The organism is Colwellia sp. BRX8-5 (genome assembly GCF_014077325.1).
GTDB lineage: Bacteria > Pseudomonadota > Gammaproteobacteria > Enterobacterales > Alteromonadaceae > Colwellia_A.
Genome location: NZ_JACGVR010000015.1, coordinates 1 through 57671, shown reverse-complemented (window position 1 = coordinate 57671; position 57671 = coordinate 1). Strand labels below are relative to the sequence as shown.

Sequence of the window (57671 nt, the reverse complement as noted above, 5' to 3'; positions counted from 1 at the left end):
AACTACGTATTTCTTCGACACATAAAATATCAACCGCATATTGTTCATCGGCTAATAAAAAAGTGAGGTATTGGTCACCACTGGTTATAAAGTCGATGCCCTCTAAGGAATACTCTCCCTCAACTGGCACCTCTGCTGCTAACATTTGAATATCCATTAAGTGTTCACTCCTGTCGATATTGACTGGGTAATTTGAGATTGAACACTTGACTGGTGGTGTTGATTTATTTGTGCTTTTGTTAACGCCATTTCAATAATACCTGGTACATCAAGAATCATAGCCACAGAACCGTCACCCAAAATAGTGGCTCCTGAGACACCTTGAACTTGTTGATAATTATCATTTAAGCTCTTAATGACGACTTGCTGCTGGGCAAGTAAATCATCAACCATTAAACCAATTTTTTGTCCGTCTGCTTCAACCACAACCAACAAACAACTTTCGATATGTTCAAATTCACAAGGAATATTAAATAACTGATAAATAGGGATAACCGGTACATTATCTTCCCTGAGTCGATAAAGCAGCATGTCACCTGAAACACGATTAATAAGCTCTTTTTGTGGCTGCAGAGATTCAACAATAGTAATTAAAGGAATGATATAAACTTCCTTACCCACCCGAACTAACTGACCATCAAGTATCGCTAAGGTAAGGGGTAGGTTTACCCGAAAGGTACTCCCCTTGCCTTGTTCAGACTCGACTTGTATTCGTCCACCTAATGATTGAATATTCTTTTTTACCACATCCATACCGACGCCACGACCAGAAATATCACTGACTTCTTTAGCAGTAGAAAATCCAGGTTCAAAAAGTAAATCAAAAACTTGGCTATCAGACAAGGTGGTTTTTTCATCAACGAGGCCTTTTTCAAGTGCCTTATTAAAAACAGCTTGGCGGTCAATGCCGCCACCATCATCACTAATTTCAATACAAATACTGCCACCTTGATGAAAGGCATTAAGCACAATAGAACCCTTTTCAGGCTTACCATTAGCGAGTCTAACTTGTGCAGACTCAATACCATGATCAACGGCATTACGCACTAAATGTACCAGCGGATCGCCAATTTGTTCCATAACAGTTTTATCGAGTTCTGTTTGCTCACCTTTAAGAATAAGCTCAATTTCTTTTCCTGTTTTTTTAGACAGGTCATGTACTAACCTTGGAAAACGATTAAAAACGAAACTAATCGGTAGCATGCGAATTCGCATAACACTTTCTTGTAATTCTTTAGTATTTTGCAGTAACTGCTCCAACCCCGCATTTAGGCGCTCAACTTTTGATAAGTCAAAATCATTGCCTAACTCAGACAGCATAGATTGAGTAATTACTAATTCACCAACCAGGTTAATTAAACTGTCAACTTTATCAACACCGACTCGAATAGAGCCGAGATCATTTTTAGACTTACCTGCCGGCTTATCTGGGGTGTTTTTTGGCGTAGGCTCAGGAAAGCTGTCTTCGATTGGCGTTGTTATATTAGCCGCTTCATCTTGGCTTGACTCGTCAAGGGTATTGGCTTCAATCACTTCTTCAACGTTGACTTCTGGGATGTGATCTTCTTTGGTAATAATTAATTCACATTCATCTTCAACCCATTCAAAGACTTCTTTTATATCCGCTTCACTGGCATTTGAGCACAATGTTAACTGCCAACTTAAATAGAGTTCTTCGGCATCAATATCACTTAATGCTGGTAGGTCTTTAGCATCAGCCACTAAAGAAATTTCTCCTAAATCAGCCAAGGCATTAAAGAGGAGTAGAGGATCATTACCGGTTTGCACTAAATGATGCTCTGGTATAAATTTTATCTGCCACCTTGTTATATCATTGTTATTGTCTGTGGTGTCATCAACATTTATAAGTAGTGCTTCAGTATTCCCATTGCCACTTGAGGCTAATGTTTCCTCTAAGCGCGTTGAGTTTTCAGCTATTTTTTCACTATCACACTCTTGTTCATCTCTTATTGCCTCAATTAACAAGCGCATACAGTCAACAGACTCTAATAATAATTCAACGTCATCTTGTTCAATATTACGCCTGCCATCACGCATTTCATCAAGAAGTGTTTCAACCAAGTGGGTGAACTCTGTGACATGATTAAAGCCAAAAGTACCAGCACCTCCTTTAATGGAATGGGCAGCACGAAATATTGAATTAATCGTTTCATCATCACCTTGCTCTAAATTTAGCAAGCTCGACTCCATTAATTCGAGACCTTCAAAACTTTCTTCTAAAAAGCTTGGAATAAACTGTGTGAGATCTACGCTCATAATAGCTACCTAACAACCCGTTTAATGGTTGCTAATAATTTTTCAGGATTAAAAGGTTTAACTAACCATCCGGTAGCACCAGCTGCTTTGCCACGCATTTTCATATCACCAGAACTTTCGGTCGTTAGCATCAAAATAGGAGTAAACTTAAAAGGGGGTAACTTACGTAACTCTTCGCATAAAGTAATACCATCCATAATCGGCATATTTACGTCAGAGATCACTAAGTCAAACGCCCCACCCTGAGCTTTGCTCAAACCTTCTTGTCCGTCTCTTGCTTCAACGGTTTCATAACCGGCACTTTTTAATGTAAAACTAACCATATCGCGAATAGAGTTAGAATCATCAACAACCAAAATTTTGGTCATAGGTATTTCCTTTTTAAGGTAAATATAAACAGCAAAAGCTTAATAATATTTAGAGGATATCTCACTAAAAAATTGATTCTAAGCATTTAGATATTGATTTAAAATGGCTTCATTAAGCCCTAATTGCTTAACGCTTTCTTGAATAACACGGGAGGTAGAATTCCAATTGAGTACTTTATTTTGTGCTGCGATGTAGGTTACCGCCGCTAATAATAATTGCACACCAACGGTATCTATATGGGTAACAGCGCTGTCGTCAAAAGTTATAACATCATTTTTAGCAATTTCATCGAGTAACTGATTTTTACAGTCATCCACTTGAGCAATGGTTAGCAGAGCCGGTAATATGAACATTTAATCCCTTATAAATTCGTATAAAAATAGAATTCTTAGCAATAAAGATAAACCATAAAAAATTAACTGCAAGTTTATTTTAATAGAAACCCGCCATTTTTTAGGTGTTTAGCATAAATTTATTGCTTTTTTTTTAAATAAACATAAATAAAGTGAGCTTTCGTAATGAATATATTGCTTTCCCTGTTTACAATTATTATGGTTAAAAAAAGGATATGTTTTGAGAACAGCTATGCCAGAAGATAATCAAAAAGTGCCCAGCCAAATATTTCGTTGGTTTGAAAAAATGAAAACTAACTACGAGCAGAGTGTTCAAGGTGTATTAGAGCGATTCGAAAAATATAGTCATAGCCAACAATTAAGAATTGATCTCGCTAATCAATCAAACATTGATAACTTAAAGCAGTCTCATCAAAAACATCTTGACCAACAAAATGCTCATATCAAACAATTAACTGAAGATGCAAGCTATTACAAAAAACAAATCAGTAAACAACAACAAACCATAGAGCAACTTAATAGTCGCTATGATGCAGTGATGAGTTGTTTGTTAACTGAAAAAAGAAAAGACATAGACATTAAAGATATTTTTTCAGACGACGAAGATGAAAACAGCGAGCTTATTGAAGACTTATACTTAGAAACTCACCATAACAAAGCTGTTGATGACCCCTTTAAACAGCAACGGCAAAATGAGTTAAATAATGAGCCCGACATAACGACTTCGCCCTTAAGCGAAAGTGATAACGACTTGTTTGATAAAGCTCTCATAAAAAGACAGTCTGGCGATGTTGAACAAGCGTTTCAATTGTTTGAACAAGCGGCAAAGCTTGGTCATGCAAAAGCGATGGGCGCGATGGGCCGTGCTTTTTTCTTAGCTGAAGGCACAGAAGAAGATCATGGCCTTGGACTTGCCTGGCTTATTCATGCGGCAAATCAAGATCTACCGCAAGCGGTTGCTCGGGTAAAGTTTTTTCAAGACAATAACCCTGAGCTTTACTTACAGGCACTTAATCTATCAGCAGACCCAATATTCCTTAAATATTAATAGCGCGATAACTTGGCTTTTATAACATGTAAAAATAGCCACTTTAGCAATGTATATTGTATAAAATAAACAATTCATGTCATAATAACGAAATAATATACATTACTTTTGGGACGCTAATGACACAAAAAATGACTATAGGTGTAGGAGGCTCTGATGCACAAACAGAGCTAGCCAAACTTAACAATATGACCGGCGATGTTGAGCCTATTTCTTCAAACGAGTTTCAGTTACGTATCGCTAAAGCTCAGCAATTAATGAAAGATAATAATATTGAGGCAACTTACTTAGATGCTGGCACTAACCTCTATTATTTTACGGGCACAAAATGGTATGCCAGTGAACGTATGGTTGGGGCAATAATCCCACAGCAAGGCGAAATTCAATACATTACCCCCTTCTTTGAGGTCAATACCTTACGTCAGTATATGACCATTAAAGGTAAAGTTAATGGTTGGCAAGAACATGAAAATCCTTATCAATTATTTATTGAAACCTTAAAAAATATGGGGATTGACTCAGGCAATATTGCGCTTGACGAGTCAACCGCATTCTTCATTGCTGATGGTATTAAACAATGTGCCGACAGTAGCCCAAACAATTACCAACTGATCAATGCAAAAGCAATTACGGCTGGTTGTCGTAGTGAAAAATCGTTAGCTGAAATAGCGTTGCTACAACAGGCTAAAAATATGACGATGGCAGTACATCAAGCCGTCGCTAAAATATTATATCAGGGGATCAGTACGCAAGAAGTTACTGACTTTATCAATCAAGCCCACATAAAGGTTGGCGCCGCTGCAGGATCTTACTTTTGTATTGTGCTCTTTGGTGAAGATTCATCTTTTCCACACGGGGTAAAAAACCCAAAAACTTTAGACATTAACGATATAGTGCTTATTGATACCGGTTGTCAGTTAGAAGGATACAATTCAGATATCACCAGAACCTATGTTTTTGGTGAAGCTAACCCACGTCAGCGTCAAATGTGGTTGATTGAAAAAAATGCCCAAGCAAGTGCATTTAACGCAGCAATACTTGGCGTACCTTGTGGCGATGTTGATATTGCCGCTCGCGATTATTTAGCCAGCCAAGCAATGGGACCTGATTATCAAACACCGGGTTGTCCCCACAGAACCGGCCACGGCATAGGTTTAGATATTCATGAATGGCCTTATCTAGTTCGCAGTGATAAAACCCCCTTGTCGGTAGGTATGTGTTTCTCTAATGAACCGATGTTAGTGGTGCCAGACGAATTTGGTGTTCGCCTAGAAGATCATTTTTATATGAGTGAGCATGGAGCAAAATGGTTTACTGAACCATCATATTCTATCGATGACCCGTTCGGATTAATGAAGGGTTAGTTAATTTTAATTAAAAAAGTTAATCCTTTCAGTTAATAATTTGTAACGTTTTCGCTTGTATTTCACGTTATTAGTTCACATTAGCCAAATAATTGTTTGGCTAATGCTTAAGCATTGAGTAGAATTAACTCACTTATAAACGAAGGTTGGTTGGAGATTTAATACTATGCACGCTCTGTTTGAATATCTCCCCCTCGTTGTTTTTTTTATTGTTTATAAATTTGTTGATATATATTGGGCAACTGGCGCTTTAATTATCCTTGGCGCCGCGCAAATAATTTACTATCTTTACAAAAAAGAACCCATCCCTAAACGTACCTTAATATTTTTTGTCCTTATTGCGGTGTTTGGTGGGCTAACAATATTTTTACATGACGATACTTTTCTCAAATGGAAAGTCACCATCATCAATTTATTGTTTGCAATCGCACTTATGGTCAGTGATAAGATTTTTAATAAAAACATCATCAAAGACTTCCTCGATGAGTCATTAACTTTACCTGAGAATATTTGGCGTAAATTAAACTTAGCTTGGGCGCTCTTTTTCACATTTTGCGCGATATTAAATTTATACGTCGCTTTTAATTTTGACCAAGACACTTGGGTCAACTTTAAAGTATTCGGTTTAACCGGCTTAATGTTTGTTTTTTCAATCGCCTCAATTTTATTATTATCAAAACATTTACCCGATGATGATGAAGAAAGTGACAGACCAATTGAAGAAAAAAAGTAATCACTTAATCTATATATAATCCTCAAACTTTATGGAAACGACATGTTTTATCTTATTTATTCAGAAGACGTAGAAAATAGTTTAGCTTTAAGAATGTCAGTACGTGAGCAACATTTAGCACGTTTACGAGAATTACAAGACCAAGGGCGATTATTAATGGCAGGCCCTTGTCCCGCAATCGATAATGAAAACCCTGGTGATGCAGGCTTTACAGGTTCGCTTATCGTTGCTGAATTTGATAGTTTAACGCAAGCCCAAGTATGGGCAGATAAAGACCCTTATATTGGCGCGGGTGTTTATAAAAAAGTGACCGTAAAACCTTATAAAAAAGTACTACCCGCATAAAGTTGAGCTATTATTACTTTACCTATGATCCGATGATTAACTATAAACTTATAAATATAATGAAAAGTATCATGAGCAAAACTTCTTTCTATTGTTTAACCTTAGCCCTTTGTTTTTTATCCAATGTTAGCTACGCAAAAAAGTCTATTGATGAATGTGAGCTGACCCAAAAAACAACCTCAGGCTTATCAGGCTGTCTAGACATAGTTAAACAAGCGGTAGATAGAGAGTTACAAACATGGATAAACAATCAAGTGTTCATCCTTGAAGAGTTTGCCTCTGTAACCGGAAGAAAAGCGGCATTAAACATGTTTAAACGCTCACAACGTAATTTTATTACCTTTAGAGAAAATGACTGTCGATGGCAGTACCTTGCTATTTCACCGGGAACGGGTGCGGCTTCTGCCTACAAGAAGTGTTATATTTTAGTGAGTCAAAGCCGTATTAAAGAATTAGAATCAATTAACCCCTAGTACTACTATTTCAGCCCAGTACACTGTTATATAAACAGTTGCTTGGCTGAAATATAACCCGCCTTACCACCAGCGGTAATCGTCTGAACATTGATGATTTTATGCTCGCCAAAACTTGCTTTTAGTTACTGACTTTCAAACAATTCACTTCAATGCTCATCATCATTTATTCCATATATAACCTGTCAACGCACCGACGAACACGATTAGCTGCTAAAGATTTTTGTCATTAATAATCGATAAATTAACATATAAATCCCCGCTGCGATAACACTGAGCGACAATGCTATTGCAGCAAATAAGTCGGGTGCTTTCATTAGGCTACTCATTAATGACTCTTGATAATAAAAAAACCATTGATGATTATCAGGAAAGACCACCGTATGCAGATAGTAAAAGACATCGGTAAAACCAAACAGTGAAAACACAGCTATAAATAAAAAAGTGGGAATAATTACCGCCATATAGCGCTCTTTTTTAGCTGGCTTTGGCTGTTTGAAACGAGATACACCAGCAATCGTAATCAGTAGTAATAAGACATTAATCACTGATATTGTACGTAATTGGTTAATTAAAACACTGACATCTTGTAAATGTACGACCTCAGGTTTGGTCAGTAAAGCGCGACGCTGGTTATCGTTATTGAGATAACTTAACCTTGCCAGACCCTCGCCGTTATTATGAATTTCATCAACTATTTCGTTAAAGCTTTGTAAATGTTGCTCACGACTTGTCTGGGCAAAGTCCTGTTTACCTTGTGTATTCTGTGGTGCATAAGTTTTTATCGTTTGTTCAATATTTAATGGTGAGTACCAAAACTTATAAAAAAAATTAACACTTTTATTGACTTGCCAACTTAGCCCCAGCGAAAAAAGCAATAAGAAACAACAACAACATAGCCATAAGAAGGTCGCTGAGTGGCGTCTATTTAGTGGTAAAATGCGGTTCATTAAAATTCAAACTCAATAGCCGCGCGCAAAATATGATCTTTGCTTTCGCCATTCAGTCCAGTGATAAAGGCGAGTTCCCATTTCAACTGCTTTTGTCGGTCAAAGCGTTGAATTCCCATGAAAGCTGGACCAATACCGACATAATCTTCACCTGAATATAACTCAATTGCGGGTTGAAATTGCGGTAGCCAGCGATAACGATACTGAGCGCGAAACTCCATTTCTATTTCATTTTTAATGTCATTTCCCCACTCGTAAATCAAAAATGCATTAATACTTAAACTGGTCCGCCCTATTTCTTTCTCAAACAGCAAGCCTGAAGTCACTTCCCAACTGTCTTTATTATGTTCTTTTTCAAATTCAAAAAGCATGCCCCAATCCGCCCAATACTGACCTTGCTCCGTTAGCATCCAACGGGTTTCTATTTCGTAAGCAGATAAACCAAAATTTCCATCAATATCGCGTTCGCCAACGATATAAAACTCTACCATCAGGTTGTCAAGTACAGACTGCCCGTAGGCAAAGCGCTGCGCTAAGTCATTGGTCTTTTCCGTTTGGTGAGACAGTAACCGCCATTCAACTTCTTTTTCATTGGGTAACACGTACGGATGATACACTTTATCCACCACTACCCCATCAGCAAAAGCAATAACGCTGTAAAGGTTGTACAAGAGTAACGTTAAAACATAAAATATTTTTTTCATGATACAACCTGCTTAAAGCGAGGGATCCGCCAAAGTTTTTGGGGAAACTGACACCAATAAAGTGCGATAAATAAAGCGCAAAGATAAAGTCCAATTTGTAATAGGGTTGGGCTTGCATCGTAACCAAATAAAGCTTTCAAAAAATGTCCTAATTCAGACTTTTCTCTAACAATAAAATTAACATCAAAAATCATACGACTACTGGGTAAAAAATCAATTTGTAGTAATAAATCGCTGGTTTTATTAAATAAACCACAAGCAAAGAAAACAAAAATAATTTCGGTGCTTCGACCATACAAACGCTCATTGAGAAACAAGCAAAAAAAGTACAATAGTATACTGATACTAATACAAATTCCTGTTCCTAAAACAACGCCAATAAAAAGTGAATTAACCATATCGGTTTGCGACCAATATCCAATAAAGTAAATGAGGAAGTTAGTACCCTGTAGCATAATAACTAACGCGAGTATTGCGCCAGCATACCAAGATAGCTGACTGTTATTGGCGGTACTAACGCTGATATGGGAGCGATGAATAAAATGTAAAATTAGAATATATACAAGAACATGTATACTCGCATAGAACCATTCAAGCCCGGTATCATCAAACATTTGGCTGATCACATCGATATAAATCCAAAGTAGTAACATAAACAAAATACCCAATAGCGCACCACTTATAAGGGTAAGACCACAGAGTTGAAACTTATTTTTAATCGATAACAACAAGGCTAACACCATAAAAATAACTAAACTGTTACTCAAAAACAAAAGCACGGTATTAATTAACATTAAGCACCTCCTGTTATGTTTTGAACAGTAGCTTTACTTGCTTTTTTACGCTCAGGCAACGGGGTAACGATAATGGTCCCTTTGGCACTATTAGGATTAAACTCACCAAAAAAGTTATATTTTCCTTCGGGTAATGGACCAATAAAAATCACCGCTCTTTTATGGGGGAAAATAACCTTTTCTCGATTTAAGTCAAAACTGTCAAACTCTTCAGGGGTTGTATCTCGATTATAAATAACAAGTTTAACTTTTTTGTTTGGTGGAATTTTTATAACCGCAGGAAAAAACAAATGATCTTTCAATTCTACGACATACTCAGCTCGTTCAGCCCAGACACTTGGGCTAAAGATTAAAGAGATAAAGAGGCTAATAATGCTGGTTTTTTTTATAAAAATAGCAGGTGCTTTCACTTATTGTCCTCCCATTCTTGTTCAAACTGATGTAAATGTAAGTCAATCGCTTGAGTCTTTTGTGGAAACCTTACTGACACGCTAAGGCCACCTAATTTCGTCGATTTTGCTAAAATAATACTCGCATGATGTAATTTAACAATATGCTGAACAATCGCTAAACCTAAGCCACATCCTACCACAGTAGAGTGATGGCTATCTCCACCCACACGATAAAAACGATCGAAAACTCGCTGGTATTCGCTGGAGTCAATACCGGGGCCAGAATCTTCAACAATCAGGGTGAAACTGTCTTCATCAATCAACGTTTTTACCAAAATATGCCCGCCTTTAGGAGTATATTTACAGGCATTACCAATTAAATTTTTCACTAAGGTCAATAAAGCAAATTCATTAGCATAAATAATTGTGGCTTCACTTTCTAACGAAATATCATGCTGATGCTGCAATATTTCAGGGTATAAGTCGCTGATCACTTGTTGCAACAATCCTTGTAATTCAAGCTTAGTGACTGCCATGGTGAGTTGATCAGGATTAGTACGATTTAACGTTAATATTTGATCGACAACATGAGCCATTCGGTCAACACTTTGACCTAATTGCATTAACGAAGCCTGCCCGGTGCTGTCAAGGTTTTCACTTTGGGTTATTTGTAAATTGTGAACATTAATTTTGAGCACACTTAACGGCGTTCTTAATTCATGAGCGGCGTCAGAAGCAAAATAACGTTCCCTTGAAAAAGCTGCCGACAAGCGTTCAAATAACAGATTTAGTGTCTGAATAACCGGTTGTAGTTCTTTTGTTGATGTCTCACTAGAAAGCTTTGATAAGTCATTAATTTTCTTTTCTGACAATTCTCGGCGCAAAACAGTTAACGGTTTTAAGCCTTGACGAATCGCCATAAAAATAAACAAGGCAATCAAAGGGATAACTAAAATAATAGGAGTCACAGCAGATAATATAACTTGTTCAGCCAGTGAAAATCTTTGTTCAAGCGGTTGGGCAACCAGCACTCTTAATTGACTTCTTTGCGCCTGTTCGTTTGTTGATGTTTCTATATATACTCGCCAACGCTGTCCAATAAAATTAAGGTCCGTAAACCCTGCAGGTAACTCAGTAATTGACTGTTCAGGAGCATTATCTGTGCGTAGTAATAAAGTATTATTGCTAAAGACTTGATAAGCAATATGGTTAGAAGGGACCACTGTTGCTGCACTTAATCGATTTTCGGCACCCTTGTCAGAAAGAGTCGCAGAGGTCGCTAACAAGGTTTTACCGACGATAACTAATTGCTCATCAAATAAGCTAGTTGCTTGTTCCATACTGGCTTTATAGCCCTGTATGGCAGCAAAAAATGTCATCAAAGTGATGATGGATAGTAAAATAAGGACTAAGTAGCGACGAATCGACATTAGGTTTTATTAACCGTATAACCAACGCCTCTGACTGTTTTTATAAATTGTTCTGGCAATTTTTTTCTTAAGTTGTGTATATGTACCTCAACAGCATTACTGGCCACTTCTTCTCCCCATTCATATAAACGCGATTCAATTTGTTCCCGAGATTGGATTCGACCGGCATTTTCCATCAATGCTTTTAATACCATGTACTCTTTTTTTGACGTTTTTAATTCTTCATCTTTAATAAGGATTTTATGTGCTGCGGTATCAATTGCCACGTCTGAGCAAATAATCAATGCCGACTTTGCCGTGCCTAAACGCCGTTCAATCACGCGAAGGCGTGCTAACAATTCGCTAATTTCAAAAGGCTTTACCAGGTAATCATCTGCACCAAAATCTAAGCCTTTAACTTTATCTTCAAGCGCGTCTCTTGCGGTTAAAATAATAACAGGAATACCTAGCTTACGATCACGAGTACGCTTTAGCACTTCCAATCCGTCAATATCAGGTAAACCCAGATCAAGAATAACTAAGTCTTGATCTGACACAGACAATGCTGAAATTGCCGTTTTACCATTATCAACATGGTTAACAACAAAGCCTTCATGACGAAGTGACTGCTGCAATCCCAAAGCCAGGGGGATATCGTCTTCAACTAACAATATGCGCATATTTTTCCTATAACAATTTAAAATGACTATTAACGGTTTTTATATTATCTAGCCTTTTCCAAGGCCGGTTATTAATACTTGACGGTCGAAAACCATCAACAGTGAAGATAAGACTTAACAATGCCATAGGTATGAACGACTCAAGGTGTTTTATCTCAAAGTTATTGTCGGTTATTACAGAAATATTCGCCATAAAAAAATGAACGTTAATAGCGGTTATTCATCAAATGACCTGTTTATTCATAGGGGGATATTTACCTTAAATATTCAGTGAATGAAAATAACAAACTTTTATTAAGGAAAGCTTAAGAGCTAACAATTGTTTGTCGCTAAGATCCCCTAGCATAGCATTGGGCCAACAAATACTAGCGGTATCTTCAATACTGTTGGTGCTATTTCCCTCATTTACTGGCGTTCATTACATTAGATCCTTCAGTAGGATCAATTAATATTAATCATAAAAAGTGCTTGAATAAACACCAAAAACGATATACTGTACATACATACAGTATATCGAGGTTTTAAAAATGAATTCAATAAATCACATTAATACCAACAACTTAGCATTAAAAACTACAAATATGGCTATCAAAAAAAACAAGTGGTGTGATGTTAGAAGTATTGCTAATGCCATAGAACTATCTCAGCAGTATACTGAAATCTTCAAAAATCATGATTTAGATAACAAATGGATCCTGATGATAAACCCTGAAGAGAAGCCGCTTCAGCAATTGTCTGATCAAGGAAAAATAGACCCTAAAAGAATCTTAAAAGTTAATCTTCATCAACGTAATATCTCACTAAATACCATTAAAGATGCTTTAGAAAAAGGTCACTGTTCGGCTGTTATTTTGTGTAATGCCACCTTAGATAAATCACAATTAAGCCAACTCACTCAATTCGCAGAAAAAGGACAAACTCAATGCATTATTTTAACCAAGCAAACTCAAAAACGTTTAAACAAGCAACGACTAAAAAATTACGTCACTCTTTCGGATTCTTCTTTATTGTTACATTAATTGAGTTTGAAGCGATTTTGCCGTTATTAAAACAGAAAATAAAATTTTGCTCTGCTAAAATAGATCAACTACTTTTCTAAAATAATGTCGACTTTATGCAATGTCCATGTGGTTCAAATATTAGTTTTCAGCAATGCTGCTGCTTATTAATAAATCAAGAGACCTGTGCACAATCACCAGAGCAATTGATGCGTTCTCGCTATAGCGCCTATGCAACAGAGGCTGCTGATTATATTTATCAGACTTATGCTCAAGCTAGCAGAGCTTTACAATCAATCGCTGATATATCAGCATGGGCCAAAGAAACCAAATGGTTAAAACTAACCATTAATGCTGCCAGTGATTATACCGAGCTTAATGATCAAAATGCTGTAAACGCTGACAATAAAGAGCAACGCTTACCGACGGTTTGCTTTTCGGCTTATTACCAACATCAAGGTGAGTATTTTCTGATGAAGGAAACATCACGCTTTGTTGTTGAAAAGGGGCAATGGAGATATTTAGATGGTGAAGTCAGTAACAATGAAGCGCTGATAGCACCAAAAAGAAACCAAGCTTGCTTTTGCGATAGTAATAAAAAATTTAAACAATGCTGTGGCCGGTAAATTCGACAATTAACAATCAAGTTCTTCCCAAAAGAAACCAGCGATGCTTTTGTCATAGTAATAAAAAATTTAGGCCATGCTGTGTTTGGTAAACTCAACAATCAACAATCAAGTCTCCTGCAAAAGAAACCAGCGATGCTTTTGTCATAGCAATAAAAATTTAGACAATGCTGTAGCAAGTAAACTCAACAATTAACAATCAAGTTTAAACATTGCTCAGGCCAGTAAACTGAAAAAGTTAATCACAAATAACGTCAACACAAACGCACGATTTTATTACTATGCTAATGCAATAACCTTATGCTATAGCATCAAGTAACGGCGCTTTAACGATAGTGTTATGCACGGCGTTAAGCCAACCTTTAGTATCGAATGATAATCTTGAACTGTCGGTGTCTTGCGGCGTATTATTCTTTGTATGATTAAATTTTTTCTGGCAGTACAGCGAGGTATTATTTAATACTTCTTGTCTGATATGCTTTTTATCATCTCGAAAAGCAAGCGGTTTAGGCAACAAAGCATTTGATAAACGTAATTCTGCTAAGTTATTCTGCTGAATAAGTTCTGCTTGATCAAATATTGCTGTGTTGTGATTTTCATTCAGAGATAAAGGTGCTTTATCAGGAAGGTCAAACTCTTTACGTAAGCTTGCATCATTAATCGTTTTAGTGCCAACGACAGTTTTTGGCAAAGAAAATTGACTATGGCTAGGTACGTCATCACTTAACATTGCCAATAATAGTGAAAAGTCAGCTCGTCGAGCGCTGTGCACACTTACATTAAGTTGTTCACCTAATTGTAATTCGTGTACCAGAATTTGACTGTCAACTGACTCTGTAAGCAATGTACTTCAACTTTATTATTTTATCTAAAGCTTATATCGGCAATCCTTTAATTTAGTTGAGTTTAATTTCTATTTATTTACACATTTACCTGTCTATTAAAAAGTTGATGTTAATAAGTACCTAATTCACTTCACTAGCAATTAATAATAACCTTCTCTGATAACTTCTGGTAGCATGTGGAAAAAATCAATATCGAGTCTTTTATGAAAATCATTAGCTTTAACATTAACGGCCTTCGTGCGCGTTTACACCAACTTCAAGCCATCATTGATAAGCACCAGCCTGATATTATTGGCTTACAAGAAATCAAAGTTCATAATGATGCTTTTCCCGTTGAAGCTGTTGAAGCTATGGGTTATCACGTTTATTTTCATGGTCAAAAAGCACATTATGGTGTGGCTATGTTATGTAAAAAAGCAGCCAATATTGTTAAAATGGGCTTTGCTAGCGATACTGAAGAGTCTCAAAAACGTATGGTGATGATTGAGACCACCAATGAACAAGGTGAAAAAGTAACGGTATTAAACGGTTATTTCCCGCAAGGCGATAACATCGCTCATGAAACAAAATATCCCTATAAGCGTCAATTTTATAAAGACTTGATGACCTATTTAAATGATAACCATACCCCAGATGAGCACGTAGTCATTATCGGCGATATTAATATTTCACCTGCTGATTTAGATATTGGTATTGGTGAGCCTAACCAAAAGCGTTGGTTAAAGACTGGCAAGTGTAGTTTTCAACCAGAAGAAAGAGAATGGCTTGCAACTTTAATGGCTTGGGGATTTAAAGATACGTTTAGAGAATTGCATCCAACAAAAGCGGAACGTTATTCTTGGTTTGACTATCGTTCTAAAGGTTTTGTTGATAATCGTGGTTTACGCATCGATGTGGTTTTGGCAACGCACAAGATGGCGGCAACGTGTATCGAAGCCGATATTGATTACGAACTACGTGCTATTGAAAAACCTTCAGATCACGCGCCGATTTGGTCTACTTTTAAGTAGCTGTTGAGTAAATACTATGTTCCTTGCTCAATACGTTTGCCCCATTTGTAAAAAATCATTAGTGTTAGCTAACCAAAGCTATCGTTGTCAGAACAACCATAGCTTTGATGAAGCAAAAGAAGGTTATGTAAACTTATTGCCCGTTCAACATAAACATTCAAAAGACCCTGGTGATAACAAAGCCATGGTTAACGCACGTCGTCAGTTTCTAGATAAAGGCTTTTATCAACCGCTCGCTGATGAATTACAATCTCTATATCAACAATACGGTGATTTAACAAAGCCGGTATTTGATGCTGGCTGTGGTGAAGGTTTTTATACTCAACAGTATGTAAGGCCTACCAACCGTGTTTATGGTATTGACATTGCAAAAAATGCGGTTAAAAATGCCGCTAAAAAATATAAAGATTGTCAATTTAGTGTTGCCACCTTGTCGCAGTTACCTTTTAGTGAAAACTACTTTTCTTGGATCAACTCTATTTACGCACCAATTCTTGAAGAAGAATTCACTCGGGTACTAGCTAATAATGGCTATTTAGTCACAGTAACGCCGGCAAAAAATCATTTAATTGAACTAAAAGCATTAATATACCGAACAGCGCAACAACATGATATGACTAAAAGTCCTATTGAAAATTTAACATTGATTGCACAAAAAGAAGTGAACTATGAGATGAAATTTACTGAAGGTGAAGATATTATTAACTTATTAGCAATGACCCCTTTTGCTTTTAAAACGACTGAAACCTTACTTAACGATTTAAAAACAAGAAATAATTTCACTTGCCAAGCTGATTTTTTGATACGTCTTTATAAAAACACGGTCAATTAACGTTTAACTCAATTGTTAAGCGGTTAGAATTTAGAATTTTGTGACTGATGACTGATGTTAAGTAGTTTTGCTAAATCAATAAAACGTGGCTTGTGCAGTGATAATTTTATCGAACCACCCGCTTCGTTGACTCTAGCAACACTTTCTTTGTACCAAGAGGCGAGTGCCAGCGGCAAAAATTTATCGGCTTTAACGCCAAGCATTAACAATGCCTGTAGCGGAATACTTAAAATAAATAAGCTATAAACTAACGCTTGTGGTAATAACGTCATCGATCCTAGGTAAAGTTGCATAATAAAAGAAAACAACGCAATACCCGGTAAATAGCGAAAAGCCAAACGGCAAATTTGAACAGCTTGGTACTCGGCAAAATAATTACCTAACTCTGCTCGCTGCGGCCAAAGTCGCATATACTCTCGACCTAGCTTAATTAGTTCTACTAAACTCATATTCATAAACGACACACTATAACAACGGTTATTTAAAAGATAGCACAAAGTTGTAACTAGTTTTAATCAAGTCTCCCTAAAGTTAACTTCCTTAGTTCATATCAATATTTTAACACTATATTTGGTCTATAATCATTCCAATTAACGTATTGTAATAAAACAATTAACCACCTAATAAATGAGCATTAAATAAAACCATGAAAAAAAATCTAATTTTAGTGTTAAATTGCGGTAGTTCATCCTTAAAATTTTCTTTAATTAAACCAGAAAACGGCGAAACATTACTATCAGGGCTCGCTGAGCGCTTATTGTCCGAACAAGCAAGCATCAAGATTAACGTTAAGGGACAAAAAAAGCACACGGCTATACCTCATCCATTTGATCATCGAACAGCGATAATGGCTTTAGTTGACAGCTTAGTTTCACAACAATTAAATTTACAAATATGTGCCATAGGCCACCGCGTTGTCCATGGTGGTGAACACTATTGTATGCCAACGTTAATTACTGATGAAGTAAAAAACACCATCAGTAACTTGTCTCAGCTTGCCCCATTACACAACCCAGCAAATTTGATGGGTATTAACGCCGCGGAAACGGTTTTTACTGATGTGCCGCAAGTTGCCGTTTTTGACACAGCTTTTCACCAAACGATGCCAGAAAAAGCTTACATTTATGGTATCCCCTACGCTCTCTATCAAGAGCATGGTATTCGACGCTATGGTTTTCATGGTACAAGCCATTATTTTGTTGCACAACAAGCGGCTAAAACACTCGATAAATCCATTAATGAAGGTAATTTTATCAGTGCTCACTTAGGCAATGGTTGCAGTGTTACTGCGATTAAAAATGGTAAGAGTGTCGATACTAGCTTAGGTTTAACACCGCTCGAAGGAGTGATGATGGGCACACGCAGCGGCGATGTTGATGCGGGTATTATTTTTCACCTAATCAATCAACTCGGCTATACCACAGCGCAAGTGAGCCATTTGTTACATAAAGAAAGCGGCCTATTAGGGGTTTCGGGGTTAAGCAACGATTGTCGTGAAATAGAAGAAGCTTGGTTAAAGGATAAAAATCCACGAGCAAAGTTAGCATTAGATATATTTTGCTACCGTGTTGCAAAGTCCGTTGCTTCTTTTACTGCCAGCTTAACATCAATCGATGCCTTAATATTTACCGGCGGTATTGGCGAAAATTCGACGCTAATTAGAGCCAATATTATTGATCAATTGAGCCTACTTAATTTCTTTGTTGCTACTGATAAGAATAATGCCTGCTGCTTTGGCAAGGCAGGTAATATCGGTACAGAAAACTCTCGTCCTATTTTAGTCATTCCAACAAATGAAGAGTGGGTTATTGCAGAGCAAACCTCACAACTTTTATTTAATAACAGCTCAACTAAGGAATAAAGTCATGTCACATAGAATCATGTTGATCCCAGTAGGTTTTGGCGTTGGACTTAGCAGTGTTGTGCAAGGCTTACTTCATGCGTGTCAGCAAAAAGGTATAAATGTCGGCCATTTTAAACCAATAAGTCAACCCGCTCGTCGTTTATTAGCTCACAAAAATAATACGGTTCAAAGTAAGCTCAATACTCCAAATTTAGGGACTTCGGTATCATTAGCTTATGTTGAACAACAAATGGGCGATGGCAAGCATGATATTGTTTTAGAACAGATTGTTGGAGATTTTAATCAATTTGAAAAACAACATGATGTGGTGATTATTGAAGGACTGATACCAACGACACGCCAACCTTACGCGGGCAGAATCAACCGAGATGTTGCTCAAGCCCTGTCAGCAGATATTGTCTTGGTGGCAGCGCCCGATAACGATAGCGCTGAAGAGTTTGAGGACCGTTTAGAAGTTAGTGCGGAAACTTTTGGCGGAATAAAAAACAAACGCCTTATTGGTTGTATTATTAATAAGATTAATAGTCCCGACAAAGATGAGTATGGATTACTGCCTCGTGAAAGTGATTTTAATAGTGAGTTCGATCTTGCTACGCTAATTAATTTATCGATATTTAAAAATCGTCATTTTGACTTGTTAGGTACTGTCTTATGGGAAATGGACTTAATCGCGCCACGGGTCATGGATATTTGCAATTATCTCAATGCTGAAGTATTAAATGCAGGTGATATGTCGCATCGCCGTATCCGCAGTATTAGTTTTTGTGCACGCAGCGTTGGCAATTTAATGAGCCATTTACAACCAAGTCGATTAATTGTTACTCCTGGAGACAGAACCGACATTATTATCGCCACCTGTTTATCGGCTTTAAATGGTACAAAAGTGGGCGCATTATTATTGACTAACGGCTATAAACCCAACGAACAAGTGATGACACTTTGTCAACAAGCTTTAGACGCTGGCCTACCGGTGCTTTCTGTGCCTTGGGATACTTGGCAAACGTCTCGTCATTTAATGAACTACAACCCAGAAACCCCTGCAGATGATATTCAACGTCATGAAAAAGTAAGAGAATATATCGCTGATAACTTGTCTGCGAATTGGTTACAGCAACTGTCTGAAAATGTAGCACAAAGTAGCCAAATGTCTCCACCAGCATTTAGGCATAAGCTCACAGAACTTGCTCGTAGTGCAAATAAACTCATTGTTTTGCCAGAAGGCACAGATATCAGAACCATTAAGGCTGCTGCAATATGTGTTGAACGTGGCATTGCTCGTTGTCAGTTACTGGGCGATAAAGAAAGTATTTTATTGATTGCAGAGCAACAAGGTATTCAATTACCAGAAGGACTATTAATTACCGACCCCAACTTAATTCGAGACCACTACATTGCTCCTTTAGTTGAGTTGAGAAAACATAAAGGATTAACCGAAGTGGTCGCAAAACAAGAACTACAAGACAACGTGGTCTTAGCAACAATGATGTTGCAACTCGGTGAAGTGGACGGTTTAGTCTCTGGAGCTATTAATACCACTGCAAATACGATTCGCCCTGCCCTGCAATTAATTAAAACGGCTGAAGGAAGTTCATTAGTTTCATCTGTTTTCTTTATGTTATTACCTGAGCAAGTTCTAGTATATGGTGATTGTGCAATAAACCCTGAGCCAACTGCGGAACAACTCTCTGAGATAGCGATACAATCTGCCGACTCAGCAATAAAGTTTGGCATTGACCCTAAGGTAGCCATGATAAGTTACAGCACTGGCAGTTCGGGGGTTGGTGCCGATGTAGAAAAAGTAGCAAAAGCAACCAAACTCGCGCAAGCAAAACGACCTGATTTGATCATCGATGGACCGCTGCAATATGATGCCGCCATTATGGAAAATGTTGCCAAGAAAAAAGCGCCTAACAGCCCTGTTGCGGGTAAAGCCAATGTCTTCATTTTTCCTGATTTAAATACCGGTAATACCACCTACAAAGCGGTACAACGTTCTGCACACTTAGTCAGTATTGGGCCAATGTTACAAGGCATGCGAAAACCGGTTAACGACCTTTCCCGTGGTGCTTTAGTCGATGATATCGTCTATACAATTGCCTTAACAGCCATTCAAGCAAAAGTATAGTTTACTCAGCTAAAAGGTTAGTTTATTAACCTTTTAGCTTATATTTTTATTGGCTTGAGACTGCTTTTATATACAGTTGACTATTTTAATAACTATTTATAATTCAATCAATTTTTAGCCACTAGACAAAAAACAACCAGCTAAAATTAACCTTTAAAAACATAAAGATAACCATTAAAGCAATAGTTACCCACAATGATACCCACAGCTTTTGTGGATATCATTAATAACTATTGATGAGGATTTAACAGGTTAACCAGCAAGAATACATTAACTTTTCCACGTTTGATGCTGTTTTTATAAATAACAAGTTATTATTGCCATAAAATACAATAAAATCTAAATAAACATCATATTATTTATCTATTATCAAGCGATGGGGAGTCGCGAGACAAGATCAAGTAAACTTGCTTTATCTTATTAATATCTGCTGTTCATTGCTAAAGCAAGGCATTGACGATACTTAATCTGTTTAAGATAACTATCCTTGCTTTAACAATTAGCCAGTAAACGCTATAGTGACCTTTTTCCTAATGGTCACGTTCAATGAGCACTCTTACCCTCAAATTACTTGAAGAAACGTTTGCTATTCATAGTTTAGCCAGCGATATCGAAATACCAAAAGCTGTGTTTGATGCGCCAATTTTTTTTATTGCAAAAACCTATGAAGAAACATCCATTGTATTACCTCAAAGTATCAACATTGTGAGTGATGAGGTTGAAAAAGACTGGCAAGCACTTGAAGTTGTCGGCCCATTGGATTTTACGCTAACGGGTATTTTATCGAAAATATCAACAATTTTAGCCAAAGAAAAAATCAGTATTTTTGCTATATCTACTTTTGATACTGATTATATTTTAGTAAAATCAAATAATGTATCTCTTGCAACCACTGCATTGATATCTAACGATTACCAAATAATTTAGTTTAAGGGATGTTCATGACCACTATTTACGGCATAAATAATTGCGACACGGTTAAAAAAGCAACGAAATGGCTTGATAAGCAAGATATTGAGTACACTTTTTTTGATTTTAAGAAACAACCATTAACGCCTGAGTTACTCAATGAATTTGTCAGCAACAGCTCTTGGGAAGTTTTACTCAATAAACGTAGTACCACTTTTAGAAACCTACCCGAAGCGATTAAGAGCAATTTAACTGATGATGTTATTTTCCAAGCAGTTTTGGCTCAACCGACCTTACTCAAAAGACCTTTAATCGCTCACAACAACGCCTTTGAAGTGGGTTTTAAAGAGCCAGTATATCAAGCACTATTTTTATCATGAGTAAATTAAAGGCAGAACATGACGTTATCATGTTAGCGAAAGATTTAATTGCCCGCCCGTCAGTAACCCCTGAAGATTTTGGTTGTCAAAAAATGATGTCAGAGCGTCTAGGCGTTTTGGGATTTAACAATGAAACTATGGTTTTCGAAGATACGACCAATCTATGGTCGAGACGCGGCACAACTGAGCCAGTATTTTGCTTTGCCGGTCACACTGATGTTGTTCCCGCAGGTAACTTAGCGCTTTGGCATACTCCCCCTTTTGAGCCAACCATTATTGATGGCATGTTGTACGGGCGCGGTGCTGCAGATATGAAAGGCAGTTTAGCCGCAATGCTCATTGCTACAGCACGCTTTGTAAATGATCATCCCGACCATAAGGGCTCAATAGCTTACCTTATTACCAGTGATGAAGAAGGGCCTTTTATCAATGGCACCACCCGTGTTATCGATACCCTTGAAGCTCGTCATGAGAAAATCAACTATTGTATTGTTGGTGAGCCAACCAGCTCAGATAGGGTCGGTGATATCGTTAAAAATGGTCGCCGGGGTTCTATCTCTGGTGAGCTAATCATTCACGGTAAACAAGGCCATGTTGCCTACCCTGATCATGTAAAAAACCCTATCCATCTAGCTATGCCTGCTTTAGCCGAACTTAGTCAAATGCACTGGGATAACGGTAATGCTTATTTTCCTAAAACGAGTTTTCAGTTATCAAACATCGAATCGGGTACTGGCGCAACTAATGTTGTACCTGGTCATTTAACCGCATGGTTTAATTTACGTTTTAGTACCGAATTAAATTTTCAAAATATTATCGATAAAATTGATGCGGTCCTTATTAAACATCAATTAACCTATGAAATTAAATGGACATTTAATGGTAAGCCGTTTATTACTGAACCTGGCGCTTTGCTTGACTCTGCGGTAAAAGCTATAAAGACAGTCACCAATATTGATGCTGAATTATCAACATCTGGTGGCACTTCAGATGGCCGTTTTATTGCCCCTACGGGTGCACAAGTGATTGAACTTGGGCCGTGCAATGCCACTATTCATCAAGTCAACGAGAGTGTCAGCTGTAATGATTTAATTTTACTTACTGATATTTATTATCATACACTGGTTAATGCACTCACTGACCCAACAACCACAGCTTAACTTTAATGACTGAAATATTAACTAACAGACACTTAACTGGCCACGACAATAGCCATATTACTTGGTTAGATGACCAGACAGGAATTCATCACCAAGCGTTAACTGCATGGCAAGATATGTCTGATGAAGCAAAGTTAGCAGGCTTTGATCTGAAAATCGCCAGTGGATATAGAGATTTCACTCGACAATTAACTATTTGGAACCGAAAGTTTTCAGGTCAGCTAGCGATTAAAGATAAGCAAGGGGCAACCCTAGATATTAATAAAATAACGGAACAAGAAATTATTCAGGCTATTTTATACTTTTCGGCACTTCCTGGGGCAAGCCGTCATCATTGGGGATGCGATATCGATATCTATGCTAAAAATTTATTAGCTGACGATGAAAAGCTACAGTTAGAACCATGGGAGTTTGCTGTTGGGGGGCCTTTTTATCCATTAAACAAATGGCTCACTCAACATGCTAGTCGCTTTGGCTTTTACTTTCCTTACGATAAATTTCGCGGTGGAGTCGCTATAGAGCCTTGGCATTTATCTTATTGGCCAATAGCGCAACATGGAGAAAGGTTATTAACTGAGAACCTGCTTAATTCGGTTCTTTTAAGCTCAGATATCTTGGGGAAAGAAGAGATTCTTCAGAACCTATCAACTATTTATCAGCAATATATTCAAAATGTTGGGAGTATTCACTATGGATAATTGGTTAGTCATCGTTATTATTATTGCAGCTTTCGCCTTAATAATTGGTAATTTTAGTGTTGTTCAACAAAATGCTAATACACCTTTACGAAAGCAAGGCTTAAATGATTTAGAAGAAACACTGCCGCGCAGTCATAACAAAGCCCATAAAATGCCAACTATCGTCTCAGCTGAACCGATAGAGTCAAAAGAAAAAAAGCGAAATAGCCATTTAAATCGATGAAATAGCCAAGCAGTCTATTTTAAAAAAGATTAAGTTTTGATAAAGACTGACTTGAACAACTACCTTTATAATTTCAAATACCATTAAGATACACTGTAGATAATTGACTTGTAAAAAAAACGCCGCTAAAAAATTTAGCGGCGTTTTATTTTAAATAAGCACGATTAAAGCAAGTTAAAAAGCATCTCTAAAAGATAAGCCTCTTTCCATTACTGGAAAAATACGTTCTAGTACTTCAACGGGTAAAGGATTACCATCAGCATCATAGATAGTTACCGAGGTTTTACCTTGTTCGTCGTTAAGTACAAATTGGTACTTAGCTTGGTCAAGATCAATAACAGGAACGTCATCTCCCCATATAACTGACCATAAGCTATTTTCAGGCTTGGCAAAATCAACAAAGTATATTTTCTTACTTTCATTAAGATCTGTTATCTCAAAGCCATAATCTGTAAAAAACAATGGCATATTTGACCAAAGCATTTCAATATCAATTTCAGCAATATATGCTGGCTCTGCTTGAGCGTTTTCACCAATAGTGACAAATTTTTGATTAGCTCGCATTAAACGGTTTTCACGTTGCTGCAATCGATATTTAAAATCAACCTGAGCAACAACCTCATTAAGCATCGCCATTTCTGCGCGTTGTTTGTCAATGATGTCCATTGTTTTACTTGCGCCGTTCTTGTCGGTACGCATGTAATCAATTAATTTAACACTTAAAGCGACACTTCGACCATGAGGTTTACTTTCAAACTGATAGTTAAAGCGCATGCTCTCACTGCTATCTACCGTTTTAAATAACCAATAACCAGAAACGTCTTCTTCATGGTACCAAGCCGACTCAAATACATTATCATCAGTACCGATAGCCGTTAACTCTACACCATCACTCGCGAGTTGCTCACGCAGTGCTTCAGTGATGAAGTCTTTCAAATCGGTATCTTCTAATATTTGGTCAAACCAAATTTTAGCGTTCATTGTACCTGGAACAACACGTGAAGATGAAGCGACAGGAAGAACCAATGAAGGCGCTCTAACATCAACATCTTGGCCAATTGGCCCTTTATTATTGATGGCGTCTGAGATAAAAAACTTTGCATTAACTTCAGGCTTATTCAAACCTGTAGGAACACCTATTTGTTTAGCTTCTTTAACTTTGGCGTATTCAAAATCGCCCATAGCGCTTTTGTTATTAACACTGCCACAACCTGTTACTGCAAGACTTAACAAGGAAAAATAAAATATACGACGATTCATTAACACTCCTGAGGATACAATCTGAATCTTTAAAAGTTGGTTCTTATATTGAACTGACCATAAAAGTTAACTTTGAAACCATTAAATGTAGATTAAATGTAGACAACGAAAACTTTAATCTGCTCTTTGAGTAAATTATCTGTATTAAGTTCCAATATTATCTATAGATTTTATTGATCAGCATATACAAGTATACTATCAGACAAATTAATGGGCACCATGGTACTTGGCTGTTTTTACAAACACAAGAATTCAACTCGAAAAATAACAAATAAATATATTCTCGCTTTAATAGCGGTTTTTATCTGCTTTAAATACGTTACAATAGCCACTTTTTTAAACTACTTAGGCTAACTATGTCTCAATATTTAGTACTCACAGCAATGGGCGCAGACAGAACAGGAAGTGTAAGTGAGCTCACTAAGCTGGCGAGTAAATGCGGCTGTAATATTATTGACAGTAGAATGGCGATATTTGGCCTAGAGTTTTCTTTGATTATGTTATTAAATGGTAGTGCGAAAGCGATTAATCAAATTGAAAATAAGTTACCTGCCGTGGCAGTCAAGCTTGAATTAACCACCATGATGAAAAGAACCTCTGGTTATAAAAAAAGAGAGTTCACCCATCATTATCAAGTTGATTATGCCGGTATCGACCAACCTGGTTTATTAAAAGCGGTGACCGCATTTTTTGCCACCCGCAATATTGACTTATCATCGTTAAAATCAGAAATTGACCCCGTCACTAATCAAATGCGCGCGACCATTTTAATAGCCTTAACCGAAGACACAAGTATTGTACAGCTAGAAAGCGACTACTTTGAACTCTGCGAACAAGTTGATGTGCAAGGCTGCATTAAAAAAGTGAATTCAAACCTTATATAAACTACATACAAGCAGGATACCCATGAAAACAATAACTGTTGGCGAAACCGCACCACTATTTACTTTACTTGATGAAAATAGCGATAAAGTCGCTTTAGCTGATTATATTGGTAAAAAACAAGTACTGGTCTATTTCTACCCTAAAGCCATGACCCCAGGCTGTACTGTGCAAGCACAAGGCCTAAGAGACAGTAAAAGCGAACTTGAACAATTAAATACAATAGTCTTTGGCATTAGTCCCGACGAACCGAAGAAGTTAGTTAAGTTTTGTCTGCGCGATGCATTAAACTTCACGTTATTGTCAGATGTTGATCACAGTGTTGCTGACGCCTTTGGCGTATGGGGATTAAAGAAGTTCATGGGAAAAGAATACGACGGCATCCACCGTTTAAGTTTTTTAATTGGCTTAGATGGCAAAATTAGCCACGTATTTAATAAATTCAAGACAAAAAACCACCATGAAGTTGTTTTAGACGTTTTAAACACTAACGACTAAAAATTAACCGTAACGGTTAGCTTATTTGTTTTAGGCTAGCCGCATAAATAGAATGCTATAATGCCTGCTCCTTTAAAATACCTTTCAGCCTATTCTTTAGATATTCAACATAAAGTACAAGCAATGATAACGGCCAAGAAGTTATCTGCCTATTTGTTGGCAAAATACCCTGTTACCCATCAAATATATAACGATAAAGCCCTGCGCAGCTATGTAATGGATATTAAAAATCAGTACTTAAAGAAGTCTGAACCATTAAGCCAGATAAAGTACGACGATAAAATTCATGTTATTAATAACGCATTAGGCCTGCACACTTATGTATCAAGGGTGCAAGGCAGTAAGCTGAAAAGTAAAAATGAAATACGCATTGGCGCTTTATTTAAAAAAACGCCAGAAACATTTTTGCAAATGATCGTTGTTCACGAACTTGCCCATTTAAAAGAAAAAGATCATAACAAAAATTTCTATAAACTTTGTCAGCATATGCAAGCAGATTATCACCAAGTAGAACTAGATTTACGCATTTACTTGACCCAAGTAGAGTTATTTGGCGATATTTACAATTAAGCTTGAAGCCTATTTTAACGCAAGCTACAGTAATGAAAATATCCTTATAATAAATGCTGATGAATATTACTCATGTAAAAAAACGTATCGTACTTACTGGCGGCCCTGGTGGCGGTAAAACCACAGCCGTTGATCTTATTCGCCGTGAATTTTCAGGGAAAATAGCGACCGTCCCCGAAGCAGCAACGATGATTTTCAGTGGCGGCATTGCTCGTTCAAATAATAATCATGTACTAAAAATACAACAAACTGCTATTTTTAATTTACAAAAAAATTTAGAAGATATTCAGCGAGCGACTTTTGAGCACAGTATTATTTTATGTGACCGAGGCTCTTTAGACGGCCTAGCTTATTGGCCAGGCAATGATGATGAGTTTTTCCAAGCGATGGATACCACGCTTGCTGATGAGTTGGCACGTTACGATGCGGTCATTTTTTTTGAAAGTGCAGCAAAATCAGGTGAAAGTATCAAAAGTAATAATCCCATTCGCAATGAATCAGAAAAAGCGGCTATCATTCTTGACGATAAACTACAGACTATTTGGTCACAACATCCTAATTTTAACTTAATCCACAGTGCTGAATCTTTTATCAATAAAGTTATGTTTGGTATCACGACCATTGAAGAAATTATCGAGCAGTATCAAAAAGACTCAGGGTAAAGTTTACCTTAGAGCACCTCTTTAAGCGGTACCCTGTTCAGGAAAGTCACTATTTGATGGCCAAGCATTTAAAACGGCCTTAACTAAAGTTGCTAGGGGAATAGCAAAGAATATTCCCCAGAAACCCCACATGCCGCCAAATAAAATAACAGCAACAATAATCGTTACTGGATGGAGATTTACCGCCTCTGAAAATAATAATGGCACAATAATATTGCCATCAATAGCTTGAATAATACCGTAAGCTATCATTACATAACCGAATTCGCTACCGGTGCCAAATTGAAATAAAGCCACCAACAAGACAGGAAAAGTGACGATAGTAGCGCCTACATATGGCACAAGTACAGACAACCCCACTAAAACACCAAGTAATACCGCATAATTTAGGCCGAGGACGATAAAGGCTATGGTCGATGCAGCACCAACAATAAGGATTTCAATCACCTTACCACGAATATAATTCATGATTTGTTGATACATCTCATCGCCTACTTTCGTCGCCATTAAACGTTCTTTAGGAAGAAATGAGGTAAAATTTGAAATTAATACTTTTTTATCTTTTAGAAAGAAGAACACCATTAACGGCACTAAAATTAAGTAAATCATCAAAGCAACAATATCAGAAATAGAATTAAGAGACGCTTTTAAGGCAACTTGTCCCCATTCAATTAACTTATCATTGACGGCAGAAATTAATGTTTCTATTTGTCCGGCATTAATTAAATCAGGATACAACTCGGGAAGCGTCAACAAATAGGTTTGTCCCTGAGACACCATTTGCGGTACTTCTTGTAATAAATTACTACTTTGTTGCCAAATAACGGGCATTAGCCCAAGAATACCGACTAAAGAAATGCCGATAAACCCCGCTACAACGATACCCACGGCAAATGTTCTTGATAAGCCAAGACGGACTAGACGATGGACAGGTAAATCTAATAAAAAAGCGATCGCAATAGCAACAAAGACCGGCATAAGTAAGTTATTAAATAAAAAGACAAAAAGAAAGGCACACAAAAGAATAACCATTAAAGTTACTGCGTTTGGATCAGAAAACTTACGTTTATACCATTGAGAAAATAATGAAACCATTTATATAACTTACCTGTTGGATGAAAGGGGTTGAGGGGCTTTACTAATAAAAAGTTCAAGGGTGTCTTTTTCAAGCCAAGACTCTTTATAGTGGTAACCTTGTTTCGTTAATAGTTTAGGAATATCCTTGATAGAGCCTTGGTCAGATATTCTCAGTAAACAAAAATCAGCATTCGACATTTTTTTTAACAATAATCGCAATTGTACTAATGGCACAGGACATTTTTCCGAACTGGCATCATATTCATAGATCATCACTACATACCACTTAAAAAATCATCAGATAACAATAATTGTCACCAATAACAGTAAACAAACCTTTTGTTTGATTATCTAATTTGCGACAATTGATTACAATGTTATTGTATTATTTATTTTGATTTGTTGGCAAATAAGTACTGAGGTGAAATGAAAGAGTTACCGATAACAGCTAGTTTAAAAGAAATTACTGCTCATAAAAAGAAACTTAATTGGGGTGATGTACCTGCTATCTATCATATGGCGGCATCTTCAATTAGTGATATGGACGGGATTTTAACGCATGGTTTTGATAGTGCCTATAAACAATTATTTGATAAACGTAATTGGAACTATGCCTTTTTAGAGGCGACGGCTGATAACGATGGCACTATTAACGTTACCCAAAAGCCAAAAATAGCCTTACGCCATTGCTATGATGAACAAAATTATGAACTTCACTGTTATCCGATAGTCAAAGGTGAACGACTCTATACACCATTATCACAAAGTGCCTTATGTCCATTTGTGCAATGGTCACCCGAAAACATGCAAATGCTATTTAGGATCAGTAGTTTAATTTCCTTTATCGTTTTTACTTTTAAAAGTGGTGATCCAGCAGATTTAGCGTTAATAAAGTACTCACATAAACGTGTGCAAGAGCTAATAGCTCAACTGAGCCAATCATTTGAAATAGTCGATGTAGTGGGTTATTCCATTGCAGATTTTTGTAAAGAGTTATATCGAGGAAAACCAAATTTCACGATAGCTGATTTACTTGATACACCGGATATAAATACGGAATAATTAATTTGCCTTATAAACGTAAGCTTAAAATAAAATCATTATTATTTACCTGCGCATTAACAACATTAGTTGCTAGCCCATACGGCTTTTCCCAAGAAAATAATAAAAATAAACTTCCTGAAATTGGCACGGCTGGATTTAGCGTTCTATCTGTTGATAAAGAACGCCAGATAGGTAACGCAATGATGCGTCATATTCGCGCTTCTCAGCCGTTGGTCAATGACCCTGTTTTAATCGAATATATTAACGATTTAGGCAACCGTTTAGTCAAGAATGCCCAAGATGTTAATTACAGCTTCGAATTTTTTATCATTAGAAATAAAGAAATCAATGCCTTTGCCTTTTTTGGGGGCCATGTTGGTATTCATAGTGGCTTAATTACCCTCGCTGATACAGAGAGCGAACTAGCCTCAGTAATCGGTCATGAAATATCTCATGTAACCCAGCGTCACTTGGCCCGAAGGCTTGAGGCTCAAAGTAGAAATCAACCACTAGCCACTGCAGCATTAATTTCAGGGGTATTACTGGCATTAGTTAACCCATCTGTTGGTATGGCTGCATTAACCACAACAATGGCGGCGTCAAAACAATCAAGTATTAATTTTACCCGTGGCAATGAGCAAGAAGCCGACCGTGTTGGCATTGCCCTACTCGCACAAAGCGGTTTTGATCCGCAAGGTGCCCCCGATTTTTTTGGAAAAATGGCAGTGAAATATCGTTATACTTCAAAGCCACCAGCAATGCTATTAACTCATCCGGTGCCTGAATCTCGCATTGCCGAAGCGCGTGTCCGTGCTCATGGTTTAGAAAGTCGTCCTTCAGCTCCTAGTTTAAACTTTGCGCTCGCAAAAGCGCGTATTCAAGCGCGTTACGAATCAACGGCCCTGGAAAACATTGCAACTTTTGAAGATAGTATAAAAAAACAAAACTACACTTATAGAGCCGCTGTTGACTATGGCTTAGCTTTATCATTATTTGAAAATAAAGAGTATCAAGCGGCTAAAAAAATACTTGAAAGATTGCTCATTGAAGATAAAAACAATCTATTCTATGCAGATGCACTAACCGATGTTTATATTAAAACAAAAGAAGTAAATAAAGCGCTGACTATGCTCAGTGCCCTTAATTTATTGATGCCAAATAACCAAGTTGTTACCTTAAACTTTGCCAACGCTCTCGTTGAAAACAGTCAATATTCAGAAGCTGAAGTACTTTTACAAGACTACCTGTTAGTTAAACCAGGTAATTTTATCGCTTATGATATATTAACGACTGTCTATGAAAAACAAGATAAAAAAGCACTGATGCATGCGACAAAAGGCGAAATCTTTGCACTTTTAGGGGCATACTCTCGTGCGGTCGACGAATTGCAAACAGGCTACAATTTTACAGATAATCAACCGTTAGTCGAAAAACGTATCAAAGCACGAATATTGCAATTTCAAGATCAAGAACAAAAACTTAAAAGACTATAATCCATATTACAGAAACGTTTAGAATAGGTGCTATAACGGCCTACTCTATCGATTAACCCGTAAAATTATTTAATTTTAGCACCCATTGAGATCTAACCATGTTAACGATTTATCATAACCCTCGCTGTTCTAAAAGCCGCCAAACCTTGGCGTTGATTGAAGAAAACAACCAAGAGGTTTGCATTGTAGAGTATTTAAAAAAACCACTGGATGAAAGCACTATCCAGTCACTTTTATCACGTTTAAATGTTTCCCCTATTCAAATGATGCGCACTAAAGAAAGTGAATTTAAAGAACAAGCATTAGCTCAAGCAACTGACAAGCAACTCATTGAAGCTATGGTGAACACCCCAAAACTTATTGAGCGACCAATTGTTACTACGCAAACGAAAGCCATCATTGGCCGACCTCCTGAAAACGTTTTAACACTCTTTTAATTTCAATTTAAAATTTAATTCAACAAGTTAGTGAAACAATTTGCTAACCAGCAGGATACCTTTCATGACCAAGCCACAAAGATTTTCAACATCAACATTTAAAAAAATAACCTTAATTGGCTATTTTTCTTTATTATTTTTTATGCCGCTTTGGCTAATCTATTTAAACCCTTCACAAGGTTTGTCGCCGATATTAAGCTTATGCTTATTCACAGTACCACTGTTATTTCCTCTAAAAGGTTTGCTGGCAGGTAATCCTTATACCTATGCTTGGTCGAGCTTTGTCGTTATGATTTATTTCCTACACAGTTTAACCACGCTGTGGGTATCTCCAGCAGATGTAGTTTGGGCATCATTAGAGCTTATATTTGCAACAATGATGTTTATTGGTGGCAGTTATTACGCGAAATATAGAGGTCAAGAACTAGGCTTGAGTATTAGAAAAGCTAAAGATAAAGCGTAACGCTTCAATAAGACTTTTATAACGTAACCACCATTATAGTTAAGGGCTGAAAATGAAAAACATTCTGCATATATTACTGCTAATACCTATTTTATTTGCTTGTAACAATAATGGTGAGGTCACTAAAATTATCACCGTCGACGATGAAGTGAAAATTTCTCAGGCGGTCGAATTAGTTTTACTCGCTCCCTCGAGTAAGGTGACTGACATTATTTGGACGCAGACGACTGGCGAGCCAGTGGTGTTCTTGGCCTACACCAGCAAGGTTATCGCTTTCACACCTAACACCGCAGGCGCATATAGTTTTAATGTTTCATTTACACTAGAAGATGGTAGCAGAGAGTCACTTAACCACTCTCTTAGTGTAACCAATGAACAAGGAGAGATTTCTGCGCGTCTGGGTCATGCTGCTCTAGAAGGTAGTAAAGTGTCATTGCGCGCTTCGTTAACAAATAAGCTTTTAAGCGATAGTTTAGTTTGGCAACAAACTGCCGGTCCAGAGGTCAATTTTACGGCTGAAAATACCCAGGGTGATTATGCAGTATTCTTTAATGCGCCGGAAGTTACTAGGGATACGGTAGTAGAATTCACCGTATCCTCAGGGAGCTATTCTGACAAAGTAGCGGTACTTATTGAAAATGCTGAACCTGTCCCAACTTCAGATAATACCGCTTATACTGAGCGTTTAGCACGGGTATTCCCCTTTGTTGCAAACTCGTCTTATGCCGATGTACTCGTCGATTGTGTTTATAGTAATAAAATTAACTTTGCGCGAACATGTGCATTTAATACCTTACCATTAATTGCACATGATACGACCACACCAACGGTTGATGACATAATGGACCGAGTGATCGTTTCTCATTATTGGATGGGAAAAAGATTTCGAGAATTCCTTGAAAATTATGACCCCTACAATGATTTCAAAAATTTACTAAGAGCAAATACTGCCATTGTAATTTCTTATGACATTAGACCCTCATATTACTGGGTGGTCAGTGGCGCTATTCACTTAGATGCTAATTATTTTTGGTTGACCCCTGATGAGCGAGATACCATAAATCAAGCACCTGACTATAGAGCGTCCTTTGGTGGAGATCTTAATTTTGCTATGCCTTGGCGTTATGTAAAAAATAATAATTACACCACTACTTTTATATCTGACAATGACAGGGTTACTCGCCAACCTAACGATGTTTTATACAGTTTAACGTCTTTGATGTACCACGAACTTGCCCATGCCAACGACATTTTCCCGAGCACTAGTTGGTCAGCTTTAAACAGAGACCAAACAATATTATCAGCCGCACAACAGATAGCAGATAATAGTGGCTTTAAATCTGATCAGCTAAACAACACCCTTCCCTTACTGGGTGAGGAAATGTACGCCTTAGCTCAGGTACGTTTTCAGGGGGTTGACGCATCAAAAACACAAAACGCTTATCAACCCAGCGATATTAAAACGTTTTTTAGTGGCGAAGCTGCGCCTCAGTTTTATAATTACTCAAGTATTCGCGAAGATTACGCTATGCTTTTTGATGGTTTTATGATGAAAACTCGCTTTGATATTAGTCGAGATGTCGCTATAACTAACGCCCCTAAAATTGCGAATGAAAATTATATCGTTAATTGGGGACAGCGCGGCCGTATTGGCGATGAAAATATTAAACCTCGAGTATTATATGCCGTAAGTCATATATTGCCGGAAGTAAGTGACATTGAAAACTTAGTAAATAATTTACCGAGTCCAATCATGATGAACGCTGGTGAAAGTTGGGCTAATAACTTAAATATAAGCCCCGTTAACAAAGAGCAAGCAGGATTGCAAAACGTTTCTGCTCAACCCAAAGATAGACGCTTTGTTCAGTATGAGTTTTATGAAAAGCCCAGCCCTTTAAAATAAAATAGCTTTAATAAATGGGATGGTGATTTTTCGTTGTTCTCTTATTGATGCTTCGTCAAGCTCGGCTAAAGCTAAGATCAAGTGACTCATTTCACGTGATAAGTGACTCAGTAAATATTTAGCGACTTCATCACTTAATAATAAACCTCGTTGTTGCGCTCTAAATTTTAAGGCGATTAACTTTTCTTCATCATCTAGGGGTTTGATTTGCTCTGTCATTCCCCAAGATAATCGAGAGACTAAATCGGCTAAGCCAAGTTTCAATTGTGAAACACTTTGATCTCCAGTAATAATCAAGCGTTTATTATGCTCAATAACACGGTTAAATAAATCAAAGACCGCTTGTTGCCAAAGCTTGTCCCCAGCAATTAATTGCACATCATCTAAGCAAATCAAATCAATATTTTCTAAACCATCAAGTACTTCAACCGACAACTGTTTTAATTCAGAAAAAGATAAACAAACGGATGATAGACCTAATTTCTCAGCAAAAGTACAACTGGCATGAAGTAAATGTGATTTACCAACACCTGACAAGCCGAATAAGTAAAAACTATTGACGTGCGCAGACTCTACCGAATGTTGACTGGCTTTAATAAATGACTTTAACTGCTCAGTTGCCGAATAATTAGCAATACTTTGGAAACTTGAAAACGTTTCATCATCGGGTAATTGAACTGACAAGGTTAATTGAGAAGTGACTTTCACTAGGGTTTCCAATAAAAAACAGGGACAGCACCGACCACTTTTTCGGCAAGCGGGTCATCAAAAAGGTCTAATTGCTTATTCAGCTTTAATGAAGCGAGAAAGGCTTGTCCTGAACTTTTTAAAACCAATTCAAAACGGCGATTTTTCCCCGAAGCGCTGAGTAATTTTACCGATTTAACTGATGATAATTGTTCAAGAAATCGCTCTAATTCAATAAAGCTTTTTAGTGATGATATATTGGCAACATCAATAATATAATTGTTATCAATATCACTATTTAAAGCATATTTTTGATAAATTATATCACTAATAAGAGAAAGCGCAGTTTTTAATAACTGGTCAGGAGAGTCACCGTAGCTGATTTCACCAAAGATTTGTCCGGTGATTGTATCGCGGTTGTAGTCTTGGGCATCGGCGATAAAACTCCAGTCTAGTGCGTATTGTTGACGTTCTTTTTGGCATAAAAAACAATCATCAACCTGTTCATCACTTTCTTGTTGAGGTAATAAACTACTGTTTGATAAACGAATAATTATTATAGATTCTGGATTATAGCGCAGTGATGCCATTTGTACTTGTTTGGCAAAGCGTCCCCAAACATCAAAAGTAGAGATGGTATTTACATCGGTTAAGTCCATTAACGGCATTAAAATAGGTAAGCCCCTTAACGCTGAAAATTGTTCGACACTATTAGGTAAATTGTAACTCACTTGTGGTGTTGCATTATTGGAAAATGACGAGTGGCTTGCATTAGAAATAGTCGTACGGCGTAAACCATTCTCTTCAACGAGCCACAATAAAATTTGTGGCCGTAAACTTCCCCAAATTGGGGCGTTGGCATCTTCAAACAACTGATTAATTTTGCTTTCGTCAAAAGTAACTAAAAGCTCAGTCTGCTCAGCATTACGTTGATAACGGTATTTTACAACATAGCCACTGACATTTCTAAGGCCACTTTTTATGGTTGAGTTGGACAACAGCGCTTGTTGTCCCCCCACTTTAAGCACCACTGCGCTCATTGCTTGTTGCAAGGCGAGCTTTCGCTCTGAGTCGGTTTGTGAGTTAACGATAACCTTTGCGTTGTATAAGTTTTTAACTTCAACAGCCAAAGCGGTCATTGAAGCAAAGAAATTACTTAAAACAACAACTAATACAATAAGATATCTAAGCATATTTTTTAAGTTGATTATTTTTATGTATAAGATCTTATCATAGTGTTAATCATTTTAAACACTAATAAAAAATAATTTATTATAAAGATTTTCACCACGCCATTGCGCTGGTAGAATGCGCCATTAAAGTTCTTATGCTAATTAATTGAGGTTTCCCCCGTGAGCGAACAAAAACAGTCTCTAAGCTATAAAGATGCTGGCGTTGATATAGATGCAGGTAACGCCCTAGTAGAAAACATTAAAGGTGCAGTAAAACGTACAACTCGTCCTGAAGTGATGAGTGGCTTAGGTGGTTTTGGCTCAGTATGCCAATTACCAACCGGTTATAAAGAACCTGTAATGGTTGCGGGAACAGATGGCGTAGGTACAAAACTACGCTTAGCAATTGATTTAAACAAGCACGATACCGTAGGTATTGATTTAGTGGCTATGTGTGTCAATGATTTAATCGTTCAAGGCGCTGAACCTTTGTTCTTTTTAGATTATTACGCGACAGACAAACTTGATGTAGATGTTGCTTCGGCAGTTGTTGCTGGTATTGCTGATGGTTGTGTATTATCAAACTGTGCTTTAGTTGGCGGCGAAACCGCTGAAATGCCAGGTATGTATCACAAGGGTGATTACGACATCGCTGGTTTTTGTGTCGGTATCGCTGAAAAATCCCGTTTAATTGACGGTACAAAAGTAGCATCAGGCGACCAATTAATTGCCTTAGCTTCTTCTGGCGCGCATTCAAACGGCTTTTCATTAATTCGTAAAGTATTAGAAGTTAATAAGACTGATACCAACGAATTATTAAATGGTAAGTCAATCGGTGATCATTTAATTGAGCCGACTAAAATTTATGTTAAATCTGTTTTAGAATTACATAAGCAAGTTGACATCCATGCCTTATCACATATTACTGGTGGTGGTTTTTGGGAAAATATTCCTCGTGTATTACCAGAAAGCGCTCAAGCCATTATTGACGGTAACAGCTGGGAGTGGCCAGCGATCTTTAACTGGTTGCAAGATAACGGCAACATTACTACCCACGAAATGTACCGTACCTTCAACTGCGGTGTTGGAATGATCATTGTTGTACCTGCTGCTGACCTAGCGAAAAGTATTGAAATTTTATCGGCTCACGGTGAGAATGCGTGGCACATTGGTGAAATCGCTGATATGCAAGCAGGCGCTGAACAAGTTGTGATTAATAAAGGTTAATTCTATGCCATCAAGTAACATGCAAGACAATAATTTAACCAGCAATATTGTTGTGCTAATCTCTGGTGGCGGCACTAATTTACAGGCGATTATAGACGCCTGTAAAGCTGCAGATTATCCAGGAAAAGTGGTTGGGGTTATTTCAAATAAAGCCGATGTATTCGGCTTAACTCGCGCTAAAAACGCTGGCATAGCCCATTGTGTACTTTCTCATAAAGATTTTAGCAGTAGAGAAATTTACGACCAAGCGTTGATCAAGCAAATTGATTTATACCAAGCTGATGTTGTTGTTCTGGCTGGTTTTATGAGAATATTAACACCTGAGTTTGTGCAACACTACCAAGGTAAGTTAATCAATATTCATCCCTCTTTATTACCTAAGTATCAAGGTCTACATACCCATCAACGGGCGATTGATGCCGGTGATACTGACCATGGTGTTAGTGTACATTATGTTACAGAAGAACTTGATGGTGGCCCAGTAATATTGCAAGCGAAAGTACCTATTTTTGCCGGTGATACCGCTGAGGAACTTGCGCTAAGAGTTCACGAACAGGAACATAGAATTTACCCCTTAGTGGTAAAATGGTGTTGTAATCAGCGCATTTCTATGCACAATGATACTGTACTTTTTGAAGGTAAAGCGCTCCCTGCTTCTGGCTATGCGAGTGAATAAATAAAATATTAAATGATAGGTAATTAAATGCTGAATAAATTATGTTGTATTGCTCTAGTATTAGCCTCACAGAGTAGTTTAGTTTTCGCCAATGAAGCAAAAACCACTCAAGCAGAGCAGCATGTTATTCAGCCTTTTACTGCTAAATATAATTTGATACGTTCTGCTGATATTTTAGGTAGTGCGACAAGAACGTTAGAATACTTAACACCTGAACAAGCTAAATATAGTTATAAAACAGATATTGAATGGTTAATATTTTCAGATAACCGTCAAGAAGTATCACTCGTTAAACTCGATCACCATAAGGTGACACCTCAGCAATATAATTTCCAACGAGACGGCACCGGACCTGATAAAGAATATGCTTGGCAGTTCAATATTCAGAATAATATTGCGAAGAACCTCAAAGACAATTCAGAGGTTAATATTGATTTTCCTGTCAATATTCAAGACTCACTCAGCTATCACTTGCAGAATCGTTTAAATTTAATTAAAAATCCAGAGCAAAAACTTTTTGTGTATCCGGTGATGAATCATTCGGGTAAAGTTAAAAATTATGTTTACCAGTATGATGGTGAAGATGAATTAATGCTGCCTTTTGGTATGATAAAAGCGGTTAGATTAAAAAGAGAAGTCATTGAAAAGAAAAAAATTACCTACGCTTGGTTCGCTCCAGAGTTAAATTACTTGTTGGTTAAAATACAACAAATAAAATCTGATGTTGAACAGTTTGATGCACAATTGACTTCACTTGAAGAACATTAATATTCAACCTTCAACACTTCTTGCCCTGAAGCAATAGACTCACCCAGACAAAATAAGTGCCACTGCCCTTTGGTCATTTTGTGCCAAGTTTCATTATCCGTTAATGGCTGAGTGGCGATAACCGTAACTACATCATTTTCTGTGGTTTCTTCGGTGAAATTAATAACTACTTCAGCATCAATCAAACTGGCTTTACCAAACGGTGCTCTGCGTGTTATCCAATGTAGGTTATTTGCACAATAAGCAAATAAATACTGGCCATTGGTGATATTGACATTAAATACACCCAACGCATTTATTTTGACACTCAACTCGGCGATAAATTTAAAGAGTACCGTTGCTGCTGGTTCTTTATCCGCAAACTTAAAATGAAGTTGGTCTAAGATCCAACAGAACGCATGTTCGCTGTCGGTAGCCCCTACAGGAATGTGTAATTTAACAGGCAGTTCAACCTGGACATTCTTCAATTGTCCATTATGTGCATAAGTCCAATTTCTTCCCCACATTTGACGGGTAAAAGGATGAGTATTCTCCAAAGAAATACCGCCAGAGTTTGCTTGTCGAATATGACAAATAACCGCTTCACTTTTTATTGGATAATTGGTGACTAACTCGGCAATCGGTGATTGTGAACTTGGTAAAGGGTCTTTAAAACTTCGACAGCCTTTACCCTCATAAAAAGTAATGCCCCAACCATCCTTATGCGGCCCAGTATTTCCACCACGCTGCATTAAACCACTAAAGCTAAAGCAAATGTCAGTGGGGACGTTCGCACTCATTGCCAGTAATTCGCACATAAATTAATTTCCGAATAGATAATTAACGTTATTATCCTATAAATAAGATTACAACGATAAATATATTTGTAATTTATTGTACATAGATTTAAGCTAAATACATGGTCAGACCTCTTTATTTTTATCTTTAGGTTTTTATTTTTTAAAAGGAAAATTAATGGAACAATTTACATGGTTCATTTATGCCGTTATTTTAACCGGCTTCATGGCATACACCCGTGCTGCGCTCTCAACTTTTACCTTAAGTTTTGCCGCATTAATGGCGGTAGGTACTATCTTTGATGCACTGTCATTTTTCAGTTGGATAATATTTGCAATCATTGCATTGCCCTTGAATATATCTGACTTTAGAAAGCAGTATATTACTCACCCTTTACTAAAAATGTTCAGATCTATCATGCCGCAAATGTCGAGAACTGAGCAAGAGGCTATCGACGCTGGTACGACCTGGTTTGAAGCAGAGCTATTTCGTGGTAACCCAGATTGGAAAAAACTACATAACTATGAAACACCCCGCTTAAGCGTTGAAGAGCAAAGTTTCTTAAATGGTCCCGTAGAAGAAGTTTGTAAAATGACCAATGATTGGCAAACGACTCATGTCGATGCTGATTTATCACCAGAAGTTTGGCAGTTTTTGAAAGATAATAAATTCTTCGCAATGATTATCAAAAAGAAATATGGCGGCTTAGAGTTTTGTGCCTATGCACAGTCACGAGTTTTACAAAAATTATCAGGGGTGAGTGCCGTATTAGCAAGCACCGTTGGAGTTCCTAATTCTTTAGGCCCAGGTGAATTATTACAACTTTACGGCACAAAAGAGCAGCAAGACCATTACCTTCCTCGTTTAGCGGTTGGTGATGAAATTCCCTGCTTTGCGTTGACTAGTCCGGAAGCCGGTTCAGATGCTGGTGCGATCCCCGATGAAGGCATTATTTGTCACGGTGAGTTTGAAGGTAAAGAAGTGCTTGGTATGAGATTAACTTGGGACAAACGTTACATTACGCTAGCGCCCATTGCCACAGTACTAGGTTTGGCTTTTAAACTAAAAGACCCTGACCATTTACTGGGTGAAACGGTTGATTTAGGCATTACCTGTGCATTGATCCCTACAGACTTAGACGGTGTTATCACTGGCCGTCGTCATTTCCCACTTAATGTTCCTTTTCAAAATGGTCCAACACAAGGTAATGGTGTCTTTGTGCCGCTTGACTATATTATTGGTGGCGCAGAAATGGCAGGCCAAGGCTGGCGCATGCTTATGGAGTGTTTGTCTGTTGGACGTGCTATTACACTTCCTTCTAATAGTGCTGGTGGTATAAAGTCACTTGCACTTGCTACAGGTGCTTACAGTAGAATTCGTCGTCAGTTCAAGATCCCTATCGGTAAAATGGAAGGTATTGAAGAACCCCTCGCTCGCATTGGTGGCAATGCTTATTTAATGGATGCGGTAACAACCATGTCTACAGGTGCTATCGATTTAGGCGAGAAACCTTCGGTAATTTCAGCCATTATAAAATATCATTTAACTGAAAAAATGCGTGTTTGTGTTAATGACGCTATGGACATTCACGGCGGCAAAGGCATCTGTATGGGCGAAGGTAACTACCTTGCTCGTGCCTATCAAGGTGCTCCGATTGCAATAACCGTTGAAGGCGCGAATATTCTGACACGTAGTTTAATTATTTACGGACAGGGAGCTATTCGTTGTCATCCTTACGTTTTAGCGGAGTTAGCCGCAGCAAACCAAACTGATGATGTTATTGCATTAAAAGAATTCGATCACGCCTTGTTTGGCCATATTGGCTTTGCCATTAGCAATGTTGTCCGCAGCCTTTGGTTTTCATTAACTGGCGCTAGGATTTTAAAGGCACCTTTTCGAGACGAAACCTCTCGTTACTATCAGTTGCTCACTCGCTTTAGTAGTAACTTAGCTATGCTATCAGATATATCGATGCTGACACTGGGTGGCGATTTGAAGCGCAAAGAGAGAATTTCGGCGCGTTTAGGTGATGTACTTAGCCATTTGTATTTGTCTTCGGCAACCTTAAAGCGTTTTAACGACGAAGGTCGTCAGCAAGATGACCTACCGCTTGTACAATGGGCACTTGAAGATAGCTTGTATGAAACACAGCAAGCTATTGACGCGTTGATCAGTAACTTTCCTAATAAGATAGTGGCACTGTTTCTAAGAGCTATGATCTTTCCAGTGGGCAAATGGTTGAAAAAACCTTCTGATATTACTGACCATAAAGTTGCACAGATATTACAAACACCTGGTAAAGCTCGAGAACGCTTAGGACAAGGTCAATATTTAAGCCGAGATCCAGAAAATGTTTTAGGTCAACTTGAGCAAACGTTAGATGACATTATTGCTTGTGAACCAATATTTAAGAAGGTTTGTCAGGCTATTGGTGAAGATCTGCCTTTTTATGCCCTCGATGAAGTTGCTAAAAAAGGCTTAGCCGTTAATGTTATTAACGCTGTAGAAGCCGAGTTGTTATGCAAGGCTGAATTGGGCAGAAAAGTCGCTATCAATGTAGATGACTTTGACTCTGACGAATTAAGAGCACAGTCCGCTAGTCATTAATTTATCAACACGCCATAGAAATCGCCTACAAGGATGTAGGTTTCAATGTGTTTAAAGCCGTATTATCATCATAAATGAGCCCAGCAAACGTGTTGGACTCATTTTTTTTATCGTTAATGTCTTCACAAACTTTATAATTCTAGCGCCCACCTATTACTTTTTGTAACAAAAAATGCTGATAATTTTCCTGCCTAGATTGAAATACCATTAAAAATAAGTTAACTTTATGTTAACTAAAATTATACGACAAAATAATATGTTTTCTACTAAGGAAAGCCCCACTGTAAAAAGACGGAGCAAAGGTGAACAAACACGTTTACTGATATTACAATCAGCCATTGAAGTATTAGCAAAAAATGGAATAAAAGGCACGACTCATCGAGCCATAGCGAGTCATGCAAATATTCAACTCTCTCTTACCACCTATTATTTTAAAGATATACAAGAGTTAGTTCATCAAGCATTTACCTTGTGTTCTTCACAAATCACCACAAAAACAAGCTTAGCTTGGCAGCCTGCCGTTGAACTACTCGCCAATGTAAATAAAACAAGTTTACGTAAAATAAGTGAAAAAGAAAATTTACGTAATAAACTTGCCATAATGGCGACCCAATACTTAGTAAAAAGAATAATAGACTCACCCGTAGAGCTCGCTGTTCAACAATTACTCTTTACCGAAGTACGCGTAAACCGTAAATTAGCCCCTTTAGCTGAGATACACCGTGCGGCCTCGTTAAAACCCATTATTAAGTTATGCGAATTTTTTAATGCTCATGACCCACATATCGATGCTGATATTATTGCGACGGTTTTTACGCAAATAGAATACCGCAATATCAATGTGCCTGTTGAGCAATTAGATACTGATAACATTCAAGCCATCGTTAGCCGAGTCATTGGTTATGCAATGAACTTAAAAAGTTTAGCACTTACCTCTTAAAAGATAATTATCTGATTGTTTTGTAGATGAGCTGTAAATGTTGTAAATTTGTTTCTATATCTGGTCGTACCAATAAAGCTATAAGACTCAATAACAACAATAAGGTTTAAATATGCCCTACCAAGCATTACTCACAAAACACAGTCAGTATTTTGATACTAATGTCACTCGAGATATTTCATGGCGTAAACAGCAACTACAAGCTATAAAAAAACTTGTTATTGAAAACGAAAAAGATATTTTACAGGCTTTACAAGATGACCTTGCAAAACCGACTCTAGAAGCTTGGATCACTGAAATATCATACATAACCAGTGATGTTGACCACACGTGCAAACACCTCAATAAATGGGCTAAACCAAGGGGCGTTAGTACCCCAATTGTGGTACAACCGGGGAAATCATTTATTAAACCCGAGCCACAAGGCACTGTATTAATTATTGGCGCGTGGAATTATCCTTTACAATTAGTATTGGCCCCTTTAATTGCCGTTATTGCTGCCGGTAATTGTGCCATCATCAAGCCTTCAGAGCTTGCTCCTGCTATTTCTGCACTTATTGGCCAACTTATTCCTAAGTATTTAGATAATAACGCCGTTAGTGTGGTTGAAGGCGGTGTTACAGAAACAACCGCATTACTTACCTTAAACTTTGATCACATTATGTATACTGGCAATGGTCAAGTCGCTCGTATTGTCATGGCCGCAGCCGCAAAGCACTTAACGCCAGTGACATTAGAGCTTGGCGGCAAAAGTCCTGTTTACGTCGATGAAAGTGCAGATTTAACAATAACAGCACAGCGTATTGCATGGGGCAAGTGGATGAATGCAGGGCAAACCTGCATAGCGCCTGATTATCTATTAGTAAAAGAAAACCTAGTTGAGCCATTAACACTAGCGTTGAAAGCTCAAATAACCGCTATGTTTGGTGAAAACCCAAAAAATAGCGACAGCTATGGCCGTATAATTAACCAGCGCCATTGTCAGCGTATAGCCACTTATTTTAACGATGGTAAAATTATGGTTGGCGGTGAAAGCGATATTGAAAGCTGCTATATCGCGCCAACTATTATCATTAATCCCGCTTTAGATAGTCCTTTAATGACAGAAGAAATTTTTGGCGCCATTTTACCTATCGTCACTATTGAAGATTTTGATCAAGCAAAATCATTTGTCAAACAAAGAGAAAAACCACTTTCTGCTTATATCTTTAGCCGTAACAACGAGCAAGTAGCACAATGGGTAAATGAAATAAGTTCGGGGAGTCAATGTATTAACGATGTAATCATGTTTAATGCAGTACCTGACTTACCTTTTGGTGGCACTGGCCCTAGCGGTATTGGCCAATATAGTGGCAAAGCCGGTTTTGATAATTTTAGTCATCTAAAGTCAGTACTCAAACGCCCTTTTATTAAAGATATCCCGGTACGCTTCGCACCTTATTCAAAATGGAAACTTAAATTCTTACGTTTCATCCGATAAAAATCTCCCTAAATGTTTCTCAGAGGATGAAATATCTTACATCCTCTGCCACCATTTTTAATCTATCTACTCACTAAAGATAATAAAAAAAAACGCTTTTATCTGCTCGTATCTAGTTTAGCTAGCTGGTTTAATTACCCGAATTAGATGATAGTGTGAATAGACATGACTAATTAGATTTTCAGACACTAAATGAGATTGAAGAATTTTTCTTATATTCACTAATGCCACTTTGAAGACCTAAGGTTTTAGTACCATAACGACAGCTGATGGACAGTAAGCGGTCATAAATTGAGAGTAGAATCACTATACCTAGCGGTCACAATGAGCCTGAAGCAGACCTCCAAAGGTGCCATTCGTATTATGCCACTCATTAACGGTTATGAGTCCAGTTGTAGTGGCTAATGATAAGTACCCTGTTTTAGTATTAATAAGTGATCCCATAACTTTCTCTTAGTCGTTGGTAAGGTAATTGGTACTTATGTAAATGTTGATAAAAAAAAATGCGAACAGCTTGTGTTTACTGGGGTATCGCAAAATTCACATTAAAATTAACAGCTACATATACAGTTACATTAGCCGCAGCTTAAACCGTGTCATTGGTAGAAAATTAACCAAGTGTCACAAAGTACCAAGTAAGCCGTAATTTTTGCAACTCAACTTAATGATCCTATTATCATTTTTATCGCGTTGTGACTCAATGCGACAAATTTTCACACTTAGGTTATTTTAAGCTAAGCACAGTCATTCCCGAGGTATCTGATCGAGTTCTAGGCTTTACGTTTGTGTTTTAGCTTTAATTTTTGCTTTAAATAACGGGCCTCGATAAGCCCATCCGAGGATGGTAATTATTTAGCTAACAAGTCCATAAATTGCATTTCAGACAAGACTTCCTTATCAAGCAAAGCCTTCGCTACAGCGTCAATATGCTGCCAATGCTGCTCTACTAATTGTGAGGTTTTTAAGGTCGCGTCTTTCACCCATTGCTGAATCAGTTTTTCGGTGTGTACTTGAAAATATGTATCTCCGCCCCATTCTTGCAATGCGGTCACGTCCATATTATAGCTATCGGGATGCATACCATATTTTGCAATAGCCGACCAAGCCGACCACATGGCATTTTTTAAATCGCTACTGGCGCCAGTATCTAACCCTTCATCACCAAATTTCTTAACCTGAGCTGCTCGACCTGCTAATGCTACACAAGTACGAGAAAACCAAAATTCCTTGGTATAATCTATATGCTGATCTGTACTGTATGCCACCATTCCCAATGATTGTTCTCGTGGTACGACACTAATTTGCTCAATAATTCGTTCTGGCATTAAAAATTTAGAAATAACCGCATGCCCCGCTTCATGATAAGCGGTTTCTGCTAGCGTTTTTTCACAAGAGTCCAGTGAGCGCTTAGCACCATATTTCAGAATATTAACTTCTTCAACTAAAGTACTTTGATCTATTTTACGATTCCCTTCGCTCAATGCACGTAATACGGATTCTCGGTGAATCTTTTCTAGATCAGCACCACTTAAACCGGCCGTCAACGAGACGATTAATTCCACGTTGATAGCGTCGTCATAGCCCTCATAACGTAAAAATTTATTGATAAACCAACGACGGGCATCTTTATCTAAAAAGGGTACATGTACATGTAAGTCGAGTCTTCCTGAGCGCAATAAAGCATCATCAAGTTTTTCTAATCGGTTAGTGGCGGCAACAATAAAGACAGGTGCACTGGCTTGATTAAAACCATCAATTTCGTTAAGTAGCTGATTTATCAAAGCATCAGCTTTAGGACCGGCATCACCTCGTTTAGGCAGCGCATCAATTTCGTCAATAAATAAAATACACGGTGCATATTTACGCACCCGTTGAAATAAAGGTTTTATAAAACTACCCGATAACAATTCATTGCCAGAGCAAGTAACCATAGGTAAACCGGCTTCACTTGCTAATGCGCGAACTAATGTGGTTTTTCCGGTACCAGGCGGACCAAAAAGCACCATACCTTTAGGTGGTGAAACGCCAGCTTGGCTGAGCTGTTCACTATGACGGAGAATATTAATAGTTTCTTTTAGTCGGGCTTTAATGGTGTCATGACCGGCAATATCAGCAAATTGGATCTCTGGCATATCCAGCACAATCCCCCCACTTTCACCAACATCTTCTATGTGTAGCAATCGCTCACGACTTGGTTTAGAAAAGGTGAGCGTTAAAGTTTTGTCAGTTAAATGACAAGATGACTCTAAGAATAAAACTTCGTGACGAATTTTTAACGCTTGAATTTGTGCTTCGCAGGTTTCATTCCTAAGCAAGGTAGCGATATCATTATCGAGCACTATAGATACCTGGTTAAACTCTGTTTGTGGGTTTAATCGAACAAAGTCTGTTATCGGATCAAGTACTTTTCCGGTTATATTAGCTTTAATATCACGAATATCAAAAAATGGCGCAAAAGTTGTTAGTAACACTCTAACAGTATTGTCGTTAACCGGTTGAAATTGGATCTGACTTTTTTCATTGAAGTGTTTAAGATCAATCGCGAGTTGTTTTTCTACTACCTGTGTTAGCTCTGCTACACCAAGTGTTTTAAATAAAACAATACTACCTTGCGATAATCTAGACAGTAATTCAGCGGGAATAGCTTTTACTTCTCTACCCTGTTCAATTTTTATTTCGCTACGCAACTGTGTGATCATCGCCCCACGCGCTTGTTCGGGGTTGTTCTTAATACTGCTAAGATAATCTGGCTTGTTATAAACCGCACTGCCTAAATTAGAAGTAAACACGACAATCGTTTGCCTAAAATCAATATCTTCTTGTGAGTATTCGTCGGTAATAAAACCGGCAGATAACATACGTAATAACGCTAACAATACCTGTATGTGAGCTTTTTCAAATTCGTCAAACACTATCACAGATTTAGGGTGTTTTTTGACAAAAGCAGTGAGATCACCGGGTGCAGAATCATCGTAAGTTTTCTTTGCTCCTACCAAGCCAAAACTTTCGTTACTATTAGTATATTGAGTCATATCAAACACTTTACATTGATAGTCATCTTTTAGGTGGTGAGCAAAACGCTCAGCTAAGAAGGTTTTGCCACAAGCTGGAGGCCCCGCAAAAAAGAACAAGCCTTGTGGTCGGCTTTGTTGAGGTTGCCATAATCCTTTAACCATACTATCGATTAAATATTCTATAACGTGCTCTTGACCATAAACTTCGGCCTGCAAGGTTTTTTTAAGTTGTTCAAGCGCTTTAAGGTTATCACGATAATCAGAAGGAGCATCCGGTAAACTAAACAACTCAATATCATTTATCCAGCTATCGCTTGCTGCTATGGGTTTAATTTTATCAAGTAGTGATGAAACCTGTGAAGAAAAAGGTATAACAGGGTGTTTCATCATCTCTTTTATTACCCCTTGTCGTAAATTACTTCGGTTTTTATCCGTTAACAGCTCAACAGTAGGGGCTACCGGTAACAACATGTTATTAAATTTTTTATATATTTCGTTTTTATTATCTATTGAAAAAGGTATAAGGCACTGGAAAGCAGATAAAATGTGTTCACGATTTATCTTGTCACTCTTTTCGTTGAGTGAGATATATTTGGTAAAAAAAAGTAATGTTCTCACGAGGTTCTTCCCTGTTCGTGTATATCAAGCATAATTAATGCTATCACGAACTGGGGGGTTTAACAGTACTTGCCTGCTATCCGGCGATAAACTTTGTTAATGAGGGGGAGAATCATATACTTTAAGTTAGTGCTGTTATTTTTATTAGTAAAATGAAATACTTATTGTACATCTGGTATTCCTCAAAGGAATTCACCATTTTGTTGTCACTAATGGCATAACTTTATTATTGAAAGGATTCATTTATGAATTTAAAAAAAACTTACTCTGATCTTCTAGCCGATATCGCAGAACAACATGAAGATTGGTCTGCGACCTCAGAATCTCCCTTCACCATCTCTCGCCAAGCTGAAGAAAAAGTGCGACCACTGTCAATCTCTGTATTTGGTAGTGAAAGTAAAGCCCACTTATTTTTTAACTTATATAACGATAATGCACTATCTGAATTAGCTAAGAAATTTTTACGCGTTCAAAATAAAGATAAAATTCAAACGAATGATGAAGAGTCAGGCTTGGTTATTATTATTGATTCTGATGGTTTTGCCGTGGTTTACGATGCAACCAAAACCAATATTGAAGATTTTACACCACAATTTGAAAACATTGCTGAAACAGCTGATGCTCTATTAATGACGGTTGTGGCTGACGCGTACCAAACAGTTGAAAATGCTGATGTTCCTTCAATAGAAAACACTCAAACGGAACAAGTTGAAAAACCGTCAATAGAACATGTACTTAAACAATATTTTACCGAAAAGGATTATAAATACAAATACCAAGAAGATAAACAACGGTTTGTTTTAGGCTTTAACACAGAACATTACCTAGACGATAACGGTGATCCTAGTTTTAATGTTGTGCTTGATTATTCAGACAAAGGGCTATTGCGCTTTTTAACGCCTTTTTTGTATAAATTTGATTTAAATAAAACCCAATACAGTTTAATTGCTTCGGCGGTTGCATGGTTTCAATTTAGATACAAATTTTTGTCAATGTCACTTGATCCTAGCGATGGTGAACTAAGAATTTCTATTGATATTCCTCTAGCAGACGGTGTTTTACACAAAAGCCAAGTTCATAGAATTATGTCTTTCATTTTACAATTTACCGAAGACAGCTATCAAGAATTATTTTCTTTGATGTTAAGTGAGCCCAATGAAAGCGAGAAAAAGCTCAAAGAGATAATTGCTAACTATAAGCAAGAAATAGAAACAGGCCGTTGGTTAAAATCACTTGAAGATAAGATGCAAGGGATAACTGAAGCACAAAAACAAGCTATTGAGAATATTCTAAATCAAAGTGAAAGTTCGACGGGCAAAGGTGGAATATAATGACGAGCATTCCCAAAAAAAACACCTTTCATATGTTCAAGCGGGCGCTGTTTAATCCTGTTGGTGAATTAATATATCTAACACTATTTTTTGGTGCTGTTACCTTTGCTTTTTTCTGGTTGACGATAAAGTGGCAACTGTTACCTACATCGCTCCTACAGCCTTATTTAACCCAAGAGAGTACTGGTCTTTTTGATGCGCTTGGTGGATGGGCGTTAGGTTTTGCCGGGGCATTGGTTGCTATTCGTATCGCCGGTGTCGCAAAAAAAATTCAAGAGAATGATTCTATACGAGAGCACGTTAACCTTTGGGAAAAACATGTCGACCGTATTTCAGAGTTAAACTCAAAATTAACCCGCTCTATTACTGATACTAAAAGAGCTTGTGCCGCGGTATTACTATATACCAAGGAAGTGAGCAGAGTAAATAATACACTGACGCTAAATAATGCTTTTACGTCGATAATAAAGCAAACAAAAAAACCTGAAGACATAGCAGATCAACTTCAAAAGACGCTTGAAGAAAAGCTTGAAATACTGATAGAAACTATTGAAGAGGCTTTTAAAGATTCCGTCTATCGTTCTGTATTAGGCCTTATTTCAAAGACTAATCCATGTTCTGATAAATCAAGGATCCGTGATGAAGATTTTGCCTCACGATATTTTCAAGACCAAGCAACACGAGAAGATTTGATCAATATAGTCAGTAAAGACACCGAGTTTTTTAATATATTAGAGATTATTAGTAGTCTAGGTGCAAAAAACTTTGGTATAGGCTTGATGGAATTACGTGCTATGCCATTGTTTGAGCACTTCTATAAAGATCTTATGCGTATTACATCTTTTCAGAAAGAGGATAGTAAACAAGATAACAACCATCTTGAAATAGCTGATGCTGCTTGGATATTACTTGGTTTATTGCTTTCTAGAAATAAACCAGATAATTCATATATTAGCCAAAATGATGGTTTTGTGATTCTGGCTTTAATTCTTGGTTCTCTTCCTACGGAAGAGGTCATAAAAACGTATCTAGATACGAAAAAGCCCGAAGTATTTGACGATTACTCTGCCGAAGGTCGAGCCTTTATGCAAAGGGAGATTAGCGAATTGGCAAAGCGCTTATTTTACGTAAAAGCGGAAGAGTTATCAGAAATCAGTAGCTTGATAGAAAAATGTAATAACAATTTAAGCTATTTAGATGTAATGACAAAAAGTACAGGGGTGAGCTCAGAACAGAATAAAGCTAAATTGATAGATGAAAATAGCGATCTAAAAGGTACAGCATCAACACTTGACAGCTTCGAGCAGTCAAAAGACAAAAGAATCCCAACAAATACGAAAAGTTCATCGGCAGACAGTAAGAGTAATGACTCAAAAGACAGCAACTCTTCAGAAAAACAATAATTAAAATACATTATTTTAGAGGTCTTATTTAAAATGAATAATACAGCCAACCATTGGGTTGGCTGTATTTCTTTAGAACACATATTTAAAATCCGCAAAAATACTAAAAACCTAGTTCAGGGTTAGGTTTTAGCTAAACTTTCAGTTTAAGCTCAGGTTAAAAAAAGATTATCTAACCCTAAATGATAGGTCATGGTGGATAACACTATTTGACTAAAAAATAGCGTAGAAAATCCAACGATTACTAAAACACTTGCATAACCTTTTCAGCCCACATGCTCTTGGGGCTATGGAAGCAGATAAAAAGTTGATGCGTTTATGAATAATATCTTTATCACTTGCATGCTTGACCTGTTCCGATAATGCGGCATATATTTGAATGGTATTTTTTACTTGTATTACACTAGCACCATTTTCAATGGCATATAAATCACAAGTTGGCTCGCAATCTAATGCAAAAATCATCGCGTAATTTATCTTTATTAATAACCCACACTTTACTAAACCATTGCACAATTAACTTACGTAAATTATCACGATGTAAGCCGTGCCATCTTTCATAGGCAACAATGACCGCTATGTCGGAGCAGAAGTCATAAGGGCATCAAAGATGCTAACGACTGCTTTAAGTCTTGGAGCTGCACTTAGCAAAGCAAACTCTAACGTCAACGATGCGCACTTTTTTGACGTTAGCTTTTGGTGAGGGCAAAGCTACCAGTGATCATTGTTCTAAGGTCACTAGTTGCCACATTACAGACATTAGGATTCAATCTGCAACGTTAATTTGGATTAGATTTTTGCATGGATAGCGCCCTGTAAAGGGGGAAATTGTAGCTGGCTAAGGTGTGAAGCGGAGCGGTACCTGCCAACTGTAATTTGTCCCACTTGAATAGCTTATAGTTCTACCAAGCCACTTAATAAAGTAACTTGCTTTTATATTAAGTGGAACATGCTTCTATTGGTTACGAATATTAAACAAAAAAAAGCCCCGCAAATTGCGAGGCGAAAGGTTTAATTGGTTGGGGAATCAATCAAACTACGTGTTAATAAAAGTCAAAACCGATATTACACATTTAAAAAATAAAAAAATTAGCTTTTGTATTTTTTAGCAAAGCGAACTATGTTTTGGCCATTACAAACTATGTATCTAACATCACTGTAATTTTCATTAACGAAGTTAAAGCCATTAATCGCCGCATCTGCACAAATTTTTGACGCCTTATTTTTATTTGTTGTAACAAATTTATATTGTGGTTTTGTTACAACTAATTCTATTTCTGCAATTTTAGCTACTTTTTTAGGCGTTTTTGAAAACTGAATTAATGATTTACCGTTACATTGGATAATGTATTGAAGGCCACTATAGTTAATACCTAATTCTTTGGCTTTATCTTCTGCTGAAGTTAAGCCATTTTGCGCTGCAGCTAGACAAACTTGAGTTTCAGCTGAATAGTCAGTTGCGATAAACTTTACATTAGACGTTGTCGCAAATGTGTTTAAAGAAACAATGGCAGTAAGTGCTGGTATAAGTAAAGTTTTCATAAGTACCTCAGAAATTTAAAAAGTTTGGAATGCTTTAATTACCGACGAGTGTATAGAGCTAAAACTCTAATGTAAATAAATTTCGTAATAAAACCACTATTTCGTGATTTTATTTGTGTTTCGCTGTGCTTTGTTCTTTTTTTACGTCATTTAATTACAGTACGGTGTTAATCTAACTATATTTAAAGGGATATTAGTAAAGGCTATCGTTTGAAAGGAAGGTTTTTAGCAGGAATTGACTTACCACCGCTTATGTATAAAGTGAAATAAAAGGGGTCAGAGTCGTTTTAAATGAACTATATTGGGGTAGTCGGTTTATGATTACTTTTGCCACACAGCTGACATCAACCTGTGAAGGCTTTAAGTTGATTTGGATTAGATTTTGTATTGGTAACGCTCAAAATCGGCTGCGTTGCACGACTTGTTAGCCCGATAGACTTAAAAAATATCATTTCTTTTATAAAACACTGGTTTTTGTTTACTTATTTTGAAAGATATGGGGACAGGTTTGGTTTTCGGGTCCATAAAATTTATGGCTGTCATTGCTTGTATGTGTAAATGAGGCTGAGAGGTGTTCCCCGAATTGCCTATCTTTGCGATTTCTTGCCCGATTTTAACGCTATCTCCTTCAGCTACTAATAAGCTGTTATATTGAAGATGCGCCATTAGTATAAATATATCAGTTTCTGTTTTAATGACCACATGATTACCCGCAATATTTTGTCGATCGGTCTCACCTATCTTTTGATCTGGAAGTGAATTTTCAATTGATACGATCACTCCATCGACGGGAGAAAAAAGAGATTTACCAAACGTCTTATATTTCTGTAAGTCAGTTATTTGTTCAAATGGTAGCTTTCCATCTTCAGGAGCCAAAATATCCATAGCGTATTTTTGCGACCCTACAAAATGGTGATGGTTTATTAACGGACTATTGCCACCATGAAAAACATACCAATCGCCTTTGAATGGAGGAATCAGTACAATACTATTAGTAGATTTTACCGGAAAATATATTATGGCGAGCTGATAAATTAAAAAAATCAAAAATATGGAAAGGGTAACATTGAGCGACTTACCTATTTGTTTCCGAGGCACCCAATCCAAAAGACAGAGTGTAACCACTGAACCCCATATCATGACTGTGATGACAGTAAAATCAGTAGACGAAAATTGAATCGGTATAACTGCTGTGTAAATACAATAGCCAATAATAATCCAAGTCGCATTCCTTAGAAAACCCTGACGAAGGTAAATGCCCGATCCTTGCCCTCTATATGAAAAACCCCAATCAACCTGTTTTTTTACAAGAGAAACAATAAACGTCACTATCATGGTTATTGCAGATAAGAGCAGGAATACAAATAAGTAGTTAATTAGCATTCCTGATAGCGTAGAAAACGCTAATAGAACAACCGGTAAACACAATACAATCAGTCTAAATTTTTTCATCCCATCTCCTTATGGCAGTGATTTCGTGGTCAACAGCTTGTATGGATAATAAATCCATTAATTAATAACAATTTAAACCAAGTTCGGTAAAGTGAGACCCAAGCTTTGGCTGCAACCAAAGTCTTCTTATACGATAGTTCGACTAACAGCTGGCTCCTCTGTTGAGAGACCGTTAATAAGTGAGAACGTCGTATAGGACTCCAAGCATTAAACTCGAATAGTCAACTGGGCCTCGAGCCCGAATAGCAAGGCGGAGTCAGCTTATTATGAATTGCATAAATAATCAAAAAGAAATCACAGTTGGTGTTGATACAGGTAAGCTTCAACTCGACATTCATATTAGACCATTAGATATTTATTTTACGGTTACTAATGATGAGAAAGGCATTAAAAAAGCCATTAAAAAAATAAAACCACACAAGCCAACACGCATTGTGATTGAAGCTACAGGTAGACTTGAACACCCGTTTATCATTGCCTGTTCTCAAGCGGATTTACCTTTTACCGTAGCAAACCCTGCGCATATAAAAAAGTTTGCTGGTGCTATTGGACGTAAGGCTAAAACAGATAAATTAGACGCCCAGTTAATTGCACATTATGGTGAAGCAATTAAGCCACCGTTGTCGAAATTAAAGCCTGAAAACATTCAGTTAATGAGTAATTTATTGTCTCGAAGAAGACAACTTATGACCATGCAAACCATGGAGAAAAATCGACTTCAGATTATGCCAAAAGAAATAACAAACATTATCAAACCTATCTTAATCGCCATTAAAAATCAGATAGAAAAAGTCGATAATAAACTCAATAAGCTCATTGAAAAGTGCAGTGAATATAAAGCTAAAAACACTATTATTCAGAGCATGCCTGGAATCGGCCCTGTGGTTGCTTTTAACCTACTGAGCGACATGCCAGAACTGGGTTATTTAACCAATAAAGAAGCAGCTTCGTTAATCGGCGTAGCGCCATTTAATAAAGAGAGTGGGAGTTACGAGGGTCAACGAAATATACGTGGTGGTCGTCATAAAATTAGAACCGTGATGTACATGGCAATGATGTCTGCAATGCAATGCAACCCTGTTTTTAAAACAACATATCAACGATTAGTAGCAGCCGGAAAGCCGAAAAAAACAGCGATAATCGCCTGCGTTCGTAAGATGATTATTATTCTTAATTCTATGGTGAGGGATGGTGTCATGTGGGACCCTGAAAGGAATCAGAATTAATAATTGACACCATAGTCACTTATTATGGATACTTCTCAGTAATGTCAGCCCCATAACCTTAATTTAATTCGGAGTAATATCCCACAATTTCAATCCTTTAGATACTAAAAGTGTTTGGTTTTTGTAAGTGCTTGGATATTACTGAGACTCCTTAGTAATATGACAGGAATGATTCATTAGAAAATATATCGCTAAATTTATAACTGTAATGTCCGCTGTGAGCACAAAGTGATCGTTAATACTTTTCAGTCTCGACAATTTCTCAGCGAGCATCAACCCGTTGACTAAAGATAGATTTGGTTCGAAAATATCATCTACTGAAGGTGTTGATTCTAATGGTCCTACTTGTCGAGATAACCTCATTTGTAATGTCTATTCACATAGCGTTTTCTAGTAATCGCTGGATAAATAAAGAGCGACGACTATTATTCGCAGTTTAACCAGTTCGTGTGCCAATAAAAATACAAGCCCAACAGATAGTCGTTCTAATGTATCCCATCTAATGATGAAAAGTAAAATAGCAACAGCCACGGTAACTTCAGAGATACGACAGTTAAAATACTTCTCGATGACATGAAGTTGCCATAATGAAGATAAAGGGTTATCGCTATTTAGAGGTCTTTAGAGGTCATTTAAAATGATAAAACCTTTTACAGAAAACTGTAAAAGGTTTTATTGGTGGTTATCTTAACAGTCAGTGTTTATAAAAATGACAACAACTCTTCGTCTAACTGCATTAACGTTTTAGGGTCTGCCATCATGGTGATTGCTAACGATTTAGTTCTTGGCAACATGCGCTCAAAATAAAACTCTGCGGTTTTAATTTTTGCACGGTAGAAGTCTCTGTTCTCAACATCAGTTGCTAATTTTTCATAAGCCGCCTGCGCCATTTGTGCCCAGAAATAAGCCATAACGATGTAACCAGAATACATTAAATAGTCAACCGAAGCAGATCCGACCACATCGCGGTTTTTCTTTGCTTTTAATGACAAACTTAACGTGTTTTTCTGCCAGCCGGCAACAGCTTTGCTCAATGGCCAAATAAATTGATTCATCTGACGTTTATGAGGGTTACTTGAAATCATGCTTTTTTCTTTACAAAAGCCTAAGACTTCCATGGTAAAGTGTTTTAAATACTTACCGCGATTTAATAAGATTTTACGTCCTAATAAATCAAGTGCTTGGATACCCGTTGTTCCTTCATACAAAGTAGCTATACGTGTATCACGAACAATTTGCTCCATACCCCACTCTTTGATAAAGCCATGACCACCAAATATTTGTAAGCCATGATTTGCACTTTCTGAACCTAGTTCAGTGAGGAATGCTTTTAGAATTGGCGTAATAAAACCTAAACGGTTATCAGCTTTACGGCGTTGCTTATCATCTTTCAACATTTGGATGTCGTCAACTATCTTCGCCGTATAATAAATCATAGCACGGCCACCTTCAGTGATCGCTTTTTGCGTCATTAGCATTTTACGAACATCAGGGTGAACAATAATTGGGTCAGCAACTAATTCAGGTTTTTTAGCACCGGTAAGTGAACGCATCGACAATCGTTCTTTTGCGTAAATTAACGAGTTTTGATAAGCAAGTTCTGCAGCACAGATACCTTGTAAAGCGGTACCAACACGTGCGGTATTCATAAAGGTGAACATACATTCTAAACCTTTATTTTCTTTACCGATAAGTACGCCTTTTGCACCATCAAAATTTAAAACAGCGGTAGCTGAACCTTTGATACCCATTTTATCTTCAATAGAGCCACAAACAACATTGTTACTTTCGCCAATGTTACCTTGTTCATCAACTTGCATCTTAGGAACAATAAATAATGAGATACCACGCGTACCTTTTGGCGCATTGGGTAATCTTGCTAAAACGATATGAACTATGTTTTCAGTTAAGTCATGCTCACCAGCTGAAATAAATATTTTAGTACCACTAATACTAAATGTACCATCATCGTTTAACTCAGCTTTTGTTTTAACTTGACCTAAATCTGTACCACATTGTGGTTCAGTTAAACACATAGTGCCGGTCCAAGTACCTTCGGTAAGCTTAGTTAAGTAAAGCTGCTTCTGTTCTTCAGTACCGTGTAACTGTACCGTATCCATAGCACCGTGGCTTAGACCAGGATACATAGCCCACGACCAGTTTGCCGTACCCATCATCTCTGACTTTACCATGCCTAGCGAAGCAGGAAGCCCTTGGCCACCATGTTCAACAGGGTGAGACAAACTCTGCCAACCACCGTCAACATATTTCTGATAAGCTTCTTTAAAGCCTGTAGGCGTGGTTACTTTACCATTATCAAAAGTACAGCCTTCTTTATCGCCACTTTGATTTATTGGTAATAATTCATTTTCACAGAATTTTGCACACTCTTGGAATATCGCATCAACCAAGTCAGGTGTCGCTTCTTCAAATTCTGGATACTGCTTATAATGGTCATAATAATTAAAGACATCTTCAAATAAAAACTTCATGTCTGTGATCGGTGCTTTATAACTGAGCATGTATCTCTCCAGTGCTTTTTAAACTATTTATTTAACTTCTTTCGAATATAACAGAAAACCAACTGGTCATACCACTGTTTTTTGCTAATAAATATTTATATATTTGTAAATAGAACTTAAGTGTAGAAGACAACTGAATTTATTGAAGGGAATAAGTGTGTGCAATTTTAATTAATAATAAAAATTTAAGCTTTTCTATATAAGAAATAAATAGCATATTAACAATAATATTAGCTCTGTAGCTTGTATTTTAAGCCGTGATAACAACAATCGCTGCAACAGGCTGCTTCGCATATAGGAAGGAAATCAAATTGAACGGTTATATGTTTAGTCATTTGTTTTATAGAATTTGAGGTCTTGAGGTCTTGAGGTCTTGAGG

The 57671-nt window shown here is 37.3% G+C and carries 57 protein-coding genes (1 of these 57 running past the window's edge); 34 read left to right on the top strand and 23 right to left on the bottom strand.

All coding sequences use genetic code 11. From position 1 onward, the window contains the following. The 4 genes from H4J62_RS11665 to H4J62_RS11650 all read right to left on the bottom strand — a co-directional run. Positions 1-157: the 5' end (the start) of a chemotaxis protein CheW gene (locus H4J62_RS11665; protein ID WP_182215795.1), read on the bottom strand. It extends 368 nt beyond the left edge of the window; 157 of the gene's 525 nt are visible here — the first part of the coding sequence; its start codon is at positions 155-157; the stop codon falls past the left edge of the window. Continuing rightward, on the bottom strand, positions 157-2277 hold the full coding sequence (locus H4J62_RS11660) for a chemotaxis protein CheA (protein WP_182215793.1): 2121 nt from the start codon (positions 2275-2277) through the stop codon (positions 157-159). The genes H4J62_RS11665 and H4J62_RS11660 overlap by 1 nt, the downstream gene beginning before the upstream one ends. Positions 2278-2282: 5 nt before the next feature. Continuing rightward, a complete protein-coding gene (locus tag H4J62_RS11655; protein WP_070373857.1) occupies positions 2283-2645 on the bottom strand; it encodes a response regulator in 363 nt (120 codons plus the stop codon). A gap of 78 nt (positions 2646-2723) precedes the next feature. Then, positions 2724-2999, bottom strand: a complete 276-nt coding sequence (locus H4J62_RS11650) for a lipid asymmetry maintenance protein MlaB (protein ID WP_182215791.1) — start codon at positions 2997-2999, stop codon at positions 2724-2726. Positions 3000-3219: 220 nt separating this feature from the next. Between H4J62_RS11650 and H4J62_RS11645 the strand changes: the two genes are divergently transcribed. The 5 genes from H4J62_RS11645 to H4J62_RS11625 all read left to right on the top strand — a co-directional run bounded on the left by H4J62_RS11645 (position 3220) and on the right by H4J62_RS11625 (position 6962). Then, positions 3220-4047, top strand: a complete 828-nt coding sequence (locus H4J62_RS11645) for a tetratricopeptide repeat protein (RefSeq protein ID WP_182215789.1) — start codon at positions 3220-3222, stop codon at positions 4045-4047. A gap of 131 nt (positions 4048-4178) precedes the next feature. Next, entirely contained in the window at positions 4179-5411 is a 1233-nt protein-coding gene (locus H4J62_RS11640) for a Xaa-Pro peptidase family protein (RefSeq protein ID WP_182215871.1), read from the top strand. A gap of 166 nt (positions 5412-5577) precedes the next feature. Beyond that, on the top strand, positions 5578-6144 hold the full coding sequence (locus H4J62_RS11635; RefSeq protein ID WP_182215788.1) for a septation protein A: 567 nt from the start codon (positions 5578-5580) through the stop codon (positions 6142-6144). A 42-nt stretch (positions 6145-6186) separates the two neighbouring features. Then, positions 6187-6489: a YciI family protein gene (locus tag H4J62_RS11630; protein WP_182215786.1), complete on the top strand. Its 303-nt coding sequence runs from the start codon at positions 6187-6189 to the stop codon at positions 6487-6489. A 71-nt stretch (positions 6490-6560) separates the two neighbouring features. Then, positions 6561-6962, top strand: coding sequence for a lysozyme inhibitor LprI family protein (locus H4J62_RS11625; protein WP_182215784.1), 402 nt, complete (start codon positions 6561-6563; stop codon positions 6960-6962). A 206-nt stretch (positions 6963-7168) separates the two neighbouring features. Here H4J62_RS11625 and H4J62_RS11620 read toward each other — a convergent pair whose 3' ends face one another. Genes H4J62_RS11620 through H4J62_RS11595 form a run of 6 tightly spaced genes read right to left on the bottom strand, consistent with a single transcriptional unit; the run spans position 7169 to position 11891 of the window. Continuing rightward, positions 7169-7912, bottom strand: coding sequence for a DUF1461 domain-containing protein (locus H4J62_RS11620; protein ID WP_182215782.1), 744 nt, complete (start codon positions 7910-7912; stop codon positions 7169-7171). Further along, positions 7912-8616 (bottom strand): hypothetical protein, encoded by a 705-nt coding sequence (locus tag H4J62_RS11615; RefSeq protein WP_182215780.1) that lies wholly within the window; start codon positions 8614-8616, stop codon positions 7912-7914. The genes H4J62_RS11620 and H4J62_RS11615 overlap by 1 nt, the downstream gene beginning before the upstream one ends. Beyond that, positions 8613-9410, bottom strand: a complete 798-nt coding sequence (locus tag H4J62_RS11610; protein WP_182215778.1) for a hypothetical protein — start codon at positions 9408-9410, stop codon at positions 8613-8615. The genes H4J62_RS11615 and H4J62_RS11610 overlap by 4 nt, the downstream gene beginning before the upstream one ends. Then, positions 9410-9784 carry a cupredoxin domain-containing protein gene (locus H4J62_RS11605; RefSeq protein ID WP_182215869.1) on the bottom strand — a complete coding sequence of 125 codons (375 nt, stop codon included), beginning with the start codon at positions 9782-9784 and terminating at the stop codon, positions 9410-9412. The genes H4J62_RS11610 and H4J62_RS11605 overlap by 1 nt, the downstream gene beginning before the upstream one ends. A gap of 32 nt (positions 9785-9816) precedes the next feature. Next, complete coding sequence (locus H4J62_RS11600; RefSeq protein WP_182215776.1) at positions 9817-11232, bottom strand: ATP-binding protein; 1416 nt, start codon at positions 11230-11232, stop codon at positions 9817-9819. After that, entirely contained in the window at positions 11232-11891 is a 660-nt protein-coding gene (locus tag H4J62_RS11595) for a response regulator (RefSeq protein ID WP_182215775.1), read from the bottom strand. The genes H4J62_RS11600 and H4J62_RS11595 overlap by 1 nt, the downstream gene beginning before the upstream one ends. 527 nt (positions 11892-12418) lie before the next feature. Between H4J62_RS11595 and H4J62_RS11590 the strand changes: the two genes are divergently transcribed. Together H4J62_RS11590 and H4J62_RS11585 are read left to right on the top strand one after the other, a co-directional pair. Then, on the top strand, positions 12419-12910 hold the full coding sequence (locus H4J62_RS11590) for a hypothetical protein (RefSeq protein ID WP_182215773.1): 492 nt from the start codon (positions 12419-12421) through the stop codon (positions 12908-12910). A 95-nt stretch (positions 12911-13005) separates the two neighbouring features. Next, positions 13006-13515, top strand: coding sequence for a YchJ family protein (locus H4J62_RS11585; RefSeq protein WP_182215771.1), 510 nt, complete (start codon positions 13006-13008; stop codon positions 13513-13515). A 298-nt stretch (positions 13516-13813) separates the two neighbouring features. Here the strand turns inward: H4J62_RS11585 and H4J62_RS11580 are convergent, their stop codons facing one another. Beyond that, positions 13814-14359, bottom strand: coding sequence for a VC2046/SO_2500 family protein (locus tag H4J62_RS11580; protein ID WP_182215769.1), 546 nt, complete (start codon positions 14357-14359; stop codon positions 13814-13816). A gap of 204 nt (positions 14360-14563) precedes the next feature. On the opposite strand from H4J62_RS11580, the gene xthA reads away from it, so the two are divergent. Continuing rightward, positions 14564-15370 carry an exodeoxyribonuclease III gene (xthA, locus tag H4J62_RS11575; RefSeq protein ID WP_182215767.1) on the top strand — a complete coding sequence of 269 codons (807 nt, stop codon included), beginning with the start codon at positions 14564-14566 and terminating at the stop codon, positions 15368-15370. Between the two features lie 16 nt (positions 15371-15386). Then, positions 15387-16202, top strand: a complete 816-nt coding sequence (rlmA, locus tag H4J62_RS11570) for a 23S rRNA (guanine(745)-N(1))-methyltransferase (RefSeq protein WP_182215765.1) — start codon at positions 15387-15389, stop codon at positions 16200-16202. A gap of 23 nt (positions 16203-16225) precedes the next feature. Here rlmA and yfbV read toward each other — a convergent pair whose 3' ends face one another. Beyond that, positions 16226-16657, bottom strand: a complete 432-nt coding sequence (yfbV, locus tag H4J62_RS11565; RefSeq protein WP_070373873.1) for a terminus macrodomain insulation protein YfbV — start codon at positions 16655-16657, stop codon at positions 16226-16228. 191 nt (positions 16658-16848) lie between these two features. On the opposite strand from yfbV, the gene H4J62_RS11560 reads away from it, so the two are divergent. From H4J62_RS11560 to H4J62_RS11530, 7 genes are all read left to right on the top strand, one after another. Then, positions 16849-18063: an acetate kinase gene (locus tag H4J62_RS11560; protein ID WP_182215764.1), complete on the top strand. Its 1215-nt coding sequence runs from the start codon at positions 16849-16851 to the stop codon at positions 18061-18063. Positions 18064-18067: 4 nt separating this feature from the next. After that, positions 18068-20191 carry a phosphate acetyltransferase gene (gene pta / locus H4J62_RS11555; RefSeq protein WP_182215762.1) on the top strand — a complete coding sequence of 708 codons (2124 nt, stop codon included), beginning with the start codon at positions 18068-18070 and terminating at the stop codon, positions 20189-20191. 546 nt (positions 20192-20737) lie between these two features. Beyond that, positions 20738-21118, top strand: a complete 381-nt coding sequence (locus H4J62_RS11550) for an ACT domain-containing protein (protein ID WP_182215761.1) — start codon at positions 20738-20740, stop codon at positions 21116-21118. A 14-nt stretch (positions 21119-21132) separates the two neighbouring features. Continuing rightward, positions 21133-21480, top strand: coding sequence for an arsenate reductase (locus tag H4J62_RS11545; RefSeq protein ID WP_182215759.1), 348 nt, complete (start codon positions 21133-21135; stop codon positions 21478-21480). Further along, positions 21477-22640 (top strand): succinyl-diaminopimelate desuccinylase, encoded by a 1164-nt coding sequence (gene dapE / locus H4J62_RS11540; RefSeq protein WP_182215757.1) that lies wholly within the window; start codon positions 21477-21479, stop codon positions 22638-22640. The genes H4J62_RS11545 and dapE overlap by 4 nt, the downstream gene beginning before the upstream one ends. 5 nt (positions 22641-22645) lie before the next feature. Continuing rightward, positions 22646-23338 carry a M15 family metallopeptidase gene (locus H4J62_RS11535; protein ID WP_182215756.1) on the top strand — a complete coding sequence of 231 codons (693 nt, stop codon included), beginning with the start codon at positions 22646-22648 and terminating at the stop codon, positions 23336-23338. Then, positions 23331-23561 carry a hypothetical protein gene (locus H4J62_RS11530; protein WP_182215754.1) on the top strand — a complete coding sequence of 77 codons (231 nt, stop codon included), beginning with the start codon at positions 23331-23333 and terminating at the stop codon, positions 23559-23561. Before H4J62_RS11535 ends, H4J62_RS11530 begins: the two co-directional genes overlap by 8 nt. Positions 23562-23735: 174 nt before the next feature. Here the strand turns inward: H4J62_RS11530 and bamC are convergent, their stop codons facing one another. After that, positions 23736-24821, bottom strand: a complete 1086-nt coding sequence (bamC, locus tag H4J62_RS11525) for an outer membrane protein assembly factor BamC (RefSeq protein ID WP_182215752.1) — start codon at positions 24819-24821, stop codon at positions 23736-23738. Positions 24822-25177: 356 nt separating this feature from the next. Here bamC and H4J62_RS11520 point away from each other — a divergent pair, with 356 nt between their 5' ends. Genes H4J62_RS11520 through H4J62_RS11505 form a run of 4 tightly spaced genes read left to right on the top strand, consistent with a single transcriptional unit; the run spans position 25178 to position 27433 of the window. After that, positions 25178-25705, top strand: coding sequence for a glycine cleavage system protein R (locus H4J62_RS11520; RefSeq protein ID WP_182215751.1), 528 nt, complete (start codon positions 25178-25180; stop codon positions 25703-25705). Between the two features lie 22 nt (positions 25706-25727). Next, positions 25728-26201 carry a thioredoxin-dependent thiol peroxidase gene (bcp, locus tag H4J62_RS11515; protein WP_182222244.1) on the top strand — a complete coding sequence of 158 codons (474 nt, stop codon included), beginning with the start codon at positions 25728-25730 and terminating at the stop codon, positions 26199-26201. Between the two features lie 60 nt (positions 26202-26261). After that, on the top strand, positions 26262-26771 hold the full coding sequence (locus H4J62_RS11510) for a YgjP-like metallopeptidase domain-containing protein (RefSeq protein WP_070373884.1): 510 nt from the start codon (positions 26262-26264) through the stop codon (positions 26769-26771). A 59-nt stretch (positions 26772-26830) separates the two neighbouring features. Next, a complete protein-coding gene (locus tag H4J62_RS11505; protein ID WP_182216113.1) occupies positions 26831-27433 on the top strand; it encodes an AAA family ATPase in 603 nt (200 codons plus the stop codon). Positions 27434-27454: 21 nt separating this feature from the next. Here H4J62_RS11505 and H4J62_RS11500 read toward each other — a convergent pair whose 3' ends face one another. Together H4J62_RS11500 and H4J62_RS11495 are read right to left on the bottom strand one after the other, a co-directional pair. After that, entirely contained in the window at positions 27455-28528 is a 1074-nt protein-coding gene (locus H4J62_RS11500; protein WP_182216115.1) for an AI-2E family transporter, read from the bottom strand. A 9-nt stretch (positions 28529-28537) separates the two neighbouring features. Then, complete coding sequence (locus tag H4J62_RS11495) at positions 28538-28783, bottom strand: sulfurtransferase TusA family protein (RefSeq protein WP_182216117.1); 246 nt, start codon at positions 28781-28783, stop codon at positions 28538-28540. Between the two features lie 153 nt (positions 28784-28936). On the opposite strand from H4J62_RS11495, the gene H4J62_RS11490 reads away from it, so the two are divergent. The 5 genes from H4J62_RS11490 to H4J62_RS11470 all read left to right on the top strand — a co-directional run bounded on the left by H4J62_RS11490 (position 28937) and on the right by H4J62_RS11470 (position 33850). Continuing rightward, positions 28937-29572, top strand: a complete 636-nt coding sequence (locus H4J62_RS11490) for a hypothetical protein (RefSeq protein WP_182216119.1) — start codon at positions 28937-28939, stop codon at positions 29570-29572. 5 nt (positions 29573-29577) lie between these two features. Continuing rightward, positions 29578-31047, top strand: coding sequence for a M48 family metalloprotease (locus H4J62_RS11485; RefSeq protein WP_259364976.1), 1470 nt, complete (start codon positions 29578-29580; stop codon positions 31045-31047). Positions 31048-31145: 98 nt separating this feature from the next. After that, a complete protein-coding gene (gene arsC, locus H4J62_RS11480) occupies positions 31146-31484 on the top strand; it encodes an arsenate reductase (glutaredoxin) (RefSeq protein WP_070373889.1) in 339 nt (112 codons plus the stop codon). A gap of 64 nt (positions 31485-31548) precedes the next feature. Then, on the top strand, positions 31549-31947 hold the full coding sequence (locus H4J62_RS11475) for a DUF2069 domain-containing protein (RefSeq protein WP_182216121.1): 399 nt from the start codon (positions 31549-31551) through the stop codon (positions 31945-31947). Between the two features lie 52 nt (positions 31948-31999). Continuing rightward, a complete protein-coding gene (locus H4J62_RS11470) occupies positions 32000-33850 on the top strand; it encodes a hypothetical protein (protein ID WP_182216123.1) in 1851 nt (616 codons plus the stop codon). Here H4J62_RS11470 and hda read toward each other — a convergent pair. Continuing rightward, entirely contained in the window at positions 33842-34558 is a 717-nt protein-coding gene (gene hda, locus H4J62_RS11465) for a DnaA regulatory inactivator Hda (RefSeq protein ID WP_182169642.1), read from the bottom strand. The genes H4J62_RS11470 and hda overlap by 9 nt on opposite strands. After that, a complete protein-coding gene (locus H4J62_RS11460; protein WP_182216125.1) occupies positions 34558-35730 on the bottom strand; it encodes a DUF2066 domain-containing protein in 1173 nt (390 codons plus the stop codon). Before H4J62_RS11460 ends, hda begins: the two co-directional genes overlap by 1 nt. Before the next feature lie 159 nt (positions 35731-35889). On the opposite strand from H4J62_RS11460, the gene purM reads away from it, so the two are divergent. From purM to H4J62_RS11445, 3 genes are read left to right on the top strand one after another with little or no spacing between them, the layout of a single operon-like run. Further along, positions 35890-36936 carry a phosphoribosylformylglycinamidine cyclo-ligase gene (gene purM, locus H4J62_RS11455; protein ID WP_070373894.1) on the top strand — a complete coding sequence of 349 codons (1047 nt, stop codon included), beginning with the start codon at positions 35890-35892 and terminating at the stop codon, positions 36934-36936. 4 nt (positions 36937-36940) lie between these two features. Next, positions 36941-37612 (top strand): phosphoribosylglycinamide formyltransferase, encoded by a 672-nt coding sequence (gene purN, locus H4J62_RS11450; protein WP_259364965.1) that lies wholly within the window; start codon positions 36941-36943, stop codon positions 37610-37612. Between the two features lie 27 nt (positions 37613-37639). Then, positions 37640-38380 carry a DUF3108 domain-containing protein gene (locus H4J62_RS11445; protein WP_182216127.1) on the top strand — a complete coding sequence of 247 codons (741 nt, stop codon included), beginning with the start codon at positions 37640-37642 and terminating at the stop codon, positions 38378-38380. On the opposite strand, the gene H4J62_RS11440 is transcribed toward H4J62_RS11445, so the two are convergent. Then, a complete protein-coding gene (locus tag H4J62_RS11440; RefSeq protein ID WP_182216129.1) occupies positions 38377-39177 on the bottom strand; it encodes a class II glutamine amidotransferase in 801 nt (266 codons plus the stop codon). The genes H4J62_RS11445 and H4J62_RS11440 overlap by 4 nt on opposite strands. Before the next feature lie 157 nt (positions 39178-39334). Here H4J62_RS11440 and fadE point away from each other — a divergent pair, with 157 nt between their 5' ends. From fadE to H4J62_RS11425, 3 genes are all read left to right on the top strand, one after another. Continuing rightward, positions 39335-41764, top strand: coding sequence for an acyl-CoA dehydrogenase FadE (gene fadE, locus H4J62_RS11435; protein WP_182216131.1), 2430 nt, complete (start codon positions 39335-39337; stop codon positions 41762-41764). A gap of 226 nt (positions 41765-41990) precedes the next feature. Beyond that, positions 41991-42704, top strand: coding sequence for a TetR/AcrR family transcriptional regulator (locus H4J62_RS11430; RefSeq protein ID WP_070373898.1), 714 nt, complete (start codon positions 41991-41993; stop codon positions 42702-42704). A 112-nt stretch (positions 42705-42816) separates the two neighbouring features. Beyond that, positions 42817-44184, top strand: coding sequence for an aldehyde dehydrogenase family protein (locus tag H4J62_RS11425; RefSeq protein WP_182216133.1), 1368 nt, complete (start codon positions 42817-42819; stop codon positions 44182-44184). Between the two features lie 848 nt (positions 44185-45032). Here the strand turns inward: H4J62_RS11425 and H4J62_RS11420 are convergent. Then, positions 45033-47816 carry an AAA family ATPase gene (locus H4J62_RS11420; protein ID WP_182216135.1) on the bottom strand — a complete coding sequence of 928 codons (2784 nt, stop codon included), beginning with the start codon at positions 47814-47816 and terminating at the stop codon, positions 45033-45035. Positions 47817-48061: 245 nt separating this feature from the next. Here H4J62_RS11420 and H4J62_RS11415 point away from each other — a divergent pair, with 245 nt between their 5' ends. Both H4J62_RS11415 and H4J62_RS11410 read left to right on the top strand, forming a co-directional pair. Next, positions 48062-49147 carry a hypothetical protein gene (locus tag H4J62_RS11415; protein WP_182216137.1) on the top strand — a complete coding sequence of 362 codons (1086 nt, stop codon included), beginning with the start codon at positions 48062-48064 and terminating at the stop codon, positions 49145-49147. Next, positions 49147-50550 carry a hypothetical protein gene (locus tag H4J62_RS11410; RefSeq protein ID WP_182216139.1) on the top strand — a complete coding sequence of 468 codons (1404 nt, stop codon included), beginning with the start codon at positions 49147-49149 and terminating at the stop codon, positions 50548-50550. Before H4J62_RS11415 ends, H4J62_RS11410 begins: the two co-directional genes overlap by 1 nt. Before the next feature lie 213 nt (positions 50551-50763). Here H4J62_RS11410 and H4J62_RS11405 read toward each other — a convergent pair whose 3' ends face one another. The 3 genes from H4J62_RS11405 to H4J62_RS11395 form a co-directional block, all read right to left on the bottom strand. Then, on the bottom strand, positions 50764-51015 hold the full coding sequence (locus H4J62_RS11405) for a hypothetical protein (RefSeq protein WP_182216141.1): 252 nt from the start codon (positions 51013-51015) through the stop codon (positions 50764-50766). A gap of 624 nt (positions 51016-51639) precedes the next feature. After that, positions 51640-52092, bottom strand: a complete 453-nt coding sequence (locus tag H4J62_RS11400) for a hypothetical protein (RefSeq protein WP_182216143.1) — start codon at positions 52090-52092, stop codon at positions 51640-51642. A 438-nt stretch (positions 52093-52530) separates the two neighbouring features. Next, positions 52531-53544, bottom strand: coding sequence for a M23 family metallopeptidase (locus tag H4J62_RS11395; RefSeq protein WP_182216145.1), 1014 nt, complete (start codon positions 53542-53544; stop codon positions 52531-52533). 266 nt (positions 53545-53810) lie between these two features. Between H4J62_RS11395 and H4J62_RS11390 the strand changes: the two genes are divergently transcribed. Further along, positions 53811-54770 (top strand): IS110 family transposase, encoded by a 960-nt coding sequence (locus H4J62_RS11390; protein ID WP_182216147.1) that lies wholly within the window; start codon positions 53811-53813, stop codon positions 54768-54770. Between the two features lie 701 nt (positions 54771-55471). Here the strand turns inward: H4J62_RS11390 and H4J62_RS11385 are convergent. Further along, entirely contained in the window at positions 55472-57292 is a 1821-nt protein-coding gene (locus H4J62_RS11385; protein ID WP_182216149.1) for an acyl-CoA dehydrogenase C-terminal domain-containing protein, read from the bottom strand. Between the last annotated feature and the right edge of the window lie 379 nt (positions 57293-57671).

Excerpts from the sequence above, each read along its gene's own strand:
- H4J62_RS11660 (WP_182215793.1), bottom strand. The coding sequence starts at position 2,277 with ATGAGCGTAGATCTCACACAGTTTATTCCAAGCTTTTTAGAAGAAAGT.
- H4J62_RS11395 (WP_182216145.1), bottom strand. The coding sequence starts at position 53,544 with ATGAAAAAATTTAGACTGATTGTATTGTGTTTACCGGTTGTTCTATTA.
- bcp (WP_182222244.1), top strand. The coding sequence starts at position 25,728 with ATGAAAACAATAACTGTTGGCGAAACCGCACCACTATTTACTTTACTT.
- H4J62_RS11520 (WP_182215751.1), top strand. The coding sequence starts at position 25,178 with ATGTCTCAATATTTAGTACTCACAGCAATGGGCGCAGACAGAACAGGA.
- H4J62_RS11615 (WP_182215780.1), bottom strand. The coding sequence starts at position 8,616 with ATGAAAAAAATATTTTATGTTTTAACGTTACTCTTGTACAACCTTTAC.
- H4J62_RS11600 (WP_182215776.1), bottom strand. The coding sequence starts at position 11,232 with ATGTCGATTCGTCGCTACTTAGTCCTTATTTTACTATCCATCATCACT.
- H4J62_RS11490 (WP_182216119.1), top strand. The coding sequence starts at position 28,937 with ATGAAAGAGTTACCGATAACAGCTAGTTTAAAAGAAATTACTGCTCAT.
- yfbV (WP_070373873.1), bottom strand. The coding sequence starts at position 16,657 with ATGAATATGAGTTTAGTAGAACTAATTAAGCTAGGTCGAGAGTATATG.
- H4J62_RS11535 (WP_182215756.1), top strand. The coding sequence starts at position 22,646 with ATGACTGAAATATTAACTAACAGACACTTAACTGGCCACGACAATAGC.
- H4J62_RS11505 (WP_182216113.1), top strand. The coding sequence starts at position 26,831 with ATGAATATTACTCATGTAAAAAAACGTATCGTACTTACTGGCGGCCCT.
- dapE (WP_182215757.1), top strand. The coding sequence starts at position 21,477 with ATGAGTAAATTAAAGGCAGAACATGACGTTATCATGTTAGCGAAAGAT.
- H4J62_RS11425 (WP_182216133.1), top strand. The coding sequence starts at position 42,817 with ATGCCCTACCAAGCATTACTCACAAAACACAGTCAGTATTTTGATACT.
- H4J62_RS11655 (WP_070373857.1), bottom strand. The coding sequence starts at position 2,645 with ATGACCAAAATTTTGGTTGTTGATGATTCTAACTCTATTCGCGATATG.
- H4J62_RS11610 (WP_182215778.1), bottom strand. The coding sequence starts at position 9,410 with ATGTTAATTAATACCGTGCTTTTGTTTTTGAGTAACAGTTTAGTTATT.
- H4J62_RS11495 (WP_182216117.1), bottom strand. The coding sequence starts at position 28,783 with ATGATCTATGAATATGATGCCAGTTCGGAAAAATGTCCTGTGCCATTA.
- H4J62_RS11560 (WP_182215764.1), top strand. The coding sequence starts at position 16,849 with ATGAAAAAAAATCTAATTTTAGTGTTAAATTGCGGTAGTTCATCCTTA.
- xthA (WP_182215767.1), top strand. The coding sequence starts at position 14,564 with ATGAAAATCATTAGCTTTAACATTAACGGCCTTCGTGCGCGTTTACAC.
- H4J62_RS11400 (WP_182216143.1), bottom strand. The coding sequence starts at position 52,092 with ATGAAAACTTTACTTATACCAGCACTTACTGCCATTGTTTCTTTAAAC.
- fadE (WP_182216131.1), top strand. The coding sequence starts at position 39,335 with ATGGAACAATTTACATGGTTCATTTATGCCGTTATTTTAACCGGCTTC.
- H4J62_RS11545 (WP_182215759.1), top strand. The coding sequence starts at position 21,133 with ATGACCACTATTTACGGCATAAATAATTGCGACACGGTTAAAAAAGCA.
- H4J62_RS11640 (WP_182215871.1), top strand. The coding sequence starts at position 4,179 with ATGACTATAGGTGTAGGAGGCTCTGATGCACAAACAGAGCTAGCCAAA.
- H4J62_RS11415 (WP_182216137.1), top strand. The coding sequence starts at position 48,062 with ATGAATTTAAAAAAAACTTACTCTGATCTTCTAGCCGATATCGCAGAA.
- H4J62_RS11510 (WP_070373884.1), top strand. The coding sequence starts at position 26,262 with ATGCCTGCTCCTTTAAAATACCTTTCAGCCTATTCTTTAGATATTCAA.
- pta (WP_182215762.1), top strand. The coding sequence starts at position 18,068 with ATGTCACATAGAATCATGTTGATCCCAGTAGGTTTTGGCGTTGGACTT.
- bamC (WP_182215752.1), bottom strand. The coding sequence starts at position 24,821 with ATGAATCGTCGTATATTTTATTTTTCCTTGTTAAGTCTTGCAGTAACA.
- H4J62_RS11620 (WP_182215782.1), bottom strand. The coding sequence starts at position 7,912 with ATGAACCGCATTTTACCACTAAATAGACGCCACTCAGCGACCTTCTTA.
- H4J62_RS11595 (WP_182215775.1), bottom strand. The coding sequence starts at position 11,891 with ATGCGCATATTGTTAGTTGAAGACGATATCCCCCTGGCTTTGGGATTG.
- H4J62_RS11585 (WP_182215771.1), top strand. The coding sequence starts at position 13,006 with ATGCAATGTCCATGTGGTTCAAATATTAGTTTTCAGCAATGCTGCTGC.
- H4J62_RS11550 (WP_182215761.1), top strand. The coding sequence starts at position 20,738 with ATGAGCACTCTTACCCTCAAATTACTTGAAGAAACGTTTGCTATTCAT.
- H4J62_RS11635 (WP_182215788.1), top strand. The coding sequence starts at position 5,578 with ATGCACGCTCTGTTTGAATATCTCCCCCTCGTTGTTTTTTTTATTGTT.
- H4J62_RS11440 (WP_182216129.1), bottom strand. The coding sequence starts at position 39,177 with ATGTGCGAATTACTGGCAATGAGTGCGAACGTCCCCACTGACATTTGC.
- H4J62_RS11430 (WP_070373898.1), top strand. The coding sequence starts at position 41,991 with ATGTTAACTAAAATTATACGACAAAATAATATGTTTTCTACTAAGGAA.
- H4J62_RS11390 (WP_182216147.1), top strand. The coding sequence starts at position 53,811 with ATGAATTGCATAAATAATCAAAAAGAAATCACAGTTGGTGTTGATACA.
- H4J62_RS11625 (WP_182215784.1), top strand. The coding sequence starts at position 6,561 with ATGAGCAAAACTTCTTTCTATTGTTTAACCTTAGCCCTTTGTTTTTTA.
- H4J62_RS11650 (WP_182215791.1), bottom strand. The coding sequence starts at position 2,999 with ATGTTCATATTACCGGCTCTGCTAACCATTGCTCAAGTGGATGACTGT.
- H4J62_RS11500 (WP_182216115.1), bottom strand. The coding sequence starts at position 28,528 with ATGGTTTCATTATTTTCTCAATGGTATAAACGTAAGTTTTCTGATCCA.
- H4J62_RS11530 (WP_182215754.1), top strand. The coding sequence starts at position 23,331 with ATGGATAATTGGTTAGTCATCGTTATTATTATTGCAGCTTTCGCCTTA.
- H4J62_RS11460 (WP_182216125.1), bottom strand. The coding sequence starts at position 35,730 with ATGCTTAGATATCTTATTGTATTAGTTGTTGTTTTAAGTAATTTCTTT.
- purN (WP_259364965.1), top strand. The coding sequence starts at position 36,941 with ATGCCATCAAGTAACATGCAAGACAATAATTTAACCAGCAATATTGTT.
- H4J62_RS11475 (WP_182216121.1), top strand. The coding sequence starts at position 31,549 with ATGACCAAGCCACAAAGATTTTCAACATCAACATTTAAAAAAATAACC.
- H4J62_RS11385 (WP_182216149.1), bottom strand. The coding sequence starts at position 57,292 with ATGCTCAGTTATAAAGCACCGATCACAGACATGAAGTTTTTATTTGAA.
- arsC (WP_070373889.1), top strand. The coding sequence starts at position 31,146 with ATGTTAACGATTTATCATAACCCTCGCTGTTCTAAAAGCCGCCAAACC.
- H4J62_RS11405 (WP_182216141.1), bottom strand. The coding sequence starts at position 51,015 with ATGATTTTTGCATTAGATTGCGAGCCAACTTGTGATTTATATGCCATT.
- H4J62_RS11445 (WP_182216127.1), top strand. The coding sequence starts at position 37,640 with ATGCTGAATAAATTATGTTGTATTGCTCTAGTATTAGCCTCACAGAGT.
- H4J62_RS11410 (WP_182216139.1), top strand. The coding sequence starts at position 49,147 with ATGACGAGCATTCCCAAAAAAAACACCTTTCATATGTTCAAGCGGGCG.
- H4J62_RS11630 (WP_182215786.1), top strand. The coding sequence starts at position 6,187 with ATGTTTTATCTTATTTATTCAGAAGACGTAGAAAATAGTTTAGCTTTA.
- rlmA (WP_182215765.1), top strand. The coding sequence starts at position 15,387 with ATGTTCCTTGCTCAATACGTTTGCCCCATTTGTAAAAAATCATTAGTG.
- H4J62_RS11590 (WP_182215773.1), top strand. The coding sequence starts at position 12,419 with ATGAATTCAATAAATCACATTAATACCAACAACTTAGCATTAAAAACT.
- H4J62_RS11470 (WP_182216123.1), top strand. The coding sequence starts at position 32,000 with ATGAAAAACATTCTGCATATATTACTGCTAATACCTATTTTATTTGCT.